The sequence below is a fragment of the Lactobacillus sp. UCMA15818 genome (assembly GCF_030400225.1).
In the GTDB taxonomy this organism is placed as follows: domain Bacteria; phylum Bacillota; class Bacilli; order Lactobacillales; family Lactobacillaceae; genus Liquorilactobacillus.
The window spans coordinates 1-51,192 of record NZ_VJYB01000012.1; the positions used below are offsets into that span (position 1 = coordinate 1).

47 protein-coding genes and 1 pseudogene are annotated in these 51,192 nt (G+C 34.8%); 28 read left to right on the top strand and 20 right to left on the bottom strand.

Features of this window, described 5'->3' with window-relative positions; genetic code table 11:
- On the top strand, positions 1 to 205 hold a 205-nt coding region (locus tag FFX44_RS10450; protein ID WP_289980734.1), incomplete at its 5' end, for a hypothetical protein.
- A 152-nt stretch (positions 206 to 357) separates the two neighbouring features.
- Here FFX44_RS10450 and hflX read toward each other — a convergent pair.
- Positions 358 to 1,611 carry a GTPase HflX gene (gene hflX / locus FFX44_RS10455; RefSeq protein ID WP_289980738.1) on the bottom strand — a complete coding sequence of 418 codons (1,254 nt, stop codon included), beginning with the start codon at positions 1,609 to 1,611 and terminating at the stop codon, positions 358 to 360.
- A 386-nt stretch (positions 1,612 to 1,997) separates the two neighbouring features.
- Here hflX and FFX44_RS10460 point away from each other — a divergent pair, with 386 nt between their 5' ends.
- The 5 genes from FFX44_RS10460 (at position 1,998) to FFX44_RS10480 (ending at position 7,763) form a co-directional block, all read left to right on the top strand.
- Positions 1,998 to 3,623, top strand: a complete 1,626-nt coding sequence (locus FFX44_RS10460) for a peptide ABC transporter substrate-binding protein (protein WP_289980740.1) — start codon at positions 1,998 to 2,000, stop codon at positions 3,621 to 3,623.
- 153 nt (positions 3,624 to 3,776) lie between these two features.
- Positions 3,777 to 4,706: an oligopeptide ABC transporter permease gene (gene opp3b, locus FFX44_RS10465; protein ID WP_289980742.1), complete on the top strand. Its 930-nt coding sequence runs from the start codon at positions 3,777 to 3,779 to the stop codon at positions 4,704 to 4,706.
- Positions 4,707 to 4,710: 4 nt separating this feature from the next.
- Entirely contained in the window at positions 4,711 to 5,736 is a 1,026-nt protein-coding gene (locus FFX44_RS10470; protein WP_289980744.1) for an ABC transporter permease, read from the top strand.
- Between the two features lie 8 nt (positions 5,737 to 5,744).
- Entirely contained in the window at positions 5,745 to 6,794 is a 1,050-nt protein-coding gene (locus tag FFX44_RS10475; protein ID WP_289980746.1) for an ABC transporter ATP-binding protein, read from the top strand.
- A 15-nt stretch (positions 6,795 to 6,809) separates the two neighbouring features.
- Complete coding sequence (locus FFX44_RS10480; protein WP_289980747.1) at positions 6,810 to 7,763, top strand: ATP-binding cassette domain-containing protein; 954 nt, start codon at positions 6,810 to 6,812, stop codon at positions 7,761 to 7,763.
- Positions 7,764 to 8,094: 331 nt separating this feature from the next.
- On the opposite strand, the gene FFX44_RS10485 is transcribed toward FFX44_RS10480, so the two are convergent.
- Both FFX44_RS10485 and FFX44_RS10490 read right to left on the bottom strand, forming a co-directional pair.
- The gene (locus tag FFX44_RS10485) at positions 8,095 to 8,766 is read right to left on the bottom strand and encodes a histidine phosphatase family protein (RefSeq protein ID WP_289980748.1); all 672 of its coding nucleotides are present in this window, start codon (positions 8,764 to 8,766) and stop codon (positions 8,095 to 8,097) included.
- Positions 8,767 to 9,053: 287 nt separating this feature from the next.
- Positions 9,054 to 9,695, bottom strand: a complete 642-nt coding sequence (locus FFX44_RS10490; protein ID WP_289980749.1) for a VTT domain-containing protein — start codon at positions 9,693 to 9,695, stop codon at positions 9,054 to 9,056.
- A gap of 177 nt (positions 9,696 to 9,872) precedes the next feature.
- Between FFX44_RS10490 and helD the strand changes: the two genes are divergently transcribed.
- Entirely contained in the window at positions 9,873 to 12,173 is a 2,301-nt protein-coding gene (gene helD, locus FFX44_RS10495; protein ID WP_289980750.1) for an RNA polymerase recycling motor HelD, read from the top strand.
- 475 nt (positions 12,174 to 12,648) lie between these two features.
- Here helD and FFX44_RS10500 read toward each other — a convergent pair whose 3' ends face one another.
- The gene (locus FFX44_RS10500; protein WP_289980752.1) at positions 12,649 to 13,128 is read right to left on the bottom strand and encodes a YbaK/EbsC family protein; all 480 of its coding nucleotides are present in this window, start codon (positions 13,126 to 13,128) and stop codon (positions 12,649 to 12,651) included.
- Between the two features lie 104 nt (positions 13,129 to 13,232).
- On the opposite strand from FFX44_RS10500, the gene FFX44_RS10505 reads away from it, so the two are divergent.
- The 3 genes from FFX44_RS10505 (at position 13,233) to FFX44_RS10515 (ending at position 16,332) form a co-directional block, all read left to right on the top strand.
- Positions 13,233 to 14,102: a LysR family transcriptional regulator gene (locus tag FFX44_RS10505; RefSeq protein ID WP_289980753.1), complete on the top strand. Its 870-nt coding sequence runs from the start codon at positions 13,233 to 13,235 to the stop codon at positions 14,100 to 14,102.
- A 912-nt stretch (positions 14,103 to 15,014) separates the two neighbouring features.
- Positions 15,015 to 15,596 carry a DJ-1/PfpI family protein gene (locus FFX44_RS10510; protein ID WP_289980755.1) on the top strand — a complete coding sequence of 194 codons (582 nt, stop codon included), beginning with the start codon at positions 15,015 to 15,017 and terminating at the stop codon, positions 15,594 to 15,596.
- A 151-nt stretch (positions 15,597 to 15,747) separates the two neighbouring features.
- Entirely contained in the window at positions 15,748 to 16,332 is a 585-nt protein-coding gene (locus tag FFX44_RS10515) for a DUF1349 domain-containing protein (protein ID WP_289980756.1), read from the top strand.
- A gap of 622 nt (positions 16,333 to 16,954) precedes the next feature.
- Here FFX44_RS10515 and FFX44_RS10520 read toward each other — a convergent pair.
- Complete coding sequence (locus FFX44_RS10520) at positions 16,955 to 17,530, bottom strand: TetR/AcrR family transcriptional regulator (RefSeq protein ID WP_289980758.1); 576 nt, start codon at positions 17,528 to 17,530, stop codon at positions 16,955 to 16,957.
- 131 nt (positions 17,531 to 17,661) lie between these two features.
- Here FFX44_RS10520 and FFX44_RS10525 point away from each other — a divergent pair, with 131 nt between their 5' ends.
- From FFX44_RS10525 to guaA, 6 genes are all read left to right on the top strand, one after another.
- Positions 17,662 to 18,903 (top strand): ABC transporter permease, encoded by a 1,242-nt coding sequence (locus tag FFX44_RS10525; protein ID WP_289980760.1) that lies wholly within the window; start codon positions 17,662 to 17,664, stop codon positions 18,901 to 18,903.
- A 908-nt stretch (positions 18,904 to 19,811) separates the two neighbouring features.
- A complete protein-coding gene (locus tag FFX44_RS10530) occupies positions 19,812 to 20,342 on the top strand; it encodes a TetR-like C-terminal domain-containing protein (protein ID WP_289980763.1) in 531 nt (176 codons plus the stop codon).
- A 742-nt stretch (positions 20,343 to 21,084) separates the two neighbouring features.
- Positions 21,085 to 21,795 (top strand): deoxyribose-phosphate aldolase, encoded by a 711-nt coding sequence (gene deoC / locus FFX44_RS10535; RefSeq protein WP_289980765.1) that lies wholly within the window; start codon positions 21,085 to 21,087, stop codon positions 21,793 to 21,795.
- A 265-nt stretch (positions 21,796 to 22,060) separates the two neighbouring features.
- Positions 22,061 to 22,795, top strand: a complete 735-nt coding sequence (locus FFX44_RS10540) for a GntR family transcriptional regulator (protein ID WP_289980767.1) — start codon at positions 22,061 to 22,063, stop codon at positions 22,793 to 22,795.
- A gap of 172 nt (positions 22,796 to 22,967) precedes the next feature.
- On the top strand, positions 22,968 to 23,888 hold the full coding sequence (gene coaA, locus FFX44_RS10545) for a type I pantothenate kinase (protein ID WP_289980768.1): 921 nt from the start codon (positions 22,968 to 22,970) through the stop codon (positions 23,886 to 23,888).
- A gap of 137 nt (positions 23,889 to 24,025) precedes the next feature.
- Positions 24,026 to 25,564, top strand: a complete 1,539-nt coding sequence (gene guaA, locus FFX44_RS10550; protein ID WP_289980823.1) for a glutamine-hydrolyzing GMP synthase — start codon at positions 24,026 to 24,028, stop codon at positions 25,562 to 25,564.
- Positions 25,565 to 25,602: 38 nt separating this feature from the next.
- Here the strand turns inward: guaA and FFX44_RS10555 are convergent, their stop codons facing one another.
- From FFX44_RS10555 to FFX44_RS10610, 11 genes and pseudogenes are all read right to left on the bottom strand, one after another.
- Positions 25,603 to 26,823 carry a tyrosine-type recombinase/integrase gene (locus FFX44_RS10555; RefSeq protein WP_289980771.1) on the bottom strand — a complete coding sequence of 407 codons (1,221 nt, stop codon included), beginning with the start codon at positions 26,821 to 26,823 and terminating at the stop codon, positions 25,603 to 25,605.
- A 27-nt stretch (positions 26,824 to 26,850) separates the two neighbouring features.
- Entirely contained in the window at positions 26,851 to 27,051 is a 201-nt protein-coding gene (locus FFX44_RS10560; protein WP_142971118.1) for a DUF3173 domain-containing protein, read from the bottom strand.
- Between the two features lie 468 nt (positions 27,052 to 27,519).
- On the bottom strand, positions 27,520 to 27,750 hold the full coding sequence (locus FFX44_RS10565; protein ID WP_289980778.1) for a helix-turn-helix domain-containing protein: 231 nt from the start codon (positions 27,748 to 27,750) through the stop codon (positions 27,520 to 27,522).
- Positions 27,740 to 28,024: a sigma-70 family RNA polymerase sigma factor gene (locus FFX44_RS10570; protein ID WP_289980779.1), complete on the bottom strand. Its 285-nt coding sequence runs from the start codon at positions 28,022 to 28,024 to the stop codon at positions 27,740 to 27,742. Before FFX44_RS10570 ends, FFX44_RS10565 begins: the two co-directional genes overlap by 11 nt.
- Complete coding sequence (locus FFX44_RS10575) at positions 28,014 to 28,286, bottom strand: YdcP family protein (RefSeq protein WP_289980825.1); 273 nt, start codon at positions 28,284 to 28,286, stop codon at positions 28,014 to 28,016. The genes FFX44_RS10570 and FFX44_RS10575 overlap by 11 nt, the downstream gene beginning before the upstream one ends.
- 95 nt (positions 28,287 to 28,381) lie before the next feature.
- Positions 28,382 to 28,606, bottom strand: coding sequence for a hypothetical protein (locus tag FFX44_RS10580; protein WP_289980780.1), 225 nt, complete (start codon positions 28,604 to 28,606; stop codon positions 28,382 to 28,384).
- Positions 28,606 to 29,673 (bottom strand): annotated as a pseudogene (gene dcm / locus FFX44_RS12665) (DNA (cytosine-5-)-methyltransferase). The gene FFX44_RS10580 and the pseudogene dcm overlap by 1 nt, the downstream one beginning before the upstream one ends.
- Before the next feature lie 144 nt (positions 29,674 to 29,817).
- Positions 29,818 to 32,337, bottom strand: a complete 2,520-nt coding sequence (locus FFX44_RS10595; RefSeq protein WP_289980786.1) for a S8 family peptidase — start codon at positions 32,335 to 32,337, stop codon at positions 29,818 to 29,820.
- Between the two features lie 4 nt (positions 32,338 to 32,341).
- A complete protein-coding gene (locus FFX44_RS10600; RefSeq protein ID WP_289980788.1) occupies positions 32,342 to 33,301 on the bottom strand; it encodes an ATP-binding protein in 960 nt (319 codons plus the stop codon).
- Positions 33,302 to 33,923: 622 nt separating this feature from the next.
- A complete protein-coding gene (locus FFX44_RS10605) occupies positions 33,924 to 34,151 on the bottom strand; it encodes a hypothetical protein (RefSeq protein ID WP_289980789.1) in 228 nt (75 codons plus the stop codon).
- A 92-nt stretch (positions 34,152 to 34,243) separates the two neighbouring features.
- A complete protein-coding gene (locus FFX44_RS10610) occupies positions 34,244 to 35,368 on the bottom strand; it encodes a hypothetical protein (RefSeq protein ID WP_289980791.1) in 1,125 nt (374 codons plus the stop codon).
- Positions 35,369 to 35,512: 144 nt separating this feature from the next.
- Here FFX44_RS10610 and FFX44_RS10615 point away from each other — a divergent pair, with 144 nt between their 5' ends.
- The 10 genes from FFX44_RS10615 (at position 35,513) to FFX44_RS10660 (ending at position 44,475) form a co-directional block, all read left to right on the top strand.
- The gene (locus FFX44_RS10615) at positions 35,513 to 35,686 is read left to right on the top strand and encodes a hypothetical protein (RefSeq protein WP_289980792.1); all 174 of its coding nucleotides are present in this window, start codon (positions 35,513 to 35,515) and stop codon (positions 35,684 to 35,686) included.
- A gap of 211 nt (positions 35,687 to 35,897) precedes the next feature.
- The gene (locus tag FFX44_RS10620) at positions 35,898 to 36,176 is read left to right on the top strand and encodes a hypothetical protein (RefSeq protein WP_354669257.1); all 279 of its coding nucleotides are present in this window, start codon (positions 35,898 to 35,900) and stop codon (positions 36,174 to 36,176) included.
- On the top strand, positions 36,166 to 36,336 hold the full coding sequence (locus tag FFX44_RS10625) for a hypothetical protein (protein ID WP_289980795.1): 171 nt from the start codon (positions 36,166 to 36,168) through the stop codon (positions 36,334 to 36,336). The genes FFX44_RS10620 and FFX44_RS10625 overlap by 11 nt, the downstream gene beginning before the upstream one ends.
- 42 nt (positions 36,337 to 36,378) lie before the next feature.
- On the top strand, positions 36,379 to 37,317 hold the full coding sequence (locus FFX44_RS10630) for a cell division protein FtsK (protein WP_289980797.1): 939 nt from the start codon (positions 36,379 to 36,381) through the stop codon (positions 37,315 to 37,317).
- Between the two features lie 9 nt (positions 37,318 to 37,326).
- Positions 37,327 to 37,518 (top strand): hypothetical protein, encoded by a 192-nt coding sequence (locus FFX44_RS10635; protein WP_289980798.1) that lies wholly within the window; start codon positions 37,327 to 37,329, stop codon positions 37,516 to 37,518.
- 601 nt (positions 37,519 to 38,119) lie between these two features.
- Positions 38,120 to 39,553, top strand: coding sequence for a DHA2 family efflux MFS transporter permease subunit (locus tag FFX44_RS10640; protein ID WP_289980799.1), 1,434 nt, complete (start codon positions 38,120 to 38,122; stop codon positions 39,551 to 39,553).
- 285 nt (positions 39,554 to 39,838) lie between these two features.
- On the top strand, positions 39,839 to 40,450 hold the full coding sequence (locus FFX44_RS10645) for an MFS transporter (RefSeq protein ID WP_289980801.1): 612 nt from the start codon (positions 39,839 to 39,841) through the stop codon (positions 40,448 to 40,450).
- Between the two features lie 265 nt (positions 40,451 to 40,715).
- Positions 40,716 to 41,558 (top strand): PRD domain-containing protein, encoded by an 843-nt coding sequence (locus tag FFX44_RS10650; RefSeq protein WP_289980803.1) that lies wholly within the window; start codon positions 40,716 to 40,718, stop codon positions 41,556 to 41,558.
- 14 nt (positions 41,559 to 41,572) lie between these two features.
- Positions 41,573 to 43,456 (top strand): beta-glucoside-specific PTS transporter subunit IIABC, encoded by a 1,884-nt coding sequence (locus FFX44_RS10655; RefSeq protein WP_289980804.1) that lies wholly within the window; start codon positions 41,573 to 41,575, stop codon positions 43,454 to 43,456.
- Between the two features lie 14 nt (positions 43,457 to 43,470).
- Entirely contained in the window at positions 43,471 to 44,475 is a 1,005-nt protein-coding gene (locus FFX44_RS10660) for an alpha/beta hydrolase (RefSeq protein ID WP_289980806.1), read from the top strand.
- Between the two features lie 620 nt (positions 44,476 to 45,095).
- Here FFX44_RS10660 and FFX44_RS10665 read toward each other — a convergent pair.
- From FFX44_RS10665 to FFX44_RS10680, 4 genes are all read right to left on the bottom strand, one after another.
- Positions 45,096 to 45,614: a hypothetical protein gene (locus tag FFX44_RS10665; protein WP_289980807.1), complete on the bottom strand. Its 519-nt coding sequence runs from the start codon at positions 45,612 to 45,614 to the stop codon at positions 45,096 to 45,098.
- Positions 45,615 to 45,770: 156 nt separating this feature from the next.
- Entirely contained in the window at positions 45,771 to 46,442 is a 672-nt protein-coding gene (locus FFX44_RS10670; protein WP_289980808.1) for a GntR family transcriptional regulator, read from the bottom strand.
- Positions 46,443 to 46,511: 69 nt separating this feature from the next.
- Entirely contained in the window at positions 46,512 to 47,465 is a 954-nt protein-coding gene (locus FFX44_RS10675; protein WP_289980810.1) for a sugar kinase, read from the bottom strand.
- Between the two features lie 35 nt (positions 47,466 to 47,500).
- Positions 47,501 to 48,145, bottom strand: a complete 645-nt coding sequence (locus tag FFX44_RS10680; protein ID WP_289980815.1) for a bifunctional 4-hydroxy-2-oxoglutarate aldolase/2-dehydro-3-deoxy-phosphogluconate aldolase — start codon at positions 48,143 to 48,145, stop codon at positions 47,501 to 47,503.
- A 169-nt stretch (positions 48,146 to 48,314) separates the two neighbouring features.
- Between FFX44_RS10680 and FFX44_RS10685 the strand changes: the two genes are divergently transcribed.
- Positions 48,315 to 49,934 (top strand): mannitol dehydrogenase family protein, encoded by a 1,620-nt coding sequence (locus FFX44_RS10685; RefSeq protein ID WP_289980819.1) that lies wholly within the window; start codon positions 48,315 to 48,317, stop codon positions 49,932 to 49,934.
- 32 nt (positions 49,935 to 49,966) lie between these two features.
- Positions 49,967 to 51,052 (top strand): mannonate dehydratase, encoded by a 1,086-nt coding sequence (gene uxuA, locus FFX44_RS10690; protein WP_289980821.1) that lies wholly within the window; start codon positions 49,967 to 49,969, stop codon positions 51,050 to 51,052.
- Positions 51,053 to 51,192: the final 140 nt, after the last annotated feature.

A 51,192-nucleotide genomic window follows, 5' to 3' on the forward strand; every position in this document is an offset into this window, starting at 1 on the left:
TTCTGTTAGAGGTCTTGAAAAGGTAAAAAGAGAAGCTGGAATTGCCTTGATGGCAATGAATATTAGAAAATTGGTAGCGAAGGGCACCAATCATAACTGTTTTATAAACCCAAAGAAGAGATTAGTGAAAATCAAGGAACGATTTTCACTAATCTCTTCTATTTTGAAGGACTTATGGCACAGACCCTTTGTTTTTTCCATATAAACGTGATCCATAAGTCAAAATTTTCCGTCTAACTTCGAATTACTCATAACAAAGTTCTTACTATGTTCGCAATTCTACGTTAGTACTCAAACTTTCTCGACTTATATCACAACTCCCTTTTTTATCAGATAGGATTTTTTGAGATGATATCCTTATTCAGAATAAGTAAATTTAGAGAAATATTGTGCTTGAATGGGGGAAACTTCGGCTGTTACGATGCTACCATCAACAGTGTATTCAGTGTTGAGCACATTCGCCTGTGAATTTAGCTGTTCAAGATAGCTACCTGAAGTGAAAGGTATTAAAAATCTCATTTTCTGATAGCCAGGAAAAAGAAGCTTTTTTATCAGACCAGCAAGTTCTTTCAAAGATGCTTCATCTCGGGCACTATAAGTAAGATTCATTCCTTCAATAGTGGGATAATCTAATTTGGCCTTGTCAGCTTTGTTATAAGCAAAAATCATCTTTTTATTGCTGATACCTAATTCTTCGAGCGTTTGATTTGTTGTGGCAATCATTTCTTTAGCATGTGGGTCGGAAATATCAATTACTTGGATTAACAAATCGGCTTCCCTAACCTCAGCGAGTGTTGACTTGAACGCTTCAACCAAATTATGAGGTAGTTTGCTTACAAATCCAACTGTATCACTTAGGAGAAACTTCTTATTGTCTGGGAAGCTCAAGTTTCTTACAGAAGTATCTAGGGTTGCAAAAAGCATATCTTTTTCAAAAACTTGCTTGGTCTCTTCTTCTGAGAATAACGAGAGCAATCCATTCATTGTAGTTGACTTACCAGCATTCGTATAGCCAACAAGTGCAACGCTAGGCAGATTTGATTTACGCCTAGACTTACTTTTTATTTCGAATTCTTTGTCAATTTCTTTTAATTCTCGTGACAGAAATGAAATTTTATCTTGAAGAGTTCGTTTGTTTAATTCAAGTTTTGTTTCACCAGCACCACGATTTGCTAAAGCACCACTTGCACTTTGCTGATCTAACTTAATATCTGGTGCAACTCTTAGCCGGGGCATTTTATATTTTAGTCGGGCAATTTCAACTTGAATCTGAGCTTCTTTTGAGCGGGCACGATTTGAGAAGATTTCTAAAATAAGTTCTGTACGATCTAAAACAGCGATATCTATACTCTTTTCAAGATTACGAATTTGCGTTGGGGACAGCTCATCATTTAGAACTAGAAATTGTGCACCAGTTTCTTGAGCAATTTCTGCAATTTCTGTAACTTTTCCCTTTCCGAGATAGGTTGCGCCTACTGGTTTTTGGAGTCGTTGGCGGACATCGGCAACAACTGTCATATTATTTGCTTTTACTAATTCTGTTAATTCATCCATTAAATAATCAAAATTTTCTTGCTGTGCTTCGATACCTGCAGTAATAACTGGAATCATTGTAAAAACCTCCTCTAATGGTAATAATTATAACATTTATCACGAATGCCTGCCGGAAGGTAAAAAATACAGGGGAGATAGCGAATGATTTTTGAATGTTTTTTGAGTGAGTTAAAAGCGAACATTAGAAAATGCATAGAATTTTCAATTATGTAAGTTTATCGTTTGCTTTCTAAAGCTAAAAGTCGTTTTTTCTTTGAATAAAAAAAGAGAACCCGGATTTTTTTTTATAAAATTCAAAAAAAGAGCATAAACGATGGTAAAATGTGGGAAAAATATGAATAAAGTAAGAATTTATACTTGTATTTAATTTAGTTATCATATAAAATTTAATCACTGTTAAAAAATAGTTTCTTTTAGAAACATACAAGGGGAGTAATAGTGCGATGAAAATAAATAAATTCGCAAAGCTTGGTACAGTTGTAGCTTTGTCTTCGGTATTCTTAGTGGCTTGTGGTTCTAAGAGTAGTTCTACAGCTTCAAAACAGGTACTTAATTGGAACGAGTCAGCAGAATTGCCTACAATGGATTTATCAACGGCAACCGATGTTGTGAGTTTTGATACGTTGAACAATACAAACGAAGGTTTATATCGTTTAGGTAAGGATAGTAAAATCGAACCAGGAATTGCTACCAAGACACAAGTTTCTAATGATGGCATGAAATATACATTTACATTGCGTAAAAATTCTAAGTGGAGTAATGGACAAAAGGTTACTGCCAAAGATTTCGTTTACAGCTGGCAAAGAACTGTTAATCCTAAGACATCATCACAATATGCTTACTTATTTAGTGGGATTGCAAATGCTGATGATATCATGAATGGCAAGAAGGCTGTCTCTACTTTAGGAATCAAGGCAGAAGGCAATTATAAGTTGGTTGTAACATTAGATAAGAAACTTCCATACTTCAAGTTATTGATGGGCTTCCCTGTATTCTTCCCACAAAATGAAAAAGCAGTTAAGGAATATGGTAGCAAATATGGGACAGCTTCTAAGTATATGGTATACAATGGACCATTTGAGCTTACAAAATGGACTGGTTCAAACTTAAGCTGGACATTGAAGAAAAATAGCGATTACTGGGATAAGAAAAATGTTAAGCTTTCAGCAATCAACTTTAAGGTTAACAAGAGTACAACAACTTCATATAACTTATACCAATCTGGTAAGTTAGATGAAACAAATCTGAGTGCAGAACAAGCTAAGCAGTTATCTAACTCAAAGCAACTTGTAACTCGTAAGGGTGCTTCGACTTTCTATCTACAATATAACCAAACAAAGAAAGAATACCAAAATGCTAATATCCGTAAGGCTATTTCATTGGTTATCGATCGCAAGCAATTTGTAAACAAGGTTCTTGGCGATGGTTCAACAGTAGCCAAGGGATTAGCATCAACAGGCTTAGCTAAGTTAAATGGTACAGATTTTGCTGATGCAGCTTCAGTTAAGAGTGCTGTTGCAACAAATCGTGCGGAAGCTAAGAAGTTATGGGCAAAAGGTTTGAAAGAACTTGGTGTAACATCATTGGATATTCAATTACTTAGTGATGATACAGATAAGGCCAAAGATTCTACAGCGTTCGTACAAAGTCAGATTGAAGAGAACTTGTCAGGTGCCAAGGTTTCTGTTTCGAATGTGCCATTCAAGACACGTTTAGCACGTTCAGTTAGTGGAGACTTTGGAATTGTTATTAGTGGTTGGGGCGCTGACTTCTCTGACCCAATTAGTTTCTTGGATCTCTTCACATCGGACAATTCACAAAACAATGGTAAGTGGAAAAACACTGAATACGATAAGTTGATTGAAGCTTCTAAGACAACTGATGCTGCTAATACAACAAAACGTTGGAATGACTTAGTTAAGGCTCAAAAGATCTTATTAAACGATCAAGGTATTTCCCCATTGTATCAACAAGCAACAGCAACTTTAGTTAAATCAAAAGTTAAGGGTGTTATTTACAATGCTGCTGGGGTTAACTACAACTTTAAAGATACTTATATTGCAAAATAATTAGTTGAATTAAAATAATATTAAAAGCTAATTGGGGGATTAACTGAACATAGTTATCCCCCGATTAGTGTATGGAACAAAATTAGATTATAATGTAAAATAGATATTATCTGCCCTAACTTTAGAGTAAGAACTAGAATGTGAGGAAAAAATATGCGTAAATATCTTTTAAAACGTGTCTTCTACATGGTATTGACGTTATTCTTGGTAGCAACCATTACTTTCTTTCTAATGAAATTAATGCCAGGAACACCGTACTCTAATCAGGAAAAGATGACACCGCAACAGATCCAAATTATGAATGAGCAGTATGGATTGAATAAGCCAATATGGCTGCAATACCTTATTTATCTCGGAGGTATGTTGCATGGAGACTTAGGAACTTCATTCCAATATAGCAATCAACCAGTTTCGTATTTGATTTCAAGTAGAATTGGTGCTTCAGCTCAGTTGGGTCTTCAAGCAATGATTTTTGGAGTTGTGATAGGAATTATTATCGGTTCCTTTGCGGCTATTAATAGAAATACTTGGATTGATACTTTATGTACAATTCTTTCTATCATTGGTAAATCTGTGCCCAACTTTGTTTTGGCTGTTTTATTACAGTTTTATATTGCTCTTAAATTGGGTTGGTTTCCAATTGCTGACTGGGGTGGCTTCAGCTACACAGTATTACCGACAATTGCTCTAGGAGTCGGGCCACTCGCAGAAACGGCTCGTTTTATCCGAACTGGAATGGTAGATGTTTTGAACTCGGATTATATTGAACTTGCTAGAGCCAAGGGACTAACAAAATTTGGGATAGTTTATCACCATGCATTGAGGAATAGTTTGATACCCTTAGTAACATTAATCGGGCCATATACGGTTGCTCTTATGACAGGTTCAATGGTTATTGAAAATATTTTTTCTATTCCTGGGATTGGTGAACAGTTTGTTAAGTCGATTACAACAAATGATTACCCAACGATTATGGGTGTGACGATGTTGTTCTCTGCTGGACTGGTTGTTGTGATCTTATTGACAGATATTGTTTATGGAATCATTGACCCAAGGATTCGATTAAGTGGAAATGGAGATTAAGCAGATGGAAGAAAAAATTAAATTAAATCCGGACAGCTTTGAGGCTTTACCAAAAGCCGAAGAGTTAGACAACGAAAAAATTGCTGCTCCATCATTAACCTTCGTCCAGGATGCTTGGCGCCGTTTGAAAATGAATAAAGGTGCATTCATCTCATTATGGATTATTGTTTTGATGCTGATTGTGGCTTTTGGTTCATCGTTTTTTATTGACCATGACTCATTGGTCAAGTCAGCACCAAACTATGCCAACTTACCGGCAAAAATACCTGGTGTTCCTATTAATGGTTTTAATGGGAAGTTAAAAGTTGCGGGTGAATGGGTAGATGAGTATAAGCAAAATAATATTTCTTCAGATAAATATTTTGTTTTAGGAACAGATTACTTAGGACGCTCACTTGCTGAAAGAATTATCTATGGTACAAAAGTTTCATTGATAGTAGCACTTGTGGCCACATTCTTTGACTTAACCATTGGTGTTGCATATGGGATTATTTCCGGTTGGAAAGGGGGACGAGTTGATAATGTAATGCAACGTATTATTGAAATCATCTCGTCCGTTCCAAGTCTAGTCATTGTTGTTTTGATGTTATTGGTTTTAAAACCAGGGATGACATCAATTATCGCTGCAATTGCGATTTCAAGTTGGACAACAATGGCCAGAATGATTCGTGCGGAAACACTGCAGCTTAAGTCGCAAGAATATGTGCTGGCTGCGCGGTCACTGGGAGAATCGGCACCTAAGATAGCTTGGAAACATTTGGTACCCAACCTTTCAAGTATTATTATTATTCAGACAATGTATACTATCCCAACGGCAATCTTCTTTGAAGCCTTCCTGAGTTTCATTGGGATTGGTATCAGTGCGCCAGAGACTTCACTTGGTGTATTGCTTAATGATGGACAGAAGAACTTCCAATTCTTACCATATCAGATGTGGTATCCAGCAATTGTATTGTGTGTATTGATGATTGCCTTTAACTTATTAGGTGATGGTCTACGTGATGCATTTGATCCAAAGACTAGAAGGTAGGTGGCAAAATGGCTGAGAGAATTTTAGATGTGAAGAACTTGGAAATCAATTTCCACACTTATGCTGGCGATGTCAAAGCCATCCGTGATGTGAGCTTTCATCTAGACAAGGGTGAGACGCTTGCAATAGTTGGCGAATCAGGATCAGGTAAGTCAGTTACAACAAAGAGTCTAATGGGATTACTTGCAAATAATGCAGAGGTTGTTGGTGGTTCAGTTATGTATCATGGTCAGGATATTTTGAAGAAATCTGAAAAAGAGATGCAAAATATCCGTGGTAAGGATATCGCAATGATTTTCCAAGATCCAATGACTTCATTAGATCCAACAATGAAAATCGGACAGCAGATTGCTGAACCGCTAATGAAACACAAGAAAATGGAGAAGAAGAAAGCTTGGGCACAGGCATTGGATATTTTAAAGCTTGTGGGGATTGTTGATCCTGAAAAGCGGATTAATGAATATCCGCATCAATTCTCAGGTGGTATGCGCCAACGAATCGTTATTGCGATTGCATTGGTTTGCTATCCAGAGATACTGATTGCTGATGAACCAACTACTGCTCTTGATGTGACAATCCAAGCACAAATTCTTGACCTGATGAAGGAACTTCAATCAAAAATCGAGACTTCGATTATCTTTATCACACATGATTTGGGTGTAGTTGCTGGGATGGCTAATAGAGTTGCCGTAATGTATGCAGGCAAGATTGTTGAATATGGCACGGTTGATGAAATTTTCTATAATCCACAGCATCCGTATACATGGGGATTATTGAATTCAATGCCAACTCTTTCAAGTACATTATTAGAGGCAATTCCGGGTACTCCACCTGACTTGTTGGACCCGCCAAAGGGTGATGCTTTTGCTGCGCGGAGTACTTATGCAATGAAGATTGATGTTGAACAAGAACCACCTTTCTTCAAGGTTTCAGATACACACTACGCTGCTACCTGGTTGTTACATCCAGATGCTCCAAAAGTAACCCCACCAACCGAGATTATACGTCGTCAGAAGCTATTTGCTGAGATGAGTGTCAATAAGTCAGTAAAGGCCTAGGAAGGAAGAAGACCCATGTCAGAGAAGAAGAAAAAGCTATTAGAAGTTAAGCACCTCAAACAATATTTTAATGTGGGGAAATCTGATTTGGTCAAAGCTGTCGACGATGTAAGTTTCGATATCTATGAAGGAGAAACTTTTGGACTTGTGGGTGAATCTGGTTCTGGTAAAACAACGGCCGGTAGAAGTATCATTCACTTATATGATCCAACCGATGGTGAGATTATTTTTGATGGACAAGACATTAATAAATTAAAAACACGACAAGAAGAGCATGCATTCAGAAGAGAAATGCAGATGATTTTTCAAGATCCATATGCCTCATTGAATCCAAGAATGAAGATTAAGGATATTGTCGCAGAGGGAATTGATATTCATCATTTGGCTAAGGATGATGCAGAACGCAGCAAGATGGTCGAGGATCTTCTAGAAATAGTAGGATTAAACAAGGATCATTCGAGTCGTTATCCGCATGAATTTTCAGGTGGACAACGTCAGCGAATCGGAATTGCACGTGCTTTAGCTGTGCAGCCTAAGTTCATTATTGCTGATGAGCCAATCTCTGCTTTAGATGTTTCAATTCAAGCTCAGGTTGTTAATTTGTTGAAGGATTTACAGGAAAAACAAGGTTTAACATATCTCTTTATTGCTCATGACCTTTCAATGGTCAAGTACATCTCTGATCGAATTGGAGTTATGCATTATGGCAAGCTTTTGGAAGTCGGAACGTCTGATGATGTTTATACAAAACCATTGCACGACTACACAGCAAGCTTAATCTCAGCTGTACCAATTCCTGATCCAGAATTTGAAAGGAACCGCAAGCAAATTGTTTATGATTCAGCACAAGAAATTGATGATGAAAATAAGCCGCGTAAGATGCATGAAATTACTCCAGGGCACTTTGTTCGTTGTTCAGAAGATGAAGTTGCCAAATATAAAAAACGTGCTGCTAGTTACGAGGAATAGCAGACACGTGTAAATGGAAGTAAAGCAATAGGTGGTAAGGTAAAAATACTGACGCGACTATTGTGGTAATGTATGGGTAACAAAAAATAGAGACAAGGTCAAAAGTTAAGTTTTGGCTTGGTCTCTATTTTTATTACGGACAAACGTGTTTCATAAATCAAAATATTCCGTCTAACTTCGAATTACTCATAGCAAAGTGCCTGCTATGTTCGTAATTTCGAGTTAGTACTCAAATTTTCCCGACTTATGTCACACTCTATTTTTATTGCAGATAAACGTGTTTCATAAGTCAAAATACTCCGTCTAGTTTCGAATTACTTATAGCAAAATATTAATAGTCTTGTTCATCGGTATAATGATTAAAATATTCAACTGAAATAGCGTCATCTGCAACAATCATTTTTGTTACAGAACCATTTTGTGGGCTGAGAGAGATGATGTCAATGTCAGGTGCAAAGCGATGAACAATGCTGCGGATAGTTGTACCGTGGCTGACTACCAATACTTCATCCCCATCTTTTTGCTGACTACGAATATAGTCAAAACCAGAATTGACGCGTGTCCAGAATTCATCATTGTTTTCTGCTTCGTGAAATGGGTCAATTTCTTTCATGAAATCACGTGAATCCTCAATTGAGTATTTTGAGATTATTTCTGGAAATGAGCGACAGTTATGTCTTGCTCCAACCATCAACCATGCTTGATTTGAATCACAGCCTTCAAAATATCCATAACCTTGTTCTCGGAATTGTGGAAGCGTTGTTGGTTCTGGGATTGATTTTGAATTGTTATTCTCACCCATAATGATATGGCAGGTATTCTTGGCACGTGAAGTATCACTATGATACACATTAGTGAAATGCTTTACCGCAAGCCTTTTTCCAGCTTTATGTGCATCAGATGTTCCTTTTTCAGTTAGTGGTGAATCACACCATCCTTGCATTCGATTATAATGATTGAAGATTGTTTGTCCATGGCGAACAAAATAAATTGTGAAAACCATTTTTTCTCCTCCTAAATTTATAGCCAATTTACTAGTTTGGCACATATTAACAGTATACAGATAATTGTGAGACTATGAAAGTTCTTAAGATTGTTATATTATTTTCTCAACTTGCTTTGAATTATTCATGGTAGAGAACACATACTGCGTCTCAGCTATCATTAGTACCAAAATTTTAAAGGTGGTTGGAAGAATTCCTGCAAGCAGGTAAACAAAAAGAACTTGTTTACGGCATTAATTAAACCGAAATCAAGTTCTTTTTATAACAAATTTATTTTAAGATTTCTTTAAATAACTCGCCTATTTCTGATGAAACGATAAAGTGAGATTGCGACTCCTGGTATGATTGATATCAGCCCGAAAGATACTAAGATAACAGAGAAATTATTTTGAACAAAGTTTAATTGGCCAAAGAAGTAACCTAGCGAAGAACCTAAAACTACCCAAATTAGTACCCCAAGGAGATTGTAGATACAAAAACGCTTGTAATTCATGCGAGCACTTCCTGAAATTAATGGAATAAAAGTTCTGATTAAGGGAATGAATCTTCCAAACATTACTGTCTTTCCCCCGTGTTTTTCAAAATATGTCTGTGCCTTTGCAAGTTTATCTTCAGAAAGGAACCTTCTAAAAAATGGCAGCCTGTGGAGGTTGCAGCCAATCTCATAGTTGACTGTATCACCAATCAAGGCAGCAAAGAAGAATACAGGGACAAGAATTTTGATATCAAGTGAAGAACCTGTAATCGCCGCTAAGGTACTTGCGAAGAAAACAAGGGATTCTCCAGGAAGGAAGGCGAACACTACGAGTCCAGTCTCCATAAAAACGATTGCGAAGAGTGCAATGTATACCCAACCGCCTAATGTCTCAACTAGCGGTAACAAGTAGAGTTGGAGATGAGATAAAAAATAGAGTATGTTGCTAATCAAGACAATCACTTCCTTTAAGTTAATTTGTAGATAATTTTAACGAAGATTGCACTTAAAAGCTAGTATTTTACACAGGATTTATATTTTTTTAAATAATACTAGATATCCTTAATTGTGGGGAGAGGATAAAGGTGTTAAAATTGTATGACAAGAATTTAGGCAATTGGGGGGAAATCTATGAATTCTGATATTAAGGCTCAAGAACAAAAGCGTATGGATGCTGTAGTTGGCAAGATTAAGATTGCCCAAAAGAAACATCAAAAAGAGATTGCAAGCGCAAAAAAAGATTCACAAGCTATCAAGAAAGACTTTTCAAACAATCTGCGAATTAAGACAGAATCTTATTCAGGAATATTTGAGACTGCAATGACAGTTAGACAGCAGCAGCAACTCTTACAAGAACGTGAGAATAATTGGAAATTAGCTGCCAGAAGACTGGATATTTTAGCAAAACTAGAAAAGAAACCGTACTTTGCAAGAATCGACTTCAAAGAAAAAGGCGAACTAAAAAAAGAATCTGTCTATATTGGTTTAGGATCATTTAGTGATCGACCAGATAACTTCTTAATCTATGATTGGCGTGCACCTATCTCAAGTGTCTACTATGATGGGGGAATTGGTGAAGTTTCCTACGAGACGCCAGATGGGACGCAAAACGTTGATGTAAGTCTAAAACGTCAATTTTTAGTAGAAGATGCCACAATTCAGACAGTTTTTGATACTGATGAAGCAGTTGGAGATCAGATGCTCTTAGATGTGTTGGATGATTCTTCAGATACAAAAATGAAGAGCATTGTAACAACTATTCAGAAAGAACAAAATCAAATTATTCGTGAGACCAAGGCCAAATTGTTGTTTGTACAAGGAGCAGCTGGTTCTGGGAAAACTTCGGCAGTCTTACAGCGTATTGCTTACTTGTTGTACCGTTTCAGAGGTAACTTGACTTCGAGCCAAGTGATTCTTTTTTCTCCTAATCAATTGTTCAATGATTATGTTGATCAAGTGCTACCTGATTTGGGTGAACAAAATATGATTCAAATGACGTATTATCAGTATGCTCAGCGACGACTTCCCAAGCTCAAAGTTGAAACTTTACAGCAACGTTTTGAACGGACTAGGACAACTGGAGAGAAAAAGATTCAGGGATTAAAGGATGGTCTGCAATTCTTCAATGCAACAACAACATATGGTAATTTTCTTGAAAAGAAGGGAATGCGTTTTAAAGATATTCGTTTTAGAGGAGAGCTCTTCTTTGATAAGGAACACATTGAGAAAATCTATTATAGTTTCAACGAGAACTATCATTTGCGTAATCGGCTGGAAGCTACAAAAGAACGATTGCTGAAACAACTTAGTAGGCGAATTGATCAGACTGCCAAGGAAGAATGGGTGGAAAAGGCAGTTCAAGAGTTGAGCCCAGAAGAATTAACGCAGCTCTATGGTGACCATGCACGTGATCTTGGAGACGGAGATGCTGAATTGCATTTTTTGACAAGACGGTATGTGATGGGACAATATAAGCAGATTCAACGAGATATACAACGTAACCGGTTCTTGAATATCAATGCTCAATATATTCATTTTCTAAACAGTGTTCCCGACTTGTTAGACATTCAGCAAGCCGGAATTACTGAGGAACAATGGAAAAAGAAAATAGGAAGTGTAATCACTGCTGTTAAAGAGAAAAGAATGTTGATGGAGGATGTCAGCCCATATCTGTACCTCTATGATTTGATTACTGGCAAGCGAGGCGAACTAGAGATTCGGCATGTCTTTATTGATGAAATCCAAGACTACACACCATATCAGTTGGCTTGCCTGAAGACGAGCTTTCCAAGAACGCGTTTCACTGTATTGGGCGATTTGAATCAAGCCATATTTACGAAAAAAGAAAGTTATACCTTATTAGAAGAAATGAGTAAACTCTTCCCTAAAGATGGAATCAAGGTTGTCCAACTTACGAAATCTTACCGCTCAACCAAGCAAATCACTGAATTTACGAAGCAGGTCCTACTTAGCGGGGCATCTGTTGAGGCTTTTGAACGTCAAGGTAAATTGCCTGAATTACAAGTATTCAGTAACGCAGAACAAATGGTTCAAAAGGTCGCAGAACAATTGCAAAAAAATGATGAAGCACAGCTAACGACAGCGATTATTGGCAAGACCTTAGCACAATGTCAACAATTGACCGTTGATTTACAAGCACAAGGAGTCAAGGTCACATTGATTAAGACTGAAAATCAACGTCTGGCTGCTGGCAACATCATCGTTCCTGCTTTCTTGGCAAAGGGTCTGGAATTTGATGCAGTAATAATGTGGGATGCTAGTGAACAAAATTATCACGATGAGGATGAACGTCAGCTAGTGTATACAATTTGTTCAAGGGCAATGCATCAGCTAAACGTTGTTGCGCTAAATGAATTATCACGTTTATTTAAGCGAATTTCTACCGATTCTTATGAATTGATTACGGACTAAGCGTTAGCGATTAATATTATGGGCTACTGCAAAACTAATCTTTTGTGGTAGTCTTTTTTTAAGTGCCTGACTTCACTTACTCTTAGCAGAGTGGTTTTATCAATTTGGAAAATCGTATAGTTATGCTGACCAACTTTAAAATTATTGAGTAAGATATCTTGAACTTCTTTAAGAATATTAGAATTTTTGATTGGCAAGATAATTTGTTGCAATATTTTAACCGTTACCTCTGGGGCATTAGGAACGTATTAATCGGAAAATTAAGTAAAGAAGGAGCACTGCATAAGGGGGAAATTTATTCAAATTTTTACACCCAAATTAGTATTGAATTCATGATTTAAACAAGAAAAAAAGCCAATTCGAAGATGAATTGGTTTTCTCATCACAGTCACGGGAAAAGGAACTTTAATGATTATAAGGAACTTTATCTACTCTATATTTCATCTTAAAAAATATCATAAAATTTTTTAAAGACCTACTCGTTCACAATCCAACCTTTGCCAACATCTATCCAATTTATAGGTTGAGCGTACTTTTCGAGTTCTTTAAGGGATAATTTGATAGTACTATTAAGACTTCCACCAGCAGTATAAATAGTTTCAAAGCGTTTTAGAGAAATGTCTAAGTAAACTTTGACATCATCATTCAAAGCAAAGGGACAAACAGCACCTGGAATATGTCCTATGATTTGTTCTACTTCATTACCAGGTATCATTTTAGCTTTAGCTTGAAATACGGCTTTAAATTTTTTATTATCTACTTTAGCATCACCTGCCATTGAAATTAGAATAGGAGCATCATGCACAAAGAAGGTCATTGTTTTAGCAATTTGAGCCTCTTTACAGTTTAAAGTTTGGGCAGCATGGGCAACAGTATCACCGATACTATCATGTTCAACAATTCGATCTTGTAATCCGTATTCGGAGAAAAAATTTTTAACATTTTCTAAAGACATTTTATACTCACCTTTTTCTTGATAATTATTATATTAATTGTAGAATAAATTATTAGATAAGTAAAATTAATTTATCTAATTCAAGAATTAGAAAAGGTGATATATTGAAAAAACTAATAGCCCTAAGAAAAGTTGTTGAGACAGGAAGTTTTACTAGAGCTGCGGAAGCTTTAGGCTACACACAATCTTCACTTAGTCAAATGATTGCTTCTTTGGAAAATGAGTTTTCTATAAAACTGCTTAAAAGATCCAGAAAAGGGATAACTTTAACTCAAGAAGGAATAAAGTTATATCCTTATATTCAGCGATCAATTCAACAGTTTGAGGCAATGGAAGGTATGGCTACCGAAATAAAGGGTTTAAAAACTGGAATTATTAGAATAGGTGCAATTGCCAGTATTAGTCGCTACTGGCTTCCTAGTATGATCAAAGAATTCCAAGAGCAATATCCAAAGATTAATTTTATTTTAAAGCAAGGAGACTATACATCTATATATAAGTTGATCAAAGAAGGTCAAGTAGATTTTGGTTTTTTAACACCTAAAACGAGTGGAAATTTAAAAATGAAAATTATAAAAAGTGGTGAAATGGGAGCTATTGTTTCATCTAGTCATAAGATGGCCAACAAAAAAATAGTTCGTATTGAGGATTTAGTAAAGGATCCATTTATTCTTTTAGAAGAAGGTAGCTATAGTGAACCCTTAGAAGCGTTTAAGAAAGCTTTATGTTATCCAAGTATTAAATATAGAATTCATGATGATAATACTATTATGACAATGGTAGAAGAAAATTTAGGAATTAGCATTTTATCAAAATTAATAATGAAAAAAACTAATTTTAATATTGTCTATTTACCTATCCAGCCCAAAATAGAGAGAATAATTGGAATAGCTTATCAAGATGAATTTAGCTTACCAATAGCAAGCAAATATTTTATTAACTTCATACTTGCTAGAAAAGAAAAATTAAAATAATTTTTAGTTACCATTAGAAAAGGAAATATATGAAAGCTTCTGAATTAAGAGTCGATTATCCTATATAATGTTTGATAACTAAGGTGTTCCTATGTCAAGTTTTGACACTAAAATATTTAGATTTCAACGCTGATTATTTTTGTATTGTACTAGTTAATATAATTCTCGACCCTGAAAACTAGATTCTTAAAGTCAGTAAAACGTGTTTGAAAAATAAACTCATGTTTGAGTAGTGGATGAACCTTTATATTCAAGAAAATTTACAAATTAATCAATTGGCTTATCAGTTTGTGGCAAAAAAGTCCAGATTAAATTTGCAATCTACCATTTTCCAAAGTATTATGTTCAATAACTAAGTGGTAAAGTATATTTTTTTTGTAATGACTACCAGTAGAATACCAGTGACCTATCCAAAAGTAATGTGCAGCCAATTAGAATTTATCAAAAACAGGTAATCTATGCATACTTTCACTAGCTTTATTAGTATAAGAAATTAATATAATTTGCTTTTTACAGACTAATTTTTAAGCTTACCTGGAATTGTCTATTTGAAAGTGTGTCGACGTCTATCCGATTATCAGTGAGTTTAAATATTTGGAGCAAATTTTCGGCTTAGCCTTATTAGTGTTTGCTGGCATACAACCAATAGAAAATTTTTTGTTTGGGTAATTAATTGATGTTATGGGTCTCAGAACTTATCAAATTTTAAATATAACTATGATTGTATCATTTTTTATGTTTATTAAAGCTGAGCAACAAATATCCTAGGTCACTATTAAGTTAATATTGATAGTGAATAATCAAAAAAACTTGCTATATGAACATAATAAGAAAAGTCTCGTTAAAACGGGTTTTTCGGTAAGATTGGTCATTTTTTCGATAATCATAATTTAATCTACTTGGAGGCTTGATATGACAAAAGTTTTACTATTTCTTAATAAGGGATTTGAGACCATGGAGTTTAGTCCGTTCATAGATGTTTGTGGTTGGGCCAGGAATGACTATGGGGTTGATATTAATGTCACCACCGCCGGATTTACTTCTGTCGTACAAAGTACTTTTAATGTTAATATTATGGTTGATAAAGTCATCAATGAAATTAACATTGATGACTTTGATGCTTTAGCTATTCCTGGGGGATTTGAGGAATACGGGTTTTATGAAGAAGCTTATAGTGAACATTTCTTAAATCTAATTCGAAAATTCCATGCCGCTAATAAATTAATTGTCACAATATGTGTTGGGGCTTTACCCGTTGGTAAAAGTGGCATTTTGAAAGGTAAAAATGCGACTACCTATAATTTAAAAAATAGTTATCGACAAACAGAACTCATGAAGTTTGGTGTAAATGTTTTAAATGAACCAATAGTTTTTGACAGTAATGTTATTACCTCATACTGTCCGCAAACCGCTGTTCACGTTGCTTTTAAAATGTTGGGTGTTCTAATCAATACAACAACCGAACAGATTGTCAAACACGCAATGGGATATTAATTATTATTTAATAAATAAGATTCATTGAATTCTGGCAAAGGATGCTAGGAGATATACCTTTTTTACAGTTAGTGAGGTACTTCAAGCTAGAGTAACAGAGTATTCTGGATTATATCGATTCTGTATTTACCAAGTGAATGGAGGGATAAATATGAACCTAAATTTCAAAAAAGGTCAATTATTTTGGATAAATAAGCCTCAAAAATATTATATTGATACCAAAAAAGTTGAAATAACTACAGAACCAAGAACAGATTTTTGGCAAAATACGTATTATAATTTTCAACATGATAATGCTCCTGCCTTATTGACAAAAATTAGTGATATGAACTTTTCGTTTCTAGTCAAAACGGAATTTAATAGCAAAAAACAATTTGATCAATGTGGTGTAATTATTTATCAAAATAGTGAGAATTGGCTAAAAGCGTCTATTGAATATGAGAATGAGGAGTTTCAACGACTTGGAAGTGTCGTAACTAATCAAGGATTTTCTGATTGGGCTACGACAGATATTCCCATGAAACAAAGATTTATGTACTATCGATTAAGTAGGCATAATAATGATTTTTGCATTGAGAATTCCTATGATGGCATTCACTATAAGCAAATGCGAATTACTCACTTATTTGATGGAAACAAGAAAATTCAAATAGGAATATATGCTTGTAGTCCTAGTGAATCTTCATTTACTGCCATATTCAGTAAGATTGCGTTCACAGAATGTCAATGGAAGTAGTTAATGCCTATCAATTAGTTCAACAAACACAAGCTAAGTACAAAAGGAGTGCATGTTTGGCTTCTTTATGTGTACATAAAAAATTAAAAAAGTAGTTCTGAGAAACGTGTTTTTAATTTCTCAGAACTACTTTTTTAGAATCTGTGGGAGTGTACCATAAGTCGGGAAAATTTGAGTACTAACTCGAAATTACGAACATAGCGAGTACTTTGCTATGAGCAATTCGAAATTAGACGGAATAAATAGAGGAACTGAATCAAAATATAACTTTTGACCCAGTTCCATTTACTTTATACCTGTTAGCTCATACTGGCTGTGGTTAAGTAACACATTTCAGTGTAGATGTTAGAATGGATAGTTATTATTAAAATTCACTAACGTTTCATGCTTTAATTTGGCGCATCTGTTTTAACTAAACGCTAGTTGATATAAATCTCTTAGTGAGATTACTTTACTTGTTTTTTTAGAACCATTGTTTTTAAAGTTTAATATTTCAGAACTAATTATGAATAAAATATTTTGGGAACTTCTATGTGCGGTGTAATAGTATCTCAGAATATAGAGGCCTTATATGTCTGTTTAGGGAGTAATGAATCTAAATATACTAGAAGATTATAATTTTTTACTCAAACAATCCGTTAATAAAACTTTTGATGTTGTTTTGTAAAAAATATGTTAGATCAAAAGATAACCCAGGTGTGTTAAATCTCTGCCCAGTTAAAAAATAACCAAAATTAAGCCAAATAAAATTCATTGACTGAGCTTCAACGTTTAAATTATGATCGATAACGCCATTAGTTTGCATTTTTTTGAAATAGTCCATCAAAAATTGTTTGAAATATAATGGAATTTTTTGAATTGCAGCATTTAAACTAGGAATGTCAAATGCATCACGAAATCCCGCTAATATAATAGCTTTATGATCATTAAAGAAGCTCTGGCATTGCTGACTTAACATAGTTAAATCTGTTTCAACGTTACCTGATAGCTGAATGTTGTTAGTAAGTTCATTCACATCATTCAAATAATCATTAACAGCAGCGTTAAGTAAACCTTCTTTGTCTTTAAAGTTGTTGAAAATAGTAAGTTCATTTACTTCGGCCAAATTAGCGATTTTGCGAGTAGTAGTTTTAGTATAACCATTTTCTATTAATAGTTGTTTGAAGGCAGTCAAAATTCTTTCTTGAGTATCAGTCAAAGATATCATTCCTTTCTTAAAAGATATTTTAATTATAACACCACCATTTCAATAAAGTAAGTACTTGCTTTATTGAAATGGTGGTGTTATGTTATTAGACGTAAAATATAAGTAGAGGTTGGAGGATTCTTATGAAAAGTATTGGAAAGTTTTTATGTAATAAATGGACTATTGGATCATTATTAATAGTGTTATTCTATGGTATGTGTATGGTGGGAATCTACTTTTCAGGATACAAAGTAGTTCCAAGTCACCTAAAAGATTTACCAATAGCTGTGGTTAGTCAAGATTCAGATAGTCATGCATTAAAAAAGCAATTGGTACGACAATTACCGTTTAAACATATTAAGTACAATTATTCTCTAAAAACGGCAAAAACAAAATTAAAAAATAAGAAAATTTACTTGATTGTTAATATTCCGACTAATTTTCAAAAGAAGATTATAAATGGCAAAAAAACAAATCTGCACTTTTATGTGAATGAAGCTAATCCAATGACTGCTGTCAGTGGTATGGAAAGTGTAGCCAAAACAGTAGGAGCTACTGTTGAAAATAAAATTACTAAAAAACGTGGAGAGGCTATTTTTACTACTGTTCAATTAAAGCAACTAAAAGCACAACTTGCAAAAGCAATTAAAGAAGCTCCACAGCAGGCTAAGGCTATTCAAGCTCAGGGTACGGTAGCAGAGAGAAAGTTAAAAAAACAAGCTGATAGTCTTTATAATCCTAAAGATGGTGGAGTCTCTTACAAGCTGCACAAAATGAATAAAGTTAAAAGTGGTATGAATCATACCATGGCTCCTTTCTTTCTTGCATTAGCATTCTATATTGGGTCGATGATTGGTGCATTAGTGCTATATCTTGCTTTCTCTGAGTTCTCTCAAAAAATTGGTAAGTTTAAGGCATACGGAATGTCGGAATTAGCTATTCTTTTAATTTCTGTTATAGCGCCTGTTTGTATTTTAGGAATTGCAACTTGGCTTAATAATTTTAGTAGTACGGAATTTATGAAACTTTGGTTAAACCATGGTTTGGAACTATTTGCTGCAATGAATTTTAATTTCATTTTCAATCTACTTTTTGGTCAATTAGGTATCATGTTCAATGTACCAATTATGATGATTCAAATTGTTTCTGGAGCTGGATTAATTCCTAAACTTATTTTACCTGGATTTTTTAAGTTTATGAGCTTTATTTCACCAACTTATTATGCAATTCAAGCTGATTTTGGAGTTTTAGGGAATCAAGTGGGGATAGGGCAACACTTAATGTCTTTAATTTACCTGTCAGTAGTCATCGTAATTATTAATTTGTTCATTGTTATGATGAAAAAATACAGTAAAGCAGTAATTTCGGAGCAAAGCTTACTTTAATTTTGAAAATTGTTTGTATAGAATAGATTGTAAAATTAACTTCTGTTCGGACAGAAAAGATCAACTTCCTTTAAAATGGCGTTTACCGCAAGCCCATTTTTAGGTGTTGATTTTTTTGTCTAATATAACCTATTCTGAATGAATTAAAAATTGAAGCCTTTTGTAATCTAGAATGACCCAATGCTGACATGGTTGATTATGAATATCAATTGTGCTATGTGCTTATCTCGATGTTCCTTTTATAAAATTCACTACCTTTTGTCCAAATATCAAACGAATAAGAAACAAAATAGTTGACAGTACTACTACACAAACAATAAGTGATAATAACATAATCAAAGGAACTAGAAAAAGCTTTGGAAGTTCAGTTCCCCATAAAATTATATTTTTAAATTGTTCTAAGACGCTTGAAATTAATAAGTTCATTTAAATCTTCCCCTTTTCTTTATACGTTTGGTGGTTTTTCGATGTTGATATTTATAGATAATTGATAAAAGTGCAATAGTACCACCTGTAGCACAAGCCATAATAAGTGGAACCATGAAAATATTCATTAAGTTCATATAGACCTCCTCGATTCATTGAAAAGTTTACTTTGATGAAAGAATAGAATTCAAATTATTGTCAAAATGAGCAATAGTTTTGATTATTTGAATTGTTCCTACTGTGGCACAGACTATAATAACTGGTACCAATAAAATTCTCATAAAATTTTCCTCCTAGATATTCTTTTTATGAGTTTAGTCTAACAATATTGATGAAGAGTTCAACCGGCAATAATTTTGATGATGTAATTTAATAAACACTTTTTTTACATATGTTTAACACAATGTCATATATTAAACATTTGTTGCTCAAACTTGACTTGTTTTATATAATTAAAAGAAAGAATTTTGAAAGGATAGTATATGAAAACAGATGCTCGTGTTCGTTATACAAAAATGATCATTCAGCAGAGCTTTGTCGAACAATTAAAGGTTTACCCACTTAATAAAATTACTGTTAAGAAAATTTGTGCAACTGCAGAAATCAACAGAGCTACGTTCTATAAACATTATCATGACTGTTATGATTTGATGAAACAAATGGAAGACAAGTTGATAATAGATTTGAAAGAGCTGATATTTGAATCGCGAGATCAGAATTTAGAAAATATATTTGGGAAAATTCTTGAGAAGTTTAAAGAAAAAAAAGAACTTTATCTTGTTCTTTTTTCAGAAAACGGAGATAGTACATTTCCTGCAAAAATATTTGAACTTTGCTATGATCTTGCTGTTAAAAATAATAAGAAAAAGGAAATCACTCAAGAGTGGTTATATTACTTTTTGGCTTATGGGTGTAGTGGTGTGCTAAATCGATGGATAAGTAGTGGAATGAAAGAAGATATTTATGAAGTATCTGCATTTATCGGAAATATAAGTGAAAAGGTTTTAAAATAACAGTTTTATCTCTAACTCACAGTTTATGAATAATTTTAAAACCAAACTGGAAAATTTATGATTCCACTAAGTTTCTTAGCTCATACATTAGAAAAAAACATTAATACCTCAACTTCTAGAATACAAGATATTTAGTGTGATTAGAGACGGATTACATTAGATACTTTGGTTAAATTGGGAAGGCTTTTCAGGGGATTTGATCGATATTTTTAAAACTTATAAAATGATATAGATTTATATAATACTGAAGAAAAGAGTGAAAAAAATAATCAGGTCCAACAATATCAGTTTAATTAGTAATAAAAGAGTACATCTGGTAATACATAGATGTGCTTTTTTACCTAATTTGTTTGTATTTTATAGACCACATGTATATTATTCGTAAAAGATTAACATAAGTCAGAATGAGTACTGTCTCTGAGATTATATCTAATTACTTATTAAAACGATTGCGAAATTCATCTATGTCTGCCTTATTTGGTTGAACAGTGTTGCCCACAATTAGTTCAATAGATGAAAAAAGGCGTTCACTATATTGATGTGTGAAACTAAATTAATTTTTATAATATTATATTCTGCATAATAAGTAATTACTTAATGAAACGAAAATGTGTTTCAAGTTATTATATGTAAACGCAAGCTTCTATATTTATAGACATCTGTAAAAAGATGAAAAGAAAGTTGACTTTAATAGCAAATGATTTTATTATCATTATGTAATAACCTAATTGGAGGGATTAAAATGTCTGAGTATACTATTAATGACTTTGCACAGATGATTGATCATACAAATTTGCACGCATATGCAACGGATGCTGATATGAAAAAACTTTGTAATGAAGCTAAGAAATATCATTTTAAGATGGTTGCAATTAATCAAGTTCAATCTAAACTTTGCTCGGAATTGCTGAAAGAAACAGATATTGATACTGGTGCTGCAATTGCCTTTCCTCTCGGGCAAACGACAATTGAAGCTAAGGAATTTGAAACCAAGAATGCCATCGCTAATGGTGCTAATGAAATTGACTATGTTATTAATATCACTGAGTTAAAAGAAAAAAATTATGACTATATTGAGGATGAGATGACTAGAATTGTTAAGATTTGTCATGATGAAGAGGTTCTTTGCAAGGTTATTTTTGAAAATCCGTATCTTACAAAATTCGAGATTAAACAAGTTACACTTATTGCTAAGCGAGTTCGCCCTGATTTTATCAAAACTGCTACCGGATTTGGTCCGAGTGGTGCTACTGTAGAAGACGTTCAACTTATGAAAGAAATTGTTGGTTCAAGTGTATATGTTAAAGCGGCTGGAGGTGTTCGGAACTCGGACGATTTTCTTGCGATGATTAAAGCTGGTGCCTGTCGTATTGGTACCAGTTCAGGTATTGAAATCATCGATGCTTTGAAGAAGAGAATGAATGATGATGGTGTAAAAACAATGGAGTTGTGACATAAGTCGGAAAAATTTGAGTACTAACTCGAAATTGCGAACATAGCGGGTACTTTGCTATGAGTAATTCGAAGTTAGACGGAGCATTTTGACTTATGGAACACGTTTATACGGAATAAATAGAGGAGGTGGCTCAAAAGTTAAGCTTTGACCCACCCCTAAAAGTAAATATTAGTATTAAGATCACGGACATAAAAAGGCTAGTGGAGATTGTTAAAAAAGTTCTATAATACTATGCTCACAGAACGTAAAAGGATGGTGGCTCATGGCAGTACCTAAGTACAAGTTTATTGAAGATGACATTAAGAAAAAAATTATTTCTGGGATCTACCCTAAAGACAGCATTATTCCTAAAGAAATGATCTTAGTGTCCCAATATAATGTTAGTAGACCTACTATTCGACAAGCTATTCAAAATCTTGTAAACGAGGGACTTCTTGAGAAAAAACGTCATCGTGGTACCATGGTACGTCAAAATAAAATTAGTCAGGAATTTACCCACGTTATTGAAAGTTATGACAGTGAGATGCAATCTAAAGGACTAACAGCTAAAACTCAAGTTATTGTTTTTCGCAATGAGAATCCAACGCCAGAAGTTGCTGAAAAACTCGGCCTTGATGCGGACAGCTTGGTGTATAAATTAGTTCGTCTGCGTTTTGCAGGGACTGAACCTGTAGTCCTTGTCACTACTTTTCTTCCTTATGAACTCTTGAATAATTTTGATAAGATTGACTTTACAAAACATTCTCTCTATGATGAATTGGCAAAATGTGGTTATCCTATTACTCATGTTCGTCGCAAATTGGAAGTAATTGCTGCTGGTGAAACCACAAGTACGCTACTCAATGTCAAGATTGCTGAACCTCTTTTTTATTTTCACACTATTGGAGATACAAATGAGAAAAAGATAGAGTATTCAATTGCTAAGTACCGTGGTGATATAAACTACTTCATGTTTGATATTGATAAATCAGACACAACACGCGATTTGCGTATCTGATTTTATATCTATAATTACGTAATTACTCATAGCCAAAACCGGGCTATGTTCGTAATTTTTCGCTAGTACTTGAAGGCTCTCAACTTGAATCATACTCTTATAAATAAAGCCTAATATTCAAACCAGTAAAATGCTATAATAATCTTAATTTAATTACAATGTAGGAGTAGCAATGTATAATCAGATGAATTATTACAAGATTCCACGTGATGAGTGGCGGAACCTATACCAAAAATATCAAGTCTCCTTATCCTTAGAAGAATTGTCACGGATTAAGTCTGTTAATGACCGTATATCACTAGCTGACGTTCAAGATATTTATCAACCATTAGTGCATTTACTAGGAATTCATATGAAATCACGGCAAGAGCTGATGAAGCAGCAGGCAGAGTTTTTAGGGATTGAAGCACATAAAGTTCCGTTTATTCTAGGAATTGCAGGAAGTGTTGCGGTGGGCAAGAGTACAACTGCTAGGTTGCTGCAAACCCTTTTAAGTACGACATATCCAGAAAAAAAGGTGCAGTTAATTACAACTGATGGCTTTTTGTATCCAAATAAGGAATTGAAGAGACGCCAGATAATGCAGCGCAAGGGCTTTCCTGAAAGTTATGATATGGGACGGTTGTTGACATTTACTAACGACGTGAAGAATGGGTTGCCAGCTAAGGCGCCTAGGTATTCTCATAAGGTCTATGATATAGTTCCCAACGAGTTTGATGTTGTAGACAACCCCGATATTTTGATTGTTGAAGGAATTAATGTGCTGCAGTTGCCAAGTAATCAGCAGCTATATGTCAGTGACTTCTTTGACTTTTCTATCTATGTAGATGCACATGAAGATTTGATTCAAGGCTGGTATCTTGAACGGTTTGAAACATTATTGGATACTGCATTTCAAGATCCTACCAATTATTATTATCCGTATGCAATTGGGGATCGAACTAAGGCAACCAGAATGGCAAGAGAGGTCTGGCTCACAATTAACAGGCCAAATTTGCGTGAATATATATTGCCAACAAGAAATCGCGCAGATTTAATCTTACATAAAATGCAAAATCATCTAGTAAACGAACTTTTTTTGCGTAAGTATTAGAAAATACTAAAAATTGTCCGGAATTTACTGGAAATTGCGTGAAATTGATTTGACCCTTAAAGCTCTAATCGGTAGAATAAAAGTAGTAAATGCTCCAAAATTTGAAGACGAGGTGAACCTTCTTGACTAATGTTGACATGCAGGCTTTTGACAAGATTATTGTGCTTGACTTTGGAAGCCAGTATAATCAATTGATTACCCGCCGAATTCGTGAGTTCGGTATCTATTCAGAATTGCTATCACATAACCTGACAGCTGCTGAGATTAAGAAAATGGCACCCAAGGGAATTATTTTCTCTGGTGGTCCTAATAGTGTTTATGATGAGAATGCTTTCCATGTGGATCCTGAGATTTTTGAACTCGGAATCCCTGTTTTAGGAATTTGTTATGGGATGCAGTTAATGGCAAATGAGCTTAATGGTAAGGTGGAGAGTGCTAATAACAAGGAATATGGCAAGGCTGATATTCATGTGGCATCCGCTGATGAACCAATGTTCAAGGGATTACCAGCTACGCAGACGGTATGGATGAGTCATGGTGACTTAGTGACAAGTGTCCCTGAAGGATTCAGAATTGCTGCGACAAGTGCTAATTGTCCAATCTCTGCAATGTCAAATGATGACAAGAAGTTCTATGGTTTACAGTTCCACCCAGAAGTACGTAACACAGAACATGGTAATGATATTTTGCGTCATTTTGCCTTTGATATCTGTAAGGCACGTGACAACTGGTCAATGGATGATTTCATTGATATGCAGATTGACAAAATTCGTGAAACTGTTGGTGATAAGAAGGTTCTGCTTGGCTTATCAGGTGGGGTTGATTCGTCAGTTGTAGGTGTCTTATTGCATAAAGCAATTGGAACGCAGTTGACAAGTATCTTCGTAGATCACGGCCTGTTGCGCAAGGGTGAAGTTGAACAGGTTATGGCAAGTCTTGAAGGAAAATTTGGGCTGAACATTATTCAAGTAGATGCTAAAAAGCGCTTCATGGATAAGTTAGCTGGTGTTTCTGATCCTGAAAAGAAACGTAAGATCATTGGTAACGAATTTATTCGTGTCTTTGATGATGAAGCTGCTAAGTTAGATGGAATTGATTATTTAGCACAAGGAACACTTTATACCGATGTAATTGAATCGGGAACAGATACAGCACAAACAATCAAGTCGCATCACAATGTTGGTGGTCTGCCAGAAGATGTTCAATTCCAGTTAATTGAACCCTTAAGGACATTATTCAAAGATGAAGTTCGTGAATTAGGTGAAAGACTTGGAATGTCATCTGACCTTGTCTGGCGTCAACCATTCCCAGGACCTGGTCTTGGAATTCGCGTGATTGGTGAAATTACAGAAGAAAAACTTAAAATTGTTCGTGATAGTGACTTGATTCTACGTGAAGAAATCGCTAATCATGGTCTTGAAAGGGAAATCTGGCAGTACTTCACGGTACTTCCTGGTATCCGCAGTGTCGGTGTCATGGGTGACGGTCGGACTTATGATTATACGGTTGGAATCCGTGCAGTTACTTCGATTGATGGGATGACTGCTGATTTTGCTAAGATTCCATGGGATGTCTTGCAAGCAATCTCAGTTCGAATTGTTAACGAAGTCGACCACGTTAACCGCATAGTGTACGATATTACGTCGAAGCCACCGGCAACGATAGAGTGGGAATAGTAACAGGTGAGCTAGAAACTTTTGTGTAACAAGGGCTTCTAGCTTTTTTTAGTTTTGGATTGCACTTTCATTGCACTTTTTTCTGTTGGACGTCTTAAATAATTGACTGTAAACTGATTCCGTGGGGAATGATCCAAGTTTTCTTCGGTCGGTTCAAAGTCAATCACGCCATTTAATTTATCCGCCACTTGAAAATTACTGTTGGGATAAAGGTGTCCGTAAGTTCCCAAGGCAGTTTGTACATCTTCATGACCTAACCGATCTTTAATGATTAGCGGATTTTCCCCCATACTGATCAACAGAGAAGCATGAGAATGACGCAAACCATGGATACGGATACGATGCACTCCTGCTTTTTTGGAATAACGATCAATGGCGTGAGCAATGGTATATTTCTGTGGTGGAATCACATTATAGCTCATCACAAAAGAGGTTTTTACCACTTTTTGTTGAACATTTCGCCATTCTTTTAAGAACTGTAGAGTGGTTTTATCCAGCACAATATGACGTACACTGGCTCTTGTTTTGGGGGATGTAAAGTAATATTCTTTTTGGTTCTTATAATACAGAGTTTTGTCAATAGATAACATCCCAGTTTCAAAGTCGATATCGTCCCACTGAATCGCAGTGGCTTCACCGATACGCATACCAGTCATAAATAACAACCATAAAGACATGAAAAGAAAGTGTTGATAAAAGTCTCCTTTGTAAAATAAAGCAATCACTTTTTCAAATTCTTCTTTCGTCCAAAAATCGACCACTTGTTTTTGTTTTTTCACATTTCCCACAATTTTAGAAGGATTGGTAGTCGCAAGCTCTAAAACTACAGCCCGATCCATGGCAACAGAAAACAAACCTTGAATCGAACGAACATAAGACGGTTTTAGCTTTTTTGAAAGCTTTAACTGCCCTTTTTGTACATGAATGGGTTCAATATCACTAACCGCCAACTTATTAAAGTAAGGGAAATGTTTGAGAATGGTTTTTAAACGATTTTCGTAGGTTCTTATTTTTACTTTGGTCCGATACCAGGGAAGAAACAGTTCTTCCACAAACTGTTTAAAACTCATCTTATTTTCAGTTTCCACGAATTCGTCTGGTTTCATCAGTAACATCTTATAATATTCTTCTTTAGCTTCCTTTTTCGTGCGAAAACCGCTACGATACTTCTGAATCTTTTTATCGTTAGCATCATAGCCTAAATTCGCCCGAAAATAGTAGGTGCCATTTTTGGCACGTTTAATGGGATCTTTCGTCATAGTTTTTACGCTCCTTACGTACAAAAACTAATCAGACCTGTTTTCATCTGAAAACTTGATTCCAAGAAGTTCTTCAACTGCTTCGCAAGGAACACGATCTAATTTTCGTGACTGATAATAAGTATGTCCTTTTTCGATCATCAGATCTTTCGCTTTTCTGATAATGTCGGCAGCAAAAGAATTTCCGTATCCTAGCGCAACTAAGTCTTTTTTAGTGACTGTGATCATTTGTGCTCCTTTCCATTGCAGACTAAGATTTCTCCAATATTCACCTACAATTATATCAAAGATGCCAAAATTTAGATGCTCATAGCAATCGAACAGCTCTAGCAAAGCTCACGGAAATTTCACCCCTGCATGGATCGCATGTAGCTGCACTCATAACCTGCGACGCTTTTAACGCTCGGATCATGACGACACGGGAGTATCATTGTCACAATAAGAAAGTCTTGGCTGCAATTCGGCTAAAAATTGTTTTTAGTCATAAACAAGATTCGCTCGCTTTTTTAAAAGGTTATCGCGTGTTTATCTAAAGGCTATTTTCTTATTGCAAAGGATTCGATTGCAGATATTCAGTTTTCAAAGAACTGAAGGCTGATTAGCCCGGCAAAATTTACCAATGGCTGATAAACTTTGCTGGAATAATAAACACAGAGGGAAGCGCAGAGTGGAAAGGCACTTCCCACACCTAAAAAGTTACCGGATTTCAAAAGATAAAATCATACGCAACAAACGGTCTTCCAAACGACTACGTAAGAATTCGTCGACAACAGTATGAGAATTTCCAGATTCATCTTTCATCACACGTAGAGAGAGCTTGGGACTATAGGAATGATAGTGGGCACGAATGTCATTAAGAGTGTCCAAATCACCATTTATCGCTCTTTCGATCATTTCGTAGGAAATGAGGGGACATTTAGTATTCATTTTCGTGTTCCTCCATATAATTTCTGATAGCCTTTAATGCTTGATGACGCTGACGGTTGACCGTGGAGGCAGAAACGTGAAATAAGTCGGCAATTTCATTTTCATTCATGTCTAAAAAATAATAAAGTAGCAGAATGGTGCGCTTTTTATCGGACAAACTTTCTTCAATGGCAGTTCCTAACGCTTCATTTTCAATATCAATAGAAAAACCTAACAGTGAAAGATGCAGGAAATCAGACGGATAACGATCCATAGTTTGAAGTTCATCTGACATGTAACTGATAATTCGTAAACCCACGTTCGCCGATCTTATAATCCTCAGCCACAATTTGAGGATGAACTAACTGCACACGGTCTTCAGACTCGAAAGATTTTTCTCCCGCAGCTTGGGGCAAGACCACCACAATATCATCGGCCCGCTGTACATCTGAATAAAGGTTATAACTACGTGATACAATACTATAACGACCATTGACACGACGCTGTTCGATTTTTCCTTCTCCGGCAAATTCCAGATTACCAAAGGTTTCTTCCATCGAAACGGGTAAGGTGAACCAGCGACTAATAATTTCACCGATTGCTTCAAATTGACTGAGATTCGTCACATAAATCGCAAGACTGTTATCCATCACTACACCTCCAGATAAAGGTTGCGGATTGTTTCGATTTGACTTTGCACACTGTATAAAGCATCCTCGACCGTCATCAAATCTTCTGCCAAAATTTGACGACCTTTTTCTGAACGACCATCCATATGCTGGACAGAACGAAAAGTATAAATCGCATTTGTTAACTGGTGAATGGCATTGTTACACAGCATTTGTTGCGCAGCTTTTAAACTTTCGGTTTCCTGCATCAAACGGGATCCTCCTTTCCATAGACTTTCGCCACATTTCCCAAGATAAATTCCGCACAGGGCAGAACAATCGCATTACCTAATGCCTTGTAACGAGCAGAAGGGCTGATTTCTTTATTCTGAAAACCGTACTTCGTCCAGTCTTCTGGGAGTCCCATCAGCCGTTCACATTCTAGTGGGGTCAACTTACGAATGTTTCCTTTCTCTACTTCACCTTTGGGCCAGTTGGCAAAGACATTCACGGTTCCCGCTAATAAGGTGGGAAAAGGGTCCCTTGCTTTGCCAAAACTGGAGCGGAAGCCTTGGAGATTGCCGATTTTAGCATAACTGCGCATGCGTCTTTCTTGAAAGGGAAAGAGACAAAGTGACCGCCTTGTTTTAGCAGAAGTTGATAAACATTCTTGGGCGGAGAGCCGCCTGCTTTGTGGGCTAGTTTCAGGATCCAATTGCACTCGTTGGGTGTCAAAAAGTATTTCACGGGCACGGAAGTATCTAAAATCTGCCACGAGAAAGATACGTTTTCTTCGTTAGGGGACTCCCCAATATTGACCGTCGAGGAGTCGCCAGCACAAATCAACTTTTCTCCCTCGCACCATTCCCGCATTGGCCCAGAATCCAGAAGCAGGCATTGGAAGCGTGGTTTCTGTGAAAGCTTCCAGCACGGCCTTAAAATCCAGCCGGTCATTTGACGAAAAAGCTCCCAAGACGTTTTCCCAAATAGCGAGAGTTGGATAGGTTCCATGAGTCTGATTCCTCATTTCTCTGATGATTCGAATTGTTTCAAAAAATAAACTTGACTTTTCTCCCTGTAAGCCTGTCTGGTTGCCAATATCGGATAAGTTCTGGCAAGGCGAACCGAAGGTAATAATGTCTGTAGGCGGTAAATCCACGCCTTTGATTTTAGTGATGTCGCCTAAATGTTTCATGGACGGAAAATGACGCTTCGTAATACTCACGGGTGCTTTTTCAATTTCACTCGCCCAGATGGGCTGAATGCCGTGCTTTTGAGCGGCAAGGGGGAACACACCAATTCCATCGAATAGACTTCCTAAGGTTAATTTTCTTATTTTAATCAAATCCTTTAAAAACAAAAAACACCCTTAAGTCGTAGGGTGTTTTCTAATCAAATTTAATTGTGTAGGTTATTATTTTTCTTTTACATTACAGCCAATAGATAGTCAAGTATCCGTTTGTTTTTTGTTAAAAGAAAATTAAATATTAGTGTCAATCTCAATCTCTTGTTTATTGGTAATTTGGTTGGTAATCGCAGTATATAAATCGTATTTAGTTTCAGGTGTCTCAATTGAAACTATTAAAGAATATCTTAAACGATTATTAAACCTTCCTAGATTTGGACGTTCTCTCCACCATCCGATAACAGGATACACAGCAACGTAATTAACATCACATAAATCAACAGCAGGTGCTTTACAAAAATCTGAATGGATCGAACCAACGTCTCTATTTGTAGTTCCGAGATACCATTTTCTGCTAGAACCTGTTATAGTCGTTTCATCACGCATTTTGTAATTAATGCGTTTCTTAAATTCTGCGAGAGTTTCATCGCTATTAATAACGTCAAATCTTAATCCAGCTGATGAATACCGATATTTATTTTTCCAGCCTCTCTCTCCAGGGCTTGGCTCAATAAAATATGAAAGTGTTACTTTTAATTTTACTTCAGTTTCTCCCAGAGATTTTAAAATTTCTTTTGGCCATGGAATTTGGTGAATATTCATTTCATTCATTTTTTTCCCTTTTGAAAAAGGTTGCAATTCAGATTCTACAACTAAATTAACTGAGTTACTTTTACATTCTAGCGCTTTATTTAAATTAGGAATACCGTAGCCACAAGTTCTTAGCAAATCCCTTCTCCCAGTTGTTTTTTTATCATCACTACAGAACTGTTGAATCATTCGATTACTCCAATTTGCCGAATGAATCATTAACGCTCTAACCGTTTCTGGCCATATTCCTGGATATTCATCATAAATTTGTGCAGCCATCCAAGAAGCTTGTGCTGTTGCTGAACTTGTACCTCCTAAAGTAGAAAAAGGTCTATTAAAAAAGTTTCTATTAGTAGTTAGTAATTCCAAATCTTCACATTCAGAAATGTCGTCACCATTAGTAACCATGTTTCCACCATCTAAAAGTATTTCTGGTTTAATAGGCCATTTGGAATCCCAACTCCTTGATGTAGAACTATACGGTGATAGTTCATCCACATCAGCAAGGGGTTTACAGTTGTTATAAACTGAAGATTCAATTTCAATATCATTAGCGTATGCACCAACAGTAATGGCATTCCATGATTGTCCAGGATTCTCAACTCCATGTAAAATATTAGAATCTGGATAATTAAGATCCTTTATTTCCTCTCCATATACATTACCAGCACTGATTAAAAAGAGTCTTTTCCCATTTGAATCACTTGACCCAGAAGTTATATTGTCAATAGCAGCAGACCATGAAGTTGGACTACCATCATCTGTATTGAAATCGGACGAAGTAACTGCCATACAAATAGTTCTATCAGCAGTTGGATTTTCAATTTCAGAAAGATAAACTGCATCTTCTGTTACCGCTCCATATAATTCAACATTATTTTCACTGTTAGGGGGTAAGATTTTTACTGATTCAATTTTATGGTTAATTTTAATATCATCTTTCTCTAAAAATTTCTTCTTTAAATCGTTATAAATAGAAATACCAGCCATTTGGGTCCCATGACCTAAGTGATCACTAGTACCCCAATCTTTTTTAACCGCTTGAATTGTTCTTTCGTTTTTAATAGCAGGTGAAATAAGCGGGTGTCTTGAAGCTAGTCCTGTATCTAAAAGACAAATTGATGCATTACCTTGACCAAATTCGGTACGGTTTAACAACTCATCGACCCATTCCTGTTGATCTTGTCCAGACAATTCATCAAAAAAATTAGTGCTTTCAGGAGCTCTACGAAACTCTGCGATATAATCGCACATTTCTATCAGTTCTCTTAATTGCTTTTTATTTGCAAATATTAATCTAACTATACGTTCTGGGAAAATAATTTTCTTACTATCAAAAACTATTCCTAAATCTTGACAGCTTTGTATAAAATTATTAGTAGCTTCTTCAAGATTAGTTTTACTTTTTGTTTCATCTTCTACTGCTAAATATCTTAACCAAACCTCACACCATTCTGGTTTCTCTAATGGCATATTTGATTCTGAGCCCACCCAAAAAGAATCTAGCATTGCTAAGTGAATGTCCTCTATACTGTTAATCAAATCATTGTTTTTTGGTTTCCCAGTTTTAGTTTTTTTATCGGTATTCAAAAAATTGTCTATTTTATTCAAAAAGAAACTTTCTTTGCCCTCAGGTACGTAAACTGTTGCTTTAATCGTCTTTGGACTGTCATTATCAATGTCAGAATTTTCAACTTTATTAGATTCTTCTCTAACATTAAGAAGTTTGATACCTTGTCTAAGATCCTCTAAACTATTTAAAGATAAGTCATAATCAGGAGCACTGGTAAATTCTAAATAAGTTCCTTCCTTGTATCTTATAGCTGCAGCTTGTTTTTGTTTCGAAGACCGTTCATAACTTTCTTTTAATTTTCTTTGGATGAACGCTCCATGACCATATGCATTGGCTCTATGTGGAAATTTGTCTCCGTTCATACCTGGTTTACCACCATACTCTATTGATGCTTCAGTTCCTTGCAAAAAAATATTTCTTTTTTCTACCACCTGTTTATGCCTCCCTATCAGAGTAGATATTTACTCTTTCATCCACTAAGGTCAGAAGCTGTTTTTCGGTGATTTCGTTACCGCTTAAAATAGACTCTTTTATTGCATCGTCACAAATTTTAACAAGTTCTGCCTGACTTAGTACTTTCGCCATAGTAATTAATTTATCAGTCGGGTTAAATCCTTTTTGAAAGACTGATAATCTGTTAGTAAATATTGTACTAACTTCTTTTGTAGTGGGTAAAGTGTAATGTAATATATCATCAAATCGTCTAAACAGTGCTTGATCGAGTAATTTTTGATTGTTAGTAGCCGCAATAATTAGACTTTCTGAAGTATCCTGTTCAAAAAACTGCAAAAAAGAATTTAAAATTCTTCTCATTTCTCCTACTTCATTATCCATACTTCTATCTGTACCAATTGCATCAAATTCATCAAAAAAATACACTCCAACGTTGTTTTCAATAGATTCAAAAATCTGACGTAATTTTATACTTGTTTCACCCATAAACTTCGTTATTAACTTATCAACTTGTACAGTATACAAAGGAAGAGAGAGCTCAGAAGCAATCACCGAAGCAGTAAATGTTTTTCCTGTTCCTGGAGGTCCTTCAATCAATATTTTTCTTCTGTTTTGTAACCCAAATTGTTGTAACTTGTGTTTGTTTTTATATTCATTTAAAATGCGAAAAATACGATCCTTTATTTCATCAGAGACTATCAAGTCTTCCAATTGGAAATCAGGAAAAATCATTTGTAGTGTGGGATTAGTTTTATTTAGAGAGATGACATTTGGTTTAGCAGGCCTTTTGGTTTCAATCAAAGTTTTCAATTCTCGAGCAAAATTAACATGATTCTTTTTTGCTTCATATGCAGCTATTTGTAGAACTGTAGTTTTAAATCTTTCATCATTGCCTTCTGCATATGACTTAACTAAACTTTTTATTTGATCCGCTGTTGCCATAAAAAACACCCCCTAAAATTTAGTTAACTCTACTGTATTATAATGATATTTTTCAAAATTATCAAAAGAAATCCTTTTATTTGTGCAATCATTTAGGCTTTCGCAAACTCAATATATATATATTCTGAAAGTAAGAAAAGACGTTCGATGAACGCCTTTAATAATCGAATATTGAAATAAAAATTGAATCTTTTATAAAGATAAAAACAGTGTCTGATTTAGTTAGATACTGCACTGAAATTGCACTTTTTTTCTTATTTTTGGTGTTTTATACGTCTTTATACTTTTCCATATTGCTTGATATTACTGCATTTTACCTTATATGCTTAACCCAAAGTCCAGAGTGGGAATAATCCTATCAGAAAGGGATAACCAACAAATGCTGATTTTACTGCGTTTTGTTTGTTCTTAAACTACTTAAAATGGCTAAATTGGAGACAAAGTGTCGCCAAAAATATCTAATATAATTATGTATACAACAAAAACCTGCTTACAATGTGTGACAGGTTTTTTGTTCTTAAGTTTTAAAATTGGGGAAGATTTATAAAATGGTTAATTCTGTAAAATCATTATCCAATGCAATTTGATCTAATTGCTTGACTGCTTTTTTCTTTGCCATGCCTTATTCACCTCTATTCGCATAAAAGCTTTGATTAAATTCATAATCAGTATCAGAAATAAGATCTCGTACGTTTTCATCGTCAATTTCTGAATAATTGTAATACAGCTGATTTTTATCAATAATTTTAATCAAAATCCTTTTTTGATTGTCAAGAGATTGTTTCCACAAATCAGTTGTTTGAAGGGTTTGTAAATCAAGACGAAAATCAAAATCAGCTGTCGCTAACATTCGCTTAAAAATAAAGACGATCTCAGCACCGTAAGATTGTCTTTATACTAATATCCTAGTTTCCCAATTTGTTCATCCATAACTCTCAACTATTAAGTTTGTTTTCTTACTCTCTCAAACTCCAATTGAAACTTTTGCAATCTTTGTAAATGATTTTTTGCAAACTGAATATAGTTTGCTAATACATCAATTTTAATTTCTCTTACTTCTCCTACATCACTATAATCAGGATAAAAATTTCCTTCCTCATCTATGCACCAGTCTTCAGGTCTATAGGATTCAATAGTTATATACGAAAAGTCAGCCTGTTCATTAGCTAACTCTCCTTCTAACAGTTCCTTCATATAATTGTATGCCTGAATACCAAATGAATTATGTTTTGGTAGCTTATCAGCCGTTAGTCTGGACATAAACTCTAATAAAAAAAAATCAAATTTTTGGTTGAATTTTTGTAGTCGTTTCCCGCTAAAAACTGCTAAAAATTCATTTTTTAACTTTCTGATAATTGCTGATTTTTCTTTTAAATATACCCAATCAATCGCCTTACGTTTATTATCTTCTAACTGGTTGAAAATTTCATCTCCAAATACAAGATCGTTTTCAATTTCTAATTTACCAGTAAGAAGTGACTCAACTTCGATTGGAGCATAAACAGGTGGTTTAGCAAGAAAAAAATTAGAAAACGGATTACTGTCAGAAATTTCATAGTCGGCATAGTCAATTGAATAAGGAACATAATCCAACAATGATTGCTCAAATACTTTATGCAATTCATCATCAGAATCCAATGCTTGAATATCTTCCATTATACAAAGAAAAAGTTTCTCCCAGTCAATATGTCCCCACAACATATTATCGTAGTTATTCGGATCGAAAAATTTCTTTTTCTTAATCGTTTTCATTTTCCCAGTTTTTTTATCCCGTCCAAATTCTTTAACCTCCTTAATGAATTCATTATGATTTAATCCTTGTTTTGAAACTTCTTCTTTTGTGTTAAATTTAAAAATGTTGTAAATTTTGCTGTATTCACGTTCTCCTATCAAATAGGGATGGTTTTTATTTCGACGATTTTTCACAATATCTGTCACTCGTGTTGGATCTGAATGTAATACATCCTCCCTGGTTACACCTAATTGCTTGATTCGTTTACCAATCGAGTCCGCCAAAGAATTATAAAAATATTCAATCGTTTTCTTAAACTTAATATCTTGACGCATATAATCGACTTCTCCTTTTAAAAAGAGGGATAAAAACCACTAATAAAAAATGTTAAGCTCCCTTTTAACTCCCTCTTTACATATGATACCATAAATTTAGTAAGTAATGCAGGCTTGCACAATAAGATAAAAGGGAGAAACAAAATGATAAGTCAAATCGAAAAAACAATTGAAGTAAAAATGAATGAGATTCTGAATAATCCTTCACTACGAACATCACTAGTTATTCACTTAGACGCATATCTACAAATTTTAGACCTAATTGATTCTAACAACGACGAACTGAAATCAAAAATTGAACAATTGATTGTTAAATGAAAACAGTCACACATCAAAGCAATGCATTAGTTTTTGTGACCCAAGTGGTTATGTCGCTAAACTGTCCACCCCCCTCTCAAAAAAAGGAGGGTTCAACATCACAAATGTTTTAGCAACTTAAAAAGTTGCGAAAGGAGAAAGAACTATGGCTCAACCAAATTGGAATCTACGCTTAAAAGATGTGCTCGGTCATGACACACGGGAAGTATCCATGATTAGTCCCCGCACAGGTAACGAATACAAAGCGGAAGTTATTTCTGAACTTAAAGTTGTATCGACTGGTTCTATCGAAGAAACAGACGATGGTAAGTATCGTTACCCAATTGTAGATACAACCAAAACCCTTGAGTACGCAATCAAAGTTGAAAACATGCTTGACGTAAAATTCGGTATGGTTTTGTTGTTCAAAAACGTGCGTGGTGGTGCAACAAATCGTGGCGGGTGGTATAATGCTGATTTCGTAGAGGTGGTGAACCGCAATGCAACGTAAATATCGGCGAATCAACCGTAATTCAACAAGTGTTCTGCAAGCCTATCAGATAGTTCTGATGGCTTGTGGCTTTGCCACATTATTGTTGGCATTGAGTTTTATTCTATGGAAAGCAAGTCTACAAGTCGCTTTTCTTAATTTTACAACTGATTTTTTTTAAAAAATAATAATTGTGCTTCCAATTTTTAACGTATTATCTACTATGTTATTCATAATTTTTTATGTTAAGCGTGAACAACTAACAATTTTTGAAATTGAAGCAATGACAAAACAAGCAAATAGATTAGCTAATCGCTTACTAAAATTATTCAGCGACAAACAAATTACCGATGTTTTAAAGTTATCAAATTCAAACAGATACGATGAAGAAATCCCCATTTTATACGTTTGGGTCGCCGATAACTTAAATGAAGGTTACGTTGCAATCGAGAATATAGCTAATTTCTCAAAAATGGATAAAGATAAGTTTGAACAAAATATCAGTAGTTTATTCGGTGGGAAATACAAACGTTTCGCTGTCATTTCCTCTGAATTGGTATTGGTGCAAGGTGATAGTTCCATGTTGTTCCATTTTGAAGACGTAACTACCTCTAATAGCCTAATAGTCAACGATTCTGAAAGTTCTCTGATACCGTTTGTCAGTGAAGACAAACATGTTATTAAATTGGCTAATAATTTAGTATGGCAGGCAGATAAAACACCTCACTTAAGTATCATTGCAAGAATGAGAGCTGGAAAATCAGTATTAGCTGGGCGTTACATGGCTCAACTAATGATTATGCAAGGTTGGACTGTTGAGTATAATTCAGCCAAATTTGACCGCTATGTCAAAAAATTAAATGGTAAAAGCACTGCAATCGAAATTATTGAAAGAGCTGAATATTGGTTAGAAATTATGCAAAAACGTTTAAATGAAATCAACGAAGCAAATAAAGAGAAGCATCTTGATATGTCAAATATGAATGATATTGCTATTTTCTTTGATGAACTTGGTAACTTAAATGCGGAATTAGAACTAGACAAACCATTAAAAAAGCGTTGGGAAACTGCGATTAATCGACTTTCCGCAACTGGTGCTAGTGCAGACATTCATATTATAGCTATCTCTCAATTTGTCACTAAAGAAGGGTTCTTACCTTAGGTAGCTCGTGTGAATTGTTCTGATGCCGTAATTATGCTTGGAGGTGCTGCTGATAGTGGCGATGAACGTCGGTATCTAATGTCTGGTTTTTCAGATCTACCGAAACGTAGCTATGGCGTTGGTCAAGGAATAGCCCGAATTAACGCAAGTGATCGTAAATGGGAAAAACCTCATTTATATGAAACACCATTGTTTCTATAATAATTAATTGGAAAAAAAGAATATAGTGACTGAGAATGCTCGCCTTGTCAGTCACTAAAGTTAATAATTCTAATTCTATCTATGCAACGACTACACGGCACAGGGCTTGTCGATGTGCCGTAAAACCACGAAAAAGTGCAGAAAACAATGTACTAATTGAAAGAATAATTAAATAAACTATTATTATAACTAAATATAACTAGGATATTTAGCGGTGCAATAGTGGCAAACTTGACACATAAAAAAACAGGGTGAGAGGCGCAAGTTTTTTCTTTCAGTATTCACAGTACCCTCAACGAATATGAATTTCAAAACACCACAATCACATTTGGATAACTTGTCCTAAATATGGGCACTTGAGTCCAAATTGTATGTTTAAACACGTTTTGGATTGTTCATAGTTCATCATCATTCAGTAAGCAGTAATGAATTTATCCAAAGAAATTCGAGGGAGGCACCCAATCGATTGATATGCTTAGGTCAACAAACCAATTATATGATTTCAGCTTTTAACGAACGTTTTTCAGAAAAAACTTACGAAGAATTTTTTTTTATGTTATGCTAACCCACTGTATTAAGGAAAGTGAGTGTGAATAATATAATGAATTCAGTACAAAGTAACCCGCAAATCAAACAACAAGCACGGGTTCCTGTTGCCCATCCAATGTTAGCCATGATGGGAATGTTAATTGGTGGTTTCGTTGGGATGTTCAGTGAAACTTCACTGAACATCGCCTTGCCTCAATTGATGGCACAGCTGCATGTTTCTACTGGTACTATTCAATGGTTGGTAACCGGTTATATGTTGATGATAGGGATTGTTTTACCGCTATCTAGTCTGATAACAAAGTGGTTTACAACCCGGCAGGTGGTCTTATTTGCTTTAATTGACTTTGCTGTTGGGGCTGTCATTTCAGCTTCAGCTCCTAGTTTTGGTATTTTGCTATTCGGACGGATGATTCAAGGTATCGCAACCGGTCTAATCTTACCCCTCATGTTTACGGTCGCTATGCAAATTTTTCCACCCTATAAATTAGGTGCGGCCATGGGAATGGTTGGGTTAGTCATCATGTTTGCACCAGCAGTTGGTCCTACTATTGCTGGGGCCATCTTGGGTTTTTCTTCATGGCGGTGGATTTTTTGGTTGTTCATCCCATTTTTAATCATTGCTTTTATTTTTGCCGTGACTTCACTTAAAAACATTGCTAAAGTCACTCAGCCTAAAATTGATTTTTTGTCAATCTTATTATCAATGGTCGGTTTCGGTAGTCTAGTTGTTGGAGTTAGTCTTGCAAGTGACCAAGGTTGGGGATCACCTGTTGTATTGGTCATCTTAGCTTTAGGTTTTATTATCTTGGCTTGGTATGCACACCGTCAATTGACCATGACAACACCAATTTTGAATCTCAAAGCATTTGCTGTTTCTGATTTTCGAGTTGGAGCCTGTCTAGTTATGATTAACTTTGCCATTATTCTGTCAGCCATGTATTTACTTCCAATGTATATTCAAAAAGGCTTGCTAATTCCCGTTGCGCTAACAGGGGTCATTATGTTGCCTGGTGGGTTAACAAATGCCATTGTTTCAGCTGTCTCTGGTCGTTTATATGATTCAATTGGGGCACGTAAACCAGCCATGTTGGGCTTTTTAATCTCAATGATTGGTGCTTTGATGCTGGCTCTTACAACGACTAACACCGCAGTGTGGTATATCATTTTCGCCCATGTCGTCTTAATGATTGGTGCGCCACTGGCAATGTCTCCGTCCCAAACACATGGTTTGAATGCCTTAACGGGGCCAATTGCGGCTGATGGTAGCACTATTATGAATACATTACAGCAAGTCGTTGGTGCCATTTCAACAGCAATTGCCACTAGTCTACTAAGCATAGGCCAGGCATCTTACTATGCTAATGATGGCCATCAAGCTGCCAACGCATTTGTGAACGGCACTCATTATGGCTTCTATTTTACGTTTATTTTAGCTCTTGTCGGTTTATTACTTGCAACGCAATTATCAAAGAAAACTATTAAATAATCTTTAATCAATGTTAATATTGCTAGGTATTCCCCGTCCCAGTTGTTAAATTTTTTAATGGGCCATATGAGTGATTACAACCCGGTTATTAATGATCATTTGCGACCTACCATTTAAGCCCATTTTTTGTATTACCCATTTTGTTGCACAAATAAACCTATATATCGTTGAATATACCTTATTTAGCTTCTATTCACTGCTAAAATGTTGCCAAAATTCAATCTGTTGGCTTGTATAATCTCTAAGAGAAAGCATTTACAGATAGATGATAAGGCAGGTAGGGTAATGTTTGAAAGAAGGATTTATTGGGCAATTAGTGCATATTTTTTCTTTTTCTTTGTTAGCTTTGCAGCATGTTATTCTTTATATTCAATTTGGTTAAGCAAATCCCTTGGTCTAAATGGGACGGATTCAGGGATTGTGTTTGGTCTTAATGCGGCAGTAACCTTAGTTGCTCAGCCACTTTATGGGTATATTCTTGATAAGTTGGGATTGAAGAAAAATGTCCTAATTTTCCTAGGTGTTTTACTAGCATTTTCAGGTCCATTTTTTATTTATGTTTATGGCACTTTGTTGACTAATAATCTGATAATTGGTTCTTTGGTTGGTGGAGTGTACTTAGGGATTGGATTTCAAGCAGGTTCAAGTGCACTCGAATCTTATGCACAAAAACTTAGTTTGAAGTATGGATTTGAATATGGACGGGCTAGAATGTGGGGGTCACTAGGTTGGGCTGCAATTACTTTTTTTGCTGGGAAATTATTCACTATTAATCCAGACTACAATTATTGGATTGCCTCAGGTGCAGCCATAATCATGTTAGTTATTATTTTAGCGACTAAAGTTGATACCAAATATTATAGGGGTGCTCTGCTTTTTAATACGATTTGTAATTAAATGTTGATAAACATAGAAAAGCTATGAATTATTTTAGTAACTAATGAACATTAAAGATTGACATGCTATAGTACTAATTATATAATGTAAGCGTAAACAGGAATAGGATTTGTTACAGATTGTGCTGGCATAACCTACTAAATTTTGTGAATTCTTTTTTAGGAATTTTCACATTATTTAGTAGGTTTTTTGTTTTTTTAAAGTAAAGAAGGTGAAAGCTTAAAATGTATATTAAAAAGTTTAATACAATGGAAGGAGGACATTTATGATTGTCAAAAAAAAGTTGAATAATAATGCAATTTTGGCAATAAACAAAAATGGAATTGATATTATTTTGACTGGGAATGGGATTGGATTCAATGTAAAAAGGGGACAAGAAGTTAACAAATTAAAGATTGAAAGGACCTACAAATTAGATACTCAAGATAATCAAAATAAATTGATTCAAGTTGCTACTGAAGTTCCTTATGAATATTTGAAATTTACGGATAGCATAGTCCGAGAACTAAAAAGTAATTTAAAAATAAAACTAGATGACAACATCTACATTGCCTTAACGGATCATATTTATTTTGCAGTATCTCGTTTTAAAAAAGACAATGATAATATTAATACTTCACTTCTATGGGAAGTTGAAGATATCTATCCAGATGAATATAAAGAAGCAGTCAAAACACTTAAAAAGATAAATGCCTTTTTTAACATAACACTTCCAATAGAAGAAGCTAGAATGCTTACATTCCATATAGTAGACAACTTGAAAAAGAATTACCAAAAGATTGATACAGGGACTGCAATCAAGACAATTACAGATATTTTAAATATAGTAAAATATTTTTTTAATATTGAATATAACGTGAATTCTTTTAATTATGTAAGATTTGTAATTCATCTTCGTTTTTTAACTAGACGGATTTTATACGGGGAAAAAGAAGATGAAAATACGTTATTTTTTTATGATCAACTATCTCAAAAAATGCCACAAGCCTTTAAATGTACATTGAAAATAGTTGATTACATTAGAAAGACACGTAAAGTTGAATTATCAAAAAGTGAACAGGCATATTTAACAATTCACATTCAAAGAATTATTTTAAATAATAACTGAGAGAGGGATAAATAATGAATGATAAAGAAATTGTTCAAAATTTGATTGAAAGATTAGGTGGTCAAAAGAATATTAAGTCTTTTACACACTGTGCAACTAGGTTACGATTTCAGCTTAAAAATGAAGATAAAGCAGATAAGGATAATATTGAACGTATACCAAGCGTGATTTCTGTAGTTAAAGCTGCTGGACAATATCAAGTTGTTTTCGGTCCGAAAGTAGTTGATATTTTTAATGAAATGAACGACCTAATAACTATTAAGGATCAAGACGTTGACATCAATGGGGAAAACACAGGTAAGAAAAACCCATTTAACGCATTAATTGATTTTGTTTCTAGCGTTTTTACACCAATACTTTACGTATTAATTGGTTCTGGTATTATTAAAGGGCTATTAGCAATTTTTATATCTGTTGGTTGGATGACCGCAACATCGGGGACATATGCGATTTTAAATGCCGCGGGGGATAGTCTATATTATTTTCTACCCATGTTTTTGGCAGTTACTTGTGCACGAAAATTAAAAACAAATCTTTTTGTTTCACTAGCGATAGGCGGTTCCTTGGTTTATCCAGGCATGGCTACTTTATATGGTAAGACAATAGATTTTATGCATATTCCTATTGAAATTGCTACATTTAAGAGCAGTGTTTTTCCGATAATTTTTGCAATTTTTTCATTAAAATATCTTGAAAAAATTATAAAAAAAATCATTCCTTCTGCAGTTGAAAATATTTTTTCTCCATTAATTTCTTTGATTGTGCTTGTTCCCTTGACGATTATCTTATTTGGACCTCTAGGATCAGGTTTAAGTAATGGTATTGCAAGCGTATATATGAATTTATATAGTTTAAATAAAATGGTAGCCGGGGCATTTATAGGCTTTTTTGCACAAGCAATGGTTGTCTTTGGAATTCATTGGGGATTGTTCCCAATTATCTTTTCTAATATTCAAAAATATGGGTATGATACAATTTTAGCTGTTTTTGGTCCAAGTATCATTTCACAATCAGGAGCCGCTTTAGGTATTTTATTGCGTACTAAAAGCTCTGCAATGAAAAAAGTTGCTTCTTCTGCAACAATTATGGGTTTCTTCGGAATTTCAGAAGCAGCTATTTATGGTGTTACTCTAAAGTATAAACGTGCTTTTTTGATGGCTATGATTGGAGGAGGCATAGGAGGAGCAATAGCAGGTGCAGCTGGTTCTCGTGCAACTGCTGTAGCAGTTGCCAGTGTACCAAGCTTTCCTGTTTACTTTGGACATGGGTTTATTCAATTTATTGTTGGGTACTTTGTAGCATTTATGGTGGCAGCAGTTTTAACCTACTTCTTTGGCTTTGATAAAAAAGTTGAGATAAATAATGCTTCTTTAACTGCCACAATTCCAGTAAAGCCAGAAATAAAATCTATCAAAGAGGGAGAGATTGAAAATTGGAAACCACTAATAGTCTATGCTCCAGTAAATGGTGAGGCTGTAAGTTTATCCACAGTTGCTGATAATGTATTTGCTTCCGGTTCCTTAGGTAAGGGAATTGCAGTTAAGCCAAGTAAAGTTAGGCAAAGTGTTTTATCTCCAGTAAATGGCATTATTACGGTAACTTATTCTACTAAACACGCATATGGGATTACTGCAGATGATGGACGACAATTTTTAATTCACATTGGAATTAATACTGTTGATTTAAAAGGAGAATTATTTAGTGAAGCTATTCAAAAAGGTAAGAAAATTAAAAAGGGAGAGCAGCTTTGTGTTGCTGATTTTGAAAGTATAGCAACTAGGGGATACGATGGTACGGTAATTGTAACACTGGTTAATTCTACTCCGACTACAGATATTGTTGATACTAAACTAGGGGAAATTTCGGCTGGAGCTATTTTAGGGCAATTTATTAGTTAGAAAGTGGGTCGAATATGATTATTAAAAATTCAGCGTATGGAGAAAAATGGGGTTTCTTAGACCCACAGGTTTTAGAGCGTACAAAGAGGAAAGCACTTATCTTTGATAAAGTTGTTGATAAAAAAATAGTCATTGAAGATATTCAACTTAATATTTTAAGAGAGAATATGGGGTCTTACAACAGGGATCTAAGTGAGGAGAATGTGAAGATTAATAATTTCTTGATACCTTGTTTAGGTCGTTATATTCCGGCTAGAAAATATACACCGAATATTAATGGGAATAGTACTAAATGTCTCGTTTATTTACATGGTGGTGGCTTTATTGGAGGATCTATAGATACAGTAAATAATCAATGCAAGTTAATAGCTGAAAGAGGCCATTGTGTTGTTATTTCTATTGGATATCGGCTAGCTCCGGAGACACCATATCCAGGAGCCTACCTTGATGTTGTAGAATCATTAGAATGGATTAGTAATAATAAAGCAGTTTTAGGTTTTAATGATTCACAAATATATATTGCAGGTGATAGTGCAGGAGGTAATTTAGCAATTATTTGTGGCTTGAAAAATAAAAATAATTTTATCCGTAGGGTTATTTCTATTTATGGAGCACTTGATATGACAGAAAAGAGTAAGACACTTTATAAGTGGAATTACTCTAAATATAATATTGCCAAAAAACATGAAATTTATATTCATACGAGATTAAACAAATTTGCTCTACTAACCAAAATAATCAATGTTTTATATACCAACTTTGAGCAAGTGGAAAATCCACTGATTAGTCCCGTATATATAAATAATTTTGAAAATTTTCCTGACATAACACTTATTGAAGCTGAATTTGACTATTTTCTTCAAAGCAACATCTTTTTTGCTGAAAAAGCAAAAGCATTAGGAGCAAATGTCGATGTAGTTATGTACAAAGGTCTTGATCATGGCTTTTTTGACAGGCTAGGTTTTTTAAAACAGGCTGAAGATTTAGTAAATACGATCGTTGATACTATGGAAAATTAGATAGTAATAGTTCCTGAAATCAAAAACGATTCTTTGAACTTACCATGATGTCTTGTATTGCTTCGTACGTATTCTCAAGTGTGTGTATTTAGTTGAAGATATCTTTGTTAAGACAACTGTTTTTTAAAATGGTGGTCATGGGCATCTAATAATAGTAAAAAAGGTTTCAGCTTTCCAATTTCTAAAAAGTTTCCATATGCATAGTTATGAAGAATTACAATATTGAGCAAAAAATTTATAGAATTGTCTAAGAAACTCATAAGTTTCCAATCATCTTAAAAATAATGTTGTATGTGGACTTTTTAATGACAAAGACGTATATACCTTTTGGTATGAAAAAAATTCGCTGACAGATTGTAAATGTGGCAATCTATCAACGGATTTTTTCTGTCAGCTGTAAATAAAAATGGTTAAGTAATTCTTTCTAAAAAAGTTTAATTCTGATACCCTATTATCCCAAAATCTCATTTTGCTCAAAAAAGTCATTTTTCGAGAGGGTGCTACATTCGTTTCAAAAATATATATATGATGTTTCAAAGGTGCTACATTGCCAATTCATAGCATACTCTCTATATTAAGCTAGAATTAGAAGAATATTACGAGAAATTCTTTCGTCTTAATTAAGCCTCACTTGTTAGTATTTTGCGAATTCTTGCATTTATAGAAGCAATGTTCTCTTCTTGAACAATATTGATTATTGACAAAAAGTCTGCCTTAAATGAACTGTTTTGTTTTGATAATTCATAGAGTGATTGAATAGCATTCACTCGAACAATCCTGCTTTCTTTAGGATTGATTGCCCATTTTTTCAATATATTGAATGCAATTGCTTGCTCTGAAACCAACAAAGAAGAGCGCGATATTAATAAGGCTAGATGCCATTTTAATTCAATGTCAGTCGCTGATGAACATAAATTTATGATATCAACCTTATGTGAATATAGATATTCAGAATGTGTTAAAGAAATTTTTTCAATCGCATCTGCTGCTCTCATCACAATCAAGCGTTCATTATCATATAAATATTGAAAAAGAATATCAAATTCACTCTGATTTTTTATGTCACCAATGACTAGATTTGCTTCTCCGATAGAGCGCAAATCACTGCCACTAAGCTTTTCCCTTAGACTTTTACCCATGTTCATCTCCCTAAGCTCCATGACATTGTGATAATACTGCATCTGCATCATGTTTCAAAATGGTTTTTAGTATTCGATAACTAGTTTTGAAAAGTGACGAATAATTTTAATAATAGTGGCGTATTTATAATTAAAATACAATTCAAATAACCACAACTAATAATTTGAAAAATAGTCTGGAAAAGCTTGTATTAATGTCTTCTCCTCATCAAGCATTAAATGAAGATGATTAGATATCAGGGTCGTTGCGACATCTACATTGTGTGTTTCGACAGCACTTAAGAGATCTTCATGTTCTTGTATCAGGGTCTCCCAAGGAAGCTTTGCAACTTTTAATCGTAGAATTCTGAAACGATTCAATTGTGTATTGATAGTTTGTAGCCATTCCCAAACTTGACTGTGTCCAGATAGAACATAAAATTCACGATGAAAGTCTTCATCCTCGGTAAAAAATTTTTCAAATTGCTTTTGTTTGGAAAAATACCTCTGATTATCAATAATTATGTGCAATTGATCGGTCGTAATATCTTTTTTTAATGCGATTTCCCTTATTACATTGGTTTCAATGCTTTCACGAATGAAACGCGCACTGGTAGCAACTTTTAAATCAATTTTTGTGACATATGTTCCAGATTGAGGGATAACATTAATTAATCCTTCTTGGCGTAAGCGTAAAATAGCTTCTCTTACAGGAGTTCTACCAATTCCCAGCTCTTCGCTAATTTCTTTTTCAGATATTTTCTGACCGGGCTCATAGTCAGCAGTCAGAATTTTTTCAAGTATAATCTTGTAGGCTTGGTCATGGAGGTTCAAGGATGTGTTAAGCAAGGTACCAACTCTTCTCTATCGTCTAATGTATTAATTAATAATGATAATTATACATTAGTATATCAGTTATTAGAGGGTTGGTAAATTATTAATAACAAATGAATCCAGTTGTTCCCGTGTAGGATAGCCATCACTATCTCCTGATGATTGTACTGCTAAAGCACCAATGGCATTACCACGAAGTATGGCTTTAGATAGTGAGAGATTATCTAATAGACCCGAAATTAAGCCAACAGCAAAACCGTCACCAGCACCAACAGTATCAATCACTTTTTTGACATGATACCCGGGAATAAATTCAGTATTATTATTATCTTTCAAGTAAGCACCAGATGCACCCATTTTAATGATGATAGATTTACAATCTTTTTGTAAATAGTAATCACTAATTTCAGATTCGTCCGATAAACCGGTTAATAGGTGGGCTTCTTTAATACCTGGAATGAAAATATCAGCTTTACTTGCTAAGGTATTAACGGTTTCAACCATTTTTGTTTCATTTTGCCATAAAGCAGGACGTAAATTTGGATCGAAAATTATGGTTGTTCCTGCCCTTCTTGCTTTAAATAACAGCAATTCGGCAACTTTTAATGCGTTGTCTGAAATGGCTGGATAGATACCTGTCAAGTGCAGGTATTTAATCTCACTAAAGTCAATTTTTTCGACGATTTCAGTAGATAATCTAGTAGCTGCTGAATTTTTTCGAAAGTAGAAAGTATTAGGATCGCCAGCTGTAACTCTTTGTTTCATCTCAAAACCGGTCCACGCAGTATAGTCGATTGCGACTTTTTTAGCGCCAACTTTTTTATTTTTTAGTTCACTAATAATAAATTGCCCCAAGGGATCTGACCCTACACGAGAGAGATATTCTGTTGAAAATCCAAGACGTGCTAAACCAATTGCAACATTTAATTCGGCTCCCGCCAAATATTTATGAAATGTTTTTGCATCTGCTAATGATTTATTGGTTTCTGTAGCCGCAAATACTACAAGCGGTTCACCAATCGTTAAAAAATCAATCATGTTTAAAATACCTCGCTTAAAAAGATTTTTAACAATTAATTCCGAATTTGATTCAACTTTTCCATATATTTTTTGGCAGTAGCTGTTACACCAGCAAGATCTCCATTTTCTGCAGGTTTTAGCAAATTACTACCTGCTCCGACGGCAATTACACCAGCCTTAAACCAATCAGTCATATTTTCAAGATTTACACCACCTGTAGGCATCAGATTAAGTTGCGGCAATGGAGCTAAAGCGGCCTTAACCATTTGCGGGCCAGCAATTGCACCTGGAAATAATTTGATAATGTCTACACCAGCTTTAAGAGCAGTTTGCATCTCGGTTAGAGTCTGACACCCTGGAGTATAAGGTATTTGATAAAGATTACAAATTTCAGCGACAGAAGAATCAAAACTAGGACTAACAATGAATTGTGCCCCAGCTAAGATAGCCAATCGTGCTGAAACGGAATCCAGAACTGTACCGGCTCCAATTACAACATCAGTATCTTGGTACTTTGATGATAGTTCGGTAATTACTTGATCTGCTTGAGGTACAGTAAAGGTTATTTCAATTCCTGTAAGCCCACCAGCTATTACAGCTTCAGATATATCAACTGCTTTTTTTGCTGATTTGGCTCTGATAACAGCGATTACGCCAGATTTTTTAATTTTCTGGGTAGTTACTATTTTTTTAAGCATTATGTCTACCTCCTAATTTTTTGTGAAAATAATTTCAAAGATGTATTGACTTTTTTGTAGAAAACGATTACATTGTATTTTGTGAACTGATATATTAGTACATCAGTATGATAAAACAATTTTTTGGAAATTACAACCGTAACTTGGTTGAAAAATGGAGGGGATACAAATGGTTAAACTTACAGATGATTATGTAGGTAAACAAAGAGATTTCAGTTTGGCGGATATTGAAGTGCCAAAATATTCTCAAGAAGAAGTTAGTATGGAAACTGATAAAACACCTTTGTGGGTACATTTTGGAGGAGGAAATTTATTTCGTTGCTTCCATGCGGTGATTGCTCAAGAATTACTTAATAAGGAAATTATGAAGAGTGGAGTCATTGTTGCGGAAACATATGATGACCAAGTGATTGAAGAAATCTATCATGCTTATAATAATCGAATTCTTAGTGTGACAATGAATGCGGATGGATCATTACAAAAGAAATTAGTGGCCAGTGTTGCTCACAGTGTTTATTTTAACGATGCAAATCCTACTGGATGGCAGTACTTGACAAGAGTATTTGAAAATCCTTCGTTACAATTTGCAACATTCTCAATTACTGAAAAAGGTTACAGTTTACGGGATAGTTCAGGTAACTTAACACAACTTGCGATTGATGATATTACAGATGGGCCATCGCATCCTAAGACAAATATGGGAGCAGTTGCACATCTTCTATATGCACGTTATTTAGAAAATCAAGCGCCTATCGCAATGGTAAGCACGGATAATTTCTCAGAAAATGGTGCAAAACTAGAAAATGCAATTTTAACAATTGTAAATGGATGGGTTGAAAATGGGTTTGTTGAGAGTGGATTTTTGGATTATTTAAAAGATACAAACAAAGTTACATTTCCATGGAGTATGATTGATCGAATCACACCTAACCCAGCAGAAACGGTTGCTGAGAAACTAAGAAAAATAGGATTTGAAGATAGCAGAATTGTGCACACTGCTAAGCATACTAATATTGCTCCATTTGGTAATACTGAAGAGACACACTATCTAGTAATTGAAGATAGCTTCCCAAATGGACGACCGGATTTAGAAAAGGCAGGTGTAATCCTGACAGATAGGGATACTGTTAACGATGCAGATCAAATGAAGGTGACGGCCTGCCTCAACCCGTTACACACCGCCCTTGCAATTTTTGGTAATTTACTTGGGTACAAATCAATTTGGCAAGAAGTTGAAAATCCTGATTTGCTTGATTTAATTAAGAATCTTGGATATAAGGAAAGCCTGCCAGTAGTCAAAGACCCTAAAATTATTAATCCAAAACTATTTATTGATCAGTTAATTGAAAAGAGGTTACCTAATCGTAATATCCCTGATACGCCTCAACGGATTGCAACAGATACATCACAAAAATTAAAAATTCGTTATGGAGTAACAATTCAACATTATCTGAATAATCCCGCTTTTGATGTTACAGATTTGGAATTTATTCCATTTGTTATTGCCGGTTGGTGTCGTTACTTGATGGGGATTGATGATCAGGGTCAAAAATTTGAATTAAGCTCAGATCCGATGTTGACAGAATTAACACCAAAAGTTGCAGATATTAAGTTGAGTGCACCGGTTGACGTACATGAGCATCTTAAAACTATTTTGAGTAATAAAGAAATATTTGGTTTTGACTTGTATCAGATTGGTCTCGGAGAAAAAGTGGAAGAGTATTTTAAAGAATTAATTAATGGGAAGCAAGCAGTAGCTAAAACAATCAAAAGAATTGTTGCAGATTAATGAGCAACTTTCGCATAGGGAGATTAATAATTATGAAAAATATGGGTTTTCGTTGGTATGGATCAAATGATGATCCAATTAAATTACAAGATATTCGTCAAATCCCAGGAACTACACAAGTTGTAGGAGCGCTCTTTGATGTACCTGTTGGTGATGTTTGGCCAATGGAAAAAATTCAATCTCTTAAAACGGAGGTTGAAGCAGCAGGATTAAATCTTGAAGTGATTGAATCCGTAAATATTCATGATGATATTAAGATTGGATTACCAACAAGAGATAAGTACATTGAAAACTATAAGCAAACGATTAGGAATCTTGCTAAAGCAGGAATAAAGGTAATTTGCTATAATTTTATGCCAATATTTGATTGGGTAAGAACAGATCTTCACTTTAAATTAGAAGATGGGTCGAACGATTTAGCGTTTGAACATAAAAAAGTTGAGGGTGATCCAAAAGATATTTTGAAAGCGGTTCAAGAAGACTCTAATGGATATATTCTACCTGGTTGGGAACCAGAAAGACTTTCTGAAGTAAAAAGTCTATTTGAAGCATACGCGGATGTTGATGAGAATAAATTGCGTGAGAATTTGAAATACTTCTTGGATGCAATTATTCCTGTATGTGAAGAAGTTGACATTAGAATGGCAATTCATCCAGATGATCCGCCACGTCCATTATTTGGTTTACCAAGAATTTGTAAGAATCGTGATGATATGTTTGTGATTGAGGAACTACACGAGTCAAGATACAACGGCTTTACGATTTGTACGGGTAGTTTGGGGGAGAACCCTGATAATGATGTTCCAGCAATTATCAGAGAGTTTGTTGGAAAAGATCGAGCACCATTTATCCATGCACGAAACATTAAATTTATGGGTAATGAAGGAGATTTTCATGAATCAGCGCATCTATCTTCAGAAGGTTCATTGGATATGTACGAGATCATGAAGGCCCTCTCTGATACAAACTTTGATGGCTATATCAGACCTGATCACGGACGGAATATTTGGGGTGAAGATGGACGACCTGGGTATGGTTTGTATGATCGTGCTTTAGGAATTTCATATTTGAATGGGTTATGGGAAGCAATAAGAAAAGAAAATCAAAAAGAAGAATAAAGGAGTGAACACATAAAGTGAACCCCCAAGATTGGACGTAAATCCAATCTTGGGGGTTTTACTATAATGAAATTTAATTTGAACTTCAAAATAAAAGTTGTAACCGAATATTTAAGTGGTATCGGTTCTACCACATTAGC

What these genes read in the sequence shown, in the direction of transcription:
- FFX44_RS10600 (WP_289980788.1), bottom strand. Translation starts at nt 33,301, where the DNA reads ATGGCAACAGCGGATCAAATAAAAAGTTTAGTTAAGTCATATGCAGAA.
- FFX44_RS10540 (WP_289980767.1), top strand. Translation starts at nt 22,061, where the DNA reads ATGGCAGTACCTAAGTACAAGTTTATTGAAGATGACATTAAGAAAAAA.
- FFX44_RS10565 (WP_289980778.1), bottom strand. Translation starts at nt 27,750, where the DNA reads ATGAATACTAAATGTCCCCTCATTTCCTACGAAATGATCGAAAGAGCG.
- uxuA (WP_289980821.1), top strand. Translation starts at nt 49,967, where the DNA reads ATGAAAAATATGGGTTTTCGTTGGTATGGATCAAATGATGATCCAATT.
- FFX44_RS10625 (WP_289980795.1), top strand. Translation starts at nt 36,166, where the DNA reads ATGCAACGTAAATATCGGCGAATCAACCGTAATTCAACAAGTGTTCTG.
- guaA (WP_289980823.1), top strand. Translation starts at nt 24,026, where the DNA reads ATGCAGGCTTTTGACAAGATTATTGTGCTTGACTTTGGAAGCCAGTAT.
- FFX44_RS10630 (WP_289980797.1), top strand. Translation starts at nt 36,379, where the DNA reads ATGTTATTCATAATTTTTTATGTTAAGCGTGAACAACTAACAATTTTT.
- FFX44_RS10615 (WP_289980792.1), top strand. Translation starts at nt 35,513, where the DNA reads ATGATAAGTCAAATCGAAAAAACAATTGAAGTAAAAATGAATGAGATT.
- FFX44_RS10655 (WP_289980804.1), top strand. Translation starts at nt 41,573, where the DNA reads ATGAATGATAAAGAAATTGTTCAAAATTTGATTGAAAGATTAGGTGGT.
- FFX44_RS10645 (WP_289980801.1), top strand. Translation starts at nt 39,839, where the DNA reads ATGTTTGAAAGAAGGATTTATTGGGCAATTAGTGCATATTTTTTCTTT.
- FFX44_RS10515 (WP_289980756.1), top strand. Translation starts at nt 15,748, where the DNA reads ATGAACCTAAATTTCAAAAAAGGTCAATTATTTTGGATAAATAAGCCT.
- FFX44_RS10650 (WP_289980803.1), top strand. Translation starts at nt 40,716, where the DNA reads ATGATTGTCAAAAAAAAGTTGAATAATAATGCAATTTTGGCAATAAAC.
- FFX44_RS10555 (WP_289980771.1), bottom strand. Translation starts at nt 26,823, where the DNA reads ATGACGAAAGATCCCATTAAACGTGCCAAAAATGGCACCTACTATTTT.
- FFX44_RS10675 (WP_289980810.1), bottom strand. Translation starts at nt 47,465, where the DNA reads ATGATTGATTTTTTAACGATTGGTGAACCGCTTGTAGTATTTGCGGCT.
- FFX44_RS10460 (WP_289980740.1), top strand. Translation starts at nt 1,998, where the DNA reads ATGAAAATAAATAAATTCGCAAAGCTTGGTACAGTTGTAGCTTTGTCT.
- opp3b (WP_289980742.1), top strand. Translation starts at nt 3,777, where the DNA reads ATGCGTAAATATCTTTTAAAACGTGTCTTCTACATGGTATTGACGTTA.
- FFX44_RS10500 (WP_289980752.1), bottom strand. Translation starts at nt 13,128, where the DNA reads ATGTCTTTAGAAAATGTTAAAAATTTTTTCTCCGAATACGGATTACAA.
- FFX44_RS10640 (WP_289980799.1), top strand. Translation starts at nt 38,120, where the DNA reads ATGAATTCAGTACAAAGTAACCCGCAAATCAAACAACAAGCACGGGTT.
- FFX44_RS10620 (WP_354669257.1), top strand. Translation starts at nt 35,898, where the DNA reads ATGATTAGTCCCCGCACAGGTAACGAATACAAAGCGGAAGTTATTTCT.
- FFX44_RS10610 (WP_289980791.1), bottom strand. Translation starts at nt 35,368, where the DNA reads ATGCGTCAAGATATTAAGTTTAAGAAAACGATTGAATATTTTTATAAT.
- FFX44_RS10605 (WP_289980789.1), bottom strand. Translation starts at nt 34,151, where the DNA reads ATGTTAGCGACAGCTGATTTTGATTTTCGTCTTGATTTACAAACCCTT.
- FFX44_RS10570 (WP_289980779.1), bottom strand. Translation starts at nt 28,024, where the DNA reads ATGTCAGATGAACTTCAAACTATGGATCGTTATCCGTCTGATTTCCTG.
- FFX44_RS10470 (WP_289980744.1), top strand. Translation starts at nt 4,711, where the DNA reads ATGGAAGAAAAAATTAAATTAAATCCGGACAGCTTTGAGGCTTTACCA.
- FFX44_RS10525 (WP_289980760.1), top strand. Translation starts at nt 17,662, where the DNA reads ATGAAAAGTATTGGAAAGTTTTTATGTAATAAATGGACTATTGGATCA.
- FFX44_RS10685 (WP_289980819.1), top strand. Translation starts at nt 48,315, where the DNA reads ATGGTTAAACTTACAGATGATTATGTAGGTAAACAAAGAGATTTCAGT.
- FFX44_RS10580 (WP_289980780.1), bottom strand. Translation starts at nt 28,606, where the DNA reads ATGCAGGAAACCGAAAGTTTAAAAGCTGCGCAACAAATGCTGTGTAAC.
- FFX44_RS10665 (WP_289980807.1), bottom strand. Translation starts at nt 45,614, where the DNA reads ATGGGTAAAAGTCTAAGGGAAAAGCTTAGTGGCAGTGATTTGCGCTCT.
- FFX44_RS10530 (WP_289980763.1), top strand. Translation starts at nt 19,812, where the DNA reads ATGAAAACAGATGCTCGTGTTCGTTATACAAAAATGATCATTCAGCAG.
- deoC (WP_289980765.1), top strand. Translation starts at nt 21,085, where the DNA reads ATGTCTGAGTATACTATTAATGACTTTGCACAGATGATTGATCATACA.
- FFX44_RS10480 (WP_289980747.1), top strand. Translation starts at nt 6,810, where the DNA reads ATGTCAGAGAAGAAGAAAAAGCTATTAGAAGTTAAGCACCTCAAACAA.
- FFX44_RS10680 (WP_289980815.1), bottom strand. Translation starts at nt 48,145, where the DNA reads ATGCTTAAAAAAATAGTAACTACCCAGAAAATTAAAAAATCTGGCGTA.
- FFX44_RS10510 (WP_289980755.1), top strand. Translation starts at nt 15,015, where the DNA reads ATGACAAAAGTTTTACTATTTCTTAATAAGGGATTTGAGACCATGGAG.
- FFX44_RS10560 (WP_142971118.1), bottom strand. Translation starts at nt 27,051, where the DNA reads ATGATCACAGTCACTAAAAAAGACTTAGTTGCGCTAGGATACGGAAAT.
- FFX44_RS10485 (WP_289980748.1), bottom strand. Translation starts at nt 8,766, where the DNA reads ATGGTTTTCACAATTTATTTTGTTCGCCATGGACAAACAATCTTCAAT.
- hflX (WP_289980738.1), bottom strand. Translation starts at nt 1,611, where the DNA reads ATGATTCCAGTTATTACTGCAGGTATCGAAGCACAGCAAGAAAATTTT.
- FFX44_RS10475 (WP_289980746.1), top strand. Translation starts at nt 5,745, where the DNA reads ATGGCTGAGAGAATTTTAGATGTGAAGAACTTGGAAATCAATTTCCAC.
- FFX44_RS10660 (WP_289980806.1), top strand. Translation starts at nt 43,471, where the DNA reads ATGATTATTAAAAATTCAGCGTATGGAGAAAAATGGGGTTTCTTAGAC.
- helD (WP_289980750.1), top strand. Translation starts at nt 9,873, where the DNA reads ATGAATTCTGATATTAAGGCTCAAGAACAAAAGCGTATGGATGCTGTA.
- FFX44_RS10575 (WP_289980825.1), bottom strand. Translation starts at nt 28,286, where the DNA reads ATGGAAGAAACCTTTGGTAATCTGGAATTTGCCGGAGAAGGAAAAATC.
- coaA (WP_289980768.1), top strand. Translation starts at nt 22,968, where the DNA reads ATGTATAATCAGATGAATTATTACAAGATTCCACGTGATGAGTGGCGG.